General features: G+C 30.4%; 43 protein-coding genes, 2 tRNA genes and 1 riboswitch (1 of these 46 running past the window's edge). Of the genes, 40 read left to right on the top strand and 5 right to left on the bottom strand.

All coding sequences use genetic code 11. The features are described 5' to 3' along the window. The 12 genes from EDC18_RS14685 to EDC18_RS11645 form a co-directional block, all read left to right on the top strand. On the top strand, positions 1 to 2822 hold the 3' portion of the coding sequence (locus EDC18_RS14685; RefSeq protein ID WP_207669208.1) for a right-handed parallel beta-helix repeat-containing protein. It extends 2101 nt beyond the left edge of the window; the window shows 2822 of its 4923 coding nt (coding positions 2102-4923); the start codon falls outside the window, past its left edge; the stop codon is at positions 2820 to 2822. A gap of 69 nt (positions 2823 to 2891) precedes the next feature. Next, positions 2892 to 4469, top strand: coding sequence for an S-layer homology domain-containing protein (locus EDC18_RS11695; protein ID WP_132253383.1), 1578 nt, complete (start codon positions 2892 to 2894; stop codon positions 4467 to 4469). A 188-nt stretch (positions 4470 to 4657) separates the two neighbouring features. Then, on the top strand, positions 4658 to 9433 hold the full coding sequence (locus EDC18_RS11690; protein ID WP_132253381.1) for a fibronectin type III domain-containing protein: 4776 nt from the start codon (positions 4658 to 4660) through the stop codon (positions 9431 to 9433). Positions 9434 to 9456: 23 nt separating this feature from the next. Beyond that, positions 9457 to 13845 carry a hypothetical protein gene (locus tag EDC18_RS11685; protein ID WP_132253380.1) on the top strand — a complete coding sequence of 1463 codons (4389 nt, stop codon included), beginning with the start codon at positions 9457 to 9459 and terminating at the stop codon, positions 13843 to 13845. Between the two features lie 14 nt (positions 13846 to 13859). Then, the gene (locus tag EDC18_RS11680) at positions 13860 to 14726 is read left to right on the top strand and encodes an S-layer homology domain-containing protein (protein ID WP_132253378.1); all 867 of its coding nucleotides are present in this window, start codon (positions 13860 to 13862) and stop codon (positions 14724 to 14726) included. 74 nt (positions 14727 to 14800) lie between these two features. Further along, the gene (locus EDC18_RS11675) at positions 14801 to 15556 is read left to right on the top strand and encodes a YwmB family TATA-box binding protein (protein ID WP_132253377.1); all 756 of its coding nucleotides are present in this window, start codon (positions 14801 to 14803) and stop codon (positions 15554 to 15556) included. A 160-nt stretch (positions 15557 to 15716) separates the two neighbouring features. Then, on the top strand, positions 15717 to 16388 hold the full coding sequence (locus EDC18_RS11670; protein ID WP_132253375.1) for a hypothetical protein: 672 nt from the start codon (positions 15717 to 15719) through the stop codon (positions 16386 to 16388). 150 nt (positions 16389 to 16538) lie between these two features. Next, positions 16539 to 16934: an adenine nucleotide alpha hydrolase family protein gene (locus tag EDC18_RS11665; RefSeq protein WP_132253374.1), complete on the top strand. Its 396-nt coding sequence runs from the start codon at positions 16539 to 16541 to the stop codon at positions 16932 to 16934. Positions 16935 to 17144: 210 nt separating this feature from the next. After that, entirely contained in the window at positions 17145 to 18884 is a 1740-nt protein-coding gene (locus tag EDC18_RS11660) for an ABC transporter ATP-binding protein (RefSeq protein WP_132253372.1), read from the top strand. After that, positions 18875 to 20641 (top strand): ABC transporter ATP-binding protein, encoded by a 1767-nt coding sequence (locus EDC18_RS11655; RefSeq protein ID WP_132253370.1) that lies wholly within the window; start codon positions 18875 to 18877, stop codon positions 20639 to 20641. Before EDC18_RS11660 ends, EDC18_RS11655 begins: the two co-directional genes overlap by 10 nt. Before the next feature lie 99 nt (positions 20642 to 20740). After that, the gene (locus EDC18_RS11650) at positions 20741 to 22696 is read left to right on the top strand and encodes a hypothetical protein (protein ID WP_132253368.1); all 1956 of its coding nucleotides are present in this window, start codon (positions 20741 to 20743) and stop codon (positions 22694 to 22696) included. Between the two features lie 108 nt (positions 22697 to 22804). After that, entirely contained in the window at positions 22805 to 23284 is a 480-nt protein-coding gene (locus EDC18_RS11645; RefSeq protein WP_132253366.1) for a QueT transporter family protein, read from the top strand. Positions 23285 to 23460: 176 nt separating this feature from the next. Here the strand turns inward: EDC18_RS11645 and EDC18_RS11640 are convergent, their stop codons facing one another. Beyond that, positions 23461 to 24576 (bottom strand): aminopeptidase, encoded by a 1116-nt coding sequence (locus EDC18_RS11640; RefSeq protein WP_132253364.1) that lies wholly within the window; start codon positions 24574 to 24576, stop codon positions 23461 to 23463. A gap of 239 nt (positions 24577 to 24815) precedes the next feature. Between EDC18_RS11640 and asnS the strand changes: the two genes are divergently transcribed. The 3 genes from asnS (at position 24816) to EDC18_RS11620 (ending at position 29610) form a co-directional block, all read left to right on the top strand. Then, positions 24816 to 26192 (top strand): asparagine--tRNA ligase, encoded by a 1377-nt coding sequence (asnS, locus tag EDC18_RS11635; protein WP_132253363.1) that lies wholly within the window; start codon positions 24816 to 24818, stop codon positions 26190 to 26192. A 142-nt stretch (positions 26193 to 26334) separates the two neighbouring features. Continuing rightward, entirely contained in the window at positions 26335 to 28047 is a 1713-nt protein-coding gene (locus EDC18_RS11630; RefSeq protein ID WP_132253361.1) for a hypothetical protein, read from the top strand. Between the two features lie 486 nt (positions 28048 to 28533). Then, complete coding sequence (locus EDC18_RS11620) at positions 28534 to 29610, top strand: 6-phosphofructokinase (protein ID WP_132253357.1); 1077 nt, start codon at positions 28534 to 28536, stop codon at positions 29608 to 29610. Between the two features lie 98 nt (positions 29611 to 29708). Here EDC18_RS11620 and EDC18_RS11615 read toward each other — a convergent pair. The 4 genes from EDC18_RS11615 to murC form a co-directional block, all read right to left on the bottom strand. After that, positions 29709 to 29782 (bottom strand) — tRNA-Arg (locus tag EDC18_RS11615). 63 nt (positions 29783 to 29845) lie between these two features. Continuing rightward, positions 29846 to 30844: an ATP-binding protein gene (locus EDC18_RS11610; protein ID WP_132253355.1), complete on the bottom strand. Its 999-nt coding sequence runs from the start codon at positions 30842 to 30844 to the stop codon at positions 29846 to 29848. Positions 30845 to 30846: 2 nt separating this feature from the next. Next, on the bottom strand, positions 30847 to 31896 hold the full coding sequence (locus EDC18_RS11605) for a DnaD domain protein (protein ID WP_132253353.1): 1050 nt from the start codon (positions 31894 to 31896) through the stop codon (positions 30847 to 30849). A 366-nt stretch (positions 31897 to 32262) separates the two neighbouring features. Then, positions 32263 to 33645 (bottom strand): UDP-N-acetylmuramate--L-alanine ligase, encoded by a 1383-nt coding sequence (gene murC / locus EDC18_RS11600; RefSeq protein WP_132253351.1) that lies wholly within the window; start codon positions 33643 to 33645, stop codon positions 32263 to 32265. Between the two features lie 279 nt (positions 33646 to 33924). On the opposite strand from murC, the gene purR reads away from it, so the two are divergent. From purR to EDC18_RS11485, 25 genes are all read left to right on the top strand, one after another. Further along, positions 33925 to 34734, top strand: a complete 810-nt coding sequence (gene purR / locus EDC18_RS11595; RefSeq protein WP_132253349.1) for a pur operon repressor — start codon at positions 33925 to 33927, stop codon at positions 34732 to 34734. Positions 34735 to 34982: 248 nt separating this feature from the next. Then, positions 34983 to 35279: a septation regulator SpoVG gene (gene spoVG / locus EDC18_RS11590; RefSeq protein ID WP_132253347.1), complete on the top strand. Its 297-nt coding sequence runs from the start codon at positions 34983 to 34985 to the stop codon at positions 35277 to 35279. Between the two features lie 196 nt (positions 35280 to 35475). After that, complete coding sequence (gene glmU, locus EDC18_RS11585; protein ID WP_132253345.1) at positions 35476 to 36837, top strand: bifunctional UDP-N-acetylglucosamine diphosphorylase/glucosamine-1-phosphate N-acetyltransferase GlmU; 1362 nt, start codon at positions 35476 to 35478, stop codon at positions 36835 to 36837. Between the two features lie 23 nt (positions 36838 to 36860). Continuing rightward, a complete protein-coding gene (locus EDC18_RS11580; protein ID WP_132253343.1) occupies positions 36861 to 37826 on the top strand; it encodes a ribose-phosphate diphosphokinase in 966 nt (321 codons plus the stop codon). 80 nt (positions 37827 to 37906) lie between these two features. Beyond that, positions 37907 to 38467 carry an aminoacyl-tRNA hydrolase gene (gene pth / locus EDC18_RS11575; protein ID WP_132253341.1) on the top strand — a complete coding sequence of 187 codons (561 nt, stop codon included), beginning with the start codon at positions 37907 to 37909 and terminating at the stop codon, positions 38465 to 38467. 128 nt (positions 38468 to 38595) lie between these two features. Further along, positions 38596 to 38684: riboswitch (cyclic di-GMP riboswitch) on the top strand. A gap of 293 nt (positions 38685 to 38977) precedes the next feature. Next, positions 38978 to 42487: a transcription-repair coupling factor gene (gene mfd / locus EDC18_RS11570; RefSeq protein ID WP_132253339.1), complete on the top strand. Its 3510-nt coding sequence runs from the start codon at positions 38978 to 38980 to the stop codon at positions 42485 to 42487. 96 nt (positions 42488 to 42583) lie between these two features. Further along, on the top strand, positions 42584 to 43633 hold the full coding sequence (locus EDC18_RS11565; protein ID WP_165878569.1) for a peptidylprolyl isomerase: 1050 nt from the start codon (positions 42584 to 42586) through the stop codon (positions 43631 to 43633). Between the two features lie 159 nt (positions 43634 to 43792). Beyond that, positions 43793 to 43927 (top strand): putative PEP-binding protein, encoded by a 135-nt coding sequence (locus tag EDC18_RS15000; RefSeq protein ID WP_442929364.1) that lies wholly within the window; start codon positions 43793 to 43795, stop codon positions 43925 to 43927. Then, entirely contained in the window at positions 43896 to 44084 is a 189-nt protein-coding gene (locus tag EDC18_RS14995) for a putative PEP-binding protein (protein ID WP_341472731.1), read from the top strand. Before EDC18_RS15000 ends, EDC18_RS14995 begins: the two co-directional genes overlap by 32 nt. Positions 44085 to 44211: 127 nt before the next feature. Then, on the top strand, positions 44212 to 44760 hold the full coding sequence (gene spoVT / locus EDC18_RS11555; RefSeq protein ID WP_132253335.1) for a stage V sporulation protein T: 549 nt from the start codon (positions 44212 to 44214) through the stop codon (positions 44758 to 44760). A gap of 141 nt (positions 44761 to 44901) precedes the next feature. Then, the gene (gene mazG / locus EDC18_RS11550) at positions 44902 to 45693 is read left to right on the top strand and encodes a nucleoside triphosphate pyrophosphohydrolase (RefSeq protein WP_132253333.1); all 792 of its coding nucleotides are present in this window, start codon (positions 44902 to 44904) and stop codon (positions 45691 to 45693) included. A 59-nt stretch (positions 45694 to 45752) separates the two neighbouring features. Beyond that, positions 45753 to 46028 (top strand): non-specific DNA-binding protein Hbs, encoded by a 276-nt coding sequence (gene hbs, locus EDC18_RS11545; protein WP_132253332.1) that lies wholly within the window; start codon positions 45753 to 45755, stop codon positions 46026 to 46028. A gap of 182 nt (positions 46029 to 46210) precedes the next feature. Beyond that, positions 46211 to 46450: an RNA-binding S4 domain-containing protein gene (locus tag EDC18_RS11540; protein WP_132253330.1), complete on the top strand. Its 240-nt coding sequence runs from the start codon at positions 46211 to 46213 to the stop codon at positions 46448 to 46450. An 80-nt stretch (positions 46451 to 46530) separates the two neighbouring features. After that, positions 46531 to 46815: a sporulation protein YabP gene (yabP, locus tag EDC18_RS11535; protein WP_132253328.1), complete on the top strand. Its 285-nt coding sequence runs from the start codon at positions 46531 to 46533 to the stop codon at positions 46813 to 46815. A gap of 12 nt (positions 46816 to 46827) precedes the next feature. After that, positions 46828 to 47316 (top strand): spore cortex biosynthesis protein YabQ, encoded by a 489-nt coding sequence (yabQ, locus tag EDC18_RS11530; RefSeq protein WP_132253327.1) that lies wholly within the window; start codon positions 46828 to 46830, stop codon positions 47314 to 47316. A gap of 24 nt (positions 47317 to 47340) precedes the next feature. Then, on the top strand, positions 47341 to 47625 hold the full coding sequence (locus EDC18_RS11525) for an FtsB family cell division protein (protein ID WP_132253325.1): 285 nt from the start codon (positions 47341 to 47343) through the stop codon (positions 47623 to 47625). An 85-nt stretch (positions 47626 to 47710) separates the two neighbouring features. Next, positions 47711 to 47784: transfer RNA gene (locus tag EDC18_RS11520), tRNA-Met, on the top strand. 565 nt (positions 47785 to 48349) lie between these two features. Further along, positions 48350 to 50728, top strand: coding sequence for a stage II sporulation protein E (gene spoIIE, locus EDC18_RS11515; RefSeq protein WP_165878568.1), 2379 nt, complete (start codon positions 48350 to 48352; stop codon positions 50726 to 50728). Positions 50729 to 50738: 10 nt separating this feature from the next. Then, entirely contained in the window at positions 50739 to 50912 is a 174-nt protein-coding gene (locus EDC18_RS14605) for a hypothetical protein (RefSeq protein ID WP_165878567.1), read from the top strand. An 81-nt stretch (positions 50913 to 50993) separates the two neighbouring features. Further along, the gene (gene tilS, locus EDC18_RS11510) at positions 50994 to 52397 is read left to right on the top strand and encodes a tRNA lysidine(34) synthetase TilS (protein ID WP_132253321.1); all 1404 of its coding nucleotides are present in this window, start codon (positions 50994 to 50996) and stop codon (positions 52395 to 52397) included. A 1-nt stretch (position 52398) separates the two neighbouring features. Beyond that, positions 52399 to 52920 (top strand): hypoxanthine phosphoribosyltransferase, encoded by a 522-nt coding sequence (gene hpt / locus EDC18_RS11505; RefSeq protein WP_132253320.1) that lies wholly within the window; start codon positions 52399 to 52401, stop codon positions 52918 to 52920. A gap of 81 nt (positions 52921 to 53001) precedes the next feature. Further along, entirely contained in the window at positions 53002 to 54813 is a 1812-nt protein-coding gene (gene ftsH / locus EDC18_RS11500) for an ATP-dependent zinc metalloprotease FtsH (RefSeq protein WP_132253479.1), read from the top strand. A 101-nt stretch (positions 54814 to 54914) separates the two neighbouring features. Continuing rightward, positions 54915 to 55898 carry an asparaginase gene (locus EDC18_RS11495; protein WP_132253318.1) on the top strand — a complete coding sequence of 328 codons (984 nt, stop codon included), beginning with the start codon at positions 54915 to 54917 and terminating at the stop codon, positions 55896 to 55898. 430 nt (positions 55899 to 56328) lie between these two features. Next, on the top strand, positions 56329 to 56547 hold the full coding sequence (locus tag EDC18_RS11490) for a hypothetical protein (protein ID WP_132253317.1): 219 nt from the start codon (positions 56329 to 56331) through the stop codon (positions 56545 to 56547). A gap of 307 nt (positions 56548 to 56854) precedes the next feature. Next, positions 56855 to 57226: a class II SORL domain-containing protein gene (locus EDC18_RS11485; protein WP_132253315.1), complete on the top strand. Its 372-nt coding sequence runs from the start codon at positions 56855 to 56857 to the stop codon at positions 57224 to 57226. Positions 57227 to 57671: the final 445 nt, after the last annotated feature.

The following is a 57671-nucleotide window of genomic DNA, read 5'->3' as shown; positions in this document are numbered from 1 at the left end:
GAAATGTAGATGAAACAAACTTCCTCTTTGATGGAGAAAACTCAGTAAACGGCAATGGCGTAGTTGTAAGTGTAGAAGACTTTGTAAATGTAACAATGCCTAATATGTATGAAAGAGACGAAGAAGGCAACATCGTATGGGGAGACTTCCTTAGATTAGCCGTTGCAAGTGTTCTTAATACAGCAGGTGTGAATAGCACACATGTAGGTGCATTAGAAGCTGATAATGATACACCTTCAGTAACCCCATCTTTTGTATGGGAATCAAGAGCATTTGGACAGTCAACAGATTTAAACTTCGCATCTAATGTATTGCCAGAAAAAGTAGGGGTAAATGAAACGCGAGCAGAAAATCCAGGGACAATAGAAGGAAGTATTGTAGTAGAAAGTCGTGGTGGTAAATTAGCTAACGGTCACGATGGGTTAACATTCTATTACACAAGACTAGATCCAAATGTACACAACTTTGTACTTGAAGCAGATATGATTATTGAACAATTTGGATCAGAAGTAGAAGGCGTTGCCTTAAACTCTCAAGACAGTGTAGGGATTATGGTAAGAGACGTTGTAAGTGGCGCACGTAAAAACCCATTACAAATAGGTTTTGAAGAGGTAACAGCAGCATCTAATATATTTGCAGTTGGGATGATGCGTGGAGGACTGAGCTATATCTACAGAACAGGCGTATATGAGCCATGGGGTAATATAGGAAGTCAAAGAACGGTTAGATCTTATAGTAATGGTCTAAGCGTAGCTCAAGCCATTAATAAATCAATAAGAGTAAGACTTGAAAGAACAGATAGCGAATTTATCATGACGGCAACATTTGTAGATCCAACGACAGATGAAATGAAAACTGTTGAACAAAGAACAGAGGGGGCAGACTTAGTACAAGTAATTGATCCTAACAATATGTATGTAGGATTCTATGCAGCAAGAAATGGTCAAGTAAGATTTGAAAATGCAAGCTTAACATTAAGCGAAGCAAATACAGTAGCATCACCAGTGGTAGAACCTACGTTACCAAATGCAACAATGAACATAGTATCTGCACCACAATCTGGTTCAGAGGACTATGAATTAAAAGCATTAGCTAATTATGATGGAAACGTAACAATTGAAAAAGATGGTGTAGAAGTTGTAAGTAATGGCGAAGTAAAAGCGAAAGAAGTATTTACTTTTGCTACAGCTTTAGAAAATGAAACAACAAGCTTTACAGTAGTGTATACACCAGAAGGAGCACAATCTGATGATGCAATAACAAAAGATATTACAGTAACTAAAAAGATATATAACAGTGGCGCAGGATTATTTGTATCACCAGAAGGAACAAATGAAGGTGACGGAACAATAGAGAGTCCCCTTGATTTACAAACGGCAATCCAATATGTATTACCAAATGAAACAATCTTTATGTTAGGTGGAACATATACACCGGACTCAAGAATTACAATAGGTAAAGAGCATAGTGGAGAAGAAGGAAAAATGAAAAAAATAGTACCATACAATGGTGAAAAGGTAATCATAGATGGTGAAGGAAGGCTTTCAGAAATCTTAAGAGTAGCAGGAGATTACTGGCATATATATGGTATAGAAATCACAAGAGCATCAAGCACAAGTACAAGAGTAAACGGTGATCACAATATTTTTGAGTTAATGACATTTAGTTATAATGGCAACACAGGGCTTCACATTACAGGAGGCGGTATTGACCCAGACTATTGGCCAAAATACAACCTAATATTAAACTGTGTATCCCATGACAATAGAGATGCATCAAACATCGATGCAGATGGTTTTGCAGCGAAACTAGGTGTTGGTGTTGGTAACGTATTTAGAGGAAACATCGCTCATAACAATATTGATGATGGTTGGGACTTGTTCAATAAAATAGAAAATGGACCAAACATGCCAGTTGTATTAGATGGCAATATTGCTTACTCAAATGGTAAATTAAGTGATGGATATAATGAAGACGGTAATACAGGTAATGGTTTTAAACTTGGTGGAGAAGGTATGCCAGTAGCTCATATAGTTACAAACAATATTGCGTTTGATAATAATATGGATGGATTCTCAGACAACTTTAATCCAGGTACAATTACTGTAGAAAAAAACACATCATTTGATAATAAGAGATTTAACTATATATTTAGAGAAAATCCTTATTTTGAAGCTGAAGAACAAGGTATCTTTAAAAACAACTTATCATTTAGAACAGATACTGAGGATAAATTACCTGACTTTGTATCAGGAAATGTAGATGAAACAAACTTCTTCTTTGATGGAGAAAAATCAGTAAACAGTAATGGTGTAGTTGTAAACGCAGAAGATTTTGTAAAATTAACAATGCCAAATATGTATGAAAGAGACGAAGAAGGTAACATAGTATGGGGAGACTTCCTTAGATTAGCACTTTCAAGTGATCTTAATACAGCAGGTGAAAATGGAACTTATGTAGGTGCACTTCCAGCTATAGTAGACGAGCAAGAACAGTTCCAAGTAAGTAATGTAAGATTTACCGATTATATTGGTAATTCTATAAACACATTAACACCATCTGGAGACATTGTTGTAAAGGTAGATATTAAAAATACATTAAATGAACAAAAAGATGCTATATTGATCATTGCATTATATGATGAAAACAATACAATGAAAAACTTGGCAAGAGTAAGATGGGAAGCTAATGCAGGTGAAGAAAGAACATTAGAAGCAGGATTCAAATTGCCTCAAAATGTAAATGGTCACACTGTAAAAGCCTTTGTATGGGATAGTATAGATGGAATGAATCCATTATCACCATTAGTAACAATACAGTAAATTTTTGCAGGAATATGTTAAGTACATATTCCTGCTTAATTCTAGAAATCACTGTTAGGAGGTAAAGTATTGAAAAAAGTAAAGAGTATTATTATGATAACATCATTATTAGTGGCATTGTCTTCTAATAATGTATTTGCATTAGATTCACAAGTAAATGCATTTATAAACAATGAAACAAAAATGGTGAACATAGAAGGAAAGGGTGCTATTCCTAACAAGGCTATAACAGTAAAAGTCGAAAGATCTGATGGTAGTTTAGACTTTATTGATCAAACAACAAGTAGAAGTAATGGTGACTTTAGCTTTGAATATATAACAGATGGGCCCTATGGTGAATATACAGTCAAGATTGGTGGCAATGGATTTAACTCAATTAGAACCACTGTATTTCATTACTCAGAACCAACAATACCAGAAACACCACCAAGTGGAGGTGGAAATAGTCAAACACCAACAACACCACCAACACCACCAGTAACTGTCGTGGAAAATAACGATGGATCAGTATCTATTATAAAAGAGGGTAAATTGAATCAAGCAACAAAAGTTGTTGAATTGGCTTTAGATAAAGATGTATTAAATAATGCATTAGAAAAAGCAAATTTTAGTGAAAAAGGGTCTAAAACTATAGTAATTGAAGTTCCTGCTGTAAAAGGTGCTAAAGGATATGCTAAAAAGTTACCAGCAGCAGCTATGAATTCAGAAGGTCTTTTTAGATTATCTTTGGTAACAGAAGTGGGTACTTTTGAATTGGAAAATAGCACACTAGCAAACCAGAATTTAAAAGATACGGATGAAGTTGTATTAAACGTATCAACTGTATCTGTTGATAATGAGGGCAAAAAAACTGTAGAAGCGTATTTTACTGTAAATAATAGTAAGATAAAGTGGAAAAATACTAAAGCTCCAATAAAAATTTCAATTCCATATACACCATCAGCAGGAGAAAACCCTGAACATCTGGTAATAAAATACATAGATGAAGAGGGTAATGCTACAACCATATCCAATGGTCGTTACAATGTAGTGGAAGGTACTATGGATTTTACAACAAGTCATTTTAGTAAATTTGCAATCGCATATGTGCATGAGACTTTTTCTGATTTAATAAATCATGTATGGGCGCAAAGAGAGATTGAAGTATTGGCTTCAAAAGGAATTATAAGAGGAACATCGACTGTTAATAATACATTTACGCCAGCAGCTAATATTACTAGAGCAGATTTTACAAGATTACTTGTGAATACACTAGGGTTAACAGCAGATATAGCTGATAATTTCGATGATATTGATGTAAATGATTACTTCTATTATGAGGTGGGAATTGCAAAAGCACTTGGAATTTCTAATGGTGTAGGAGATAATAAGTTTAATCCTAAAGCAGAAATAACCAGAGAAGAAATGATGACTCTTACTGGGAGAGCGATGACTATTGCTGGTATAGAAGTTAAAAGTGGTAATGTTTCAATTTTAAACAGTTTCATAGACGGTGACAATGTAGCAACATATGCACAAGAACCAATTTCAACATTAGTTGCAAATGGATTAATACAAGGAAATGCTAATAACACAATTAATCCAAAAGGAAATGCAACTAGAGCTGAAACAGCTACCTTTATGTATAGGTTGTACAATTTTCAATAAAATATAGAAAAAAGGGGATTAACAATAATAAGTTAATCTCCTTTTTTTAATTAATGGAATAAATTACAAATAAATTACAAGCTTAAAAAATGGATAAAAATGTCGATATAAATAGTGTATAATGAATAATGACATAAATTACTTAAGGAATTAATTTGGTGATACAAATGACCATAGGAGGAATACATATGAAGAAAAAACTATTACTATCCATATCACTAGTATTATTGTTAAATATAATAATCATATCATCTATAGCATTTAGCACAAGAGCAGCTAATGGTCTAGGATTTAGATGGTTAAGAAATGATACTATTGATGATCTTTTAACGCTAGTAGGCAATAAAGCTGGTGATGATGAAATAGTTCTTGAGTGGAACTTAAATGAATTTGGTCAGTATGAATTAAAGTATCATCTAAATGATAATAGATATACCATTATTCGTTTTAACCACGAAGTTGATAGGGTTAACATCAGGTACGGTATTTATGATAAAGATGACAATGCCATCACACAAAGTGAAATAAATAAGTCTTATCAAGAAATGGATTACAATGCGCTGGTGCCTGGTTGGGTATCACCTAACAAAACTGTTAATGATGATGGAACCGTGTCTTATTCTATAATCAAAGCAGCAAGTGCCCAATACCCTGGGGTAGCATTTAGAATTAATAATGTTGATGTGAAAATCAGATGGAATTTCCAGACAAACAAATTATTCTTTTTAACTAAGGGAGTAGAAAGTGGAAATATTACACCATTTACCTTAACCACACCACTAGGAGATGTAGAAACTCTACAAATTCTTAGAAGTTTAAGGAACTTTGTAATTAACCCAACCCATTGGGTTGGAAATGAAAATAAAACAAAAATAGTTATACCTTCTGACAATGAAAAGCCAGGGGGGAGACCAGGATTACAAATTAGATTTGATCAACCAAAAGCTTTTGATTTTGAATCTAAAACATTTAAAATGGCAACTGATCTAGACGATATTACAGCAATAATTGATCTTAATGAAGTCAATGGAACAGCGTATACAGATTTTACAATTACTATGGACAGGGATCTAGATAGGAAAATAATAAATGCGCCAAACACCCAACTAGATCAAAATAAAAACAGTCATTCAAAATACAGATATGAGTTCAACGAATCTACAGGTGTGGGCACTTATATTATAGACATTGTTAAAGATAAATCGGTAACAGATTTTGAAGAAGATTTTATACAGTGGCATAGACTGGCAGCGAGTAGAGTTTATAGTGTAGGATTATATCTTTCCGAAAGCTCTAAGTATGCATTTGCCAATTATGATCCAAGAGATAGATTTGGATACACCTATATACAATACGAAGTAAAAAGAGCCAATATGGAAAATGCATATTTAGATGTTATTCCATATGCTGGTAGTGATGAGAATGATTTAGAATATACTGTGTATCATAGTAAGAATGAAAAAAGCCATTATGATACTTCTGATATATGGCTAAAACATTATCATAGTAAGAATCATCAAGACACAAATATATATATTCCTGTTCCTTTTTTAGAAGGGAGTAATCAAGAGTTCTATCAAATAGGAGTAAACTTTGCTGCAAGGCAACTAAGGTCTCAGATTATAAAATACATTCCTAATATTGATCTTGATGTACCACCACCAACACCAAGAATAGATGAGTTATTAAATTTAATAGTAGTGCCTTCTATTCATGATGACAATGACCCAGAAAAAATTCAGTTTGACTTAATTTGGGAAGCGCCTACTAATACGATAAACAATCCGTTACTTAGCAATATGCTAAATACTGGTAAAATATATTATGAACTATTAATTAATCAACAGCCAAATGGAACGAGTGTTAACCCTTATGAATTATTAAAGGTGTTTGAAGTAAGCAAAGAGAATGGTCAAATAAGGCTAGTAGAAGTTAATACTGGAAAAGAACAAGGAACACCACTTCATAATAATATTTATAGAAATGGTTACAATAACCAACACAATAGATTTGGAATAAGGAATATTGTAATAAAAGATTCTGAGGGCTGGACAACAATACCTAATAAAGAAGAGAATATTGAAGATAAAACCTATATTGCTTCAGAGGGAACGGAAATCTACAATTTTGAATTTCCTGGTATTCACTTTTTAAGAATGCGAGCAGTATATGTGTCTACACAAACTTATGGGTACAGTGATATGTCAGTACCAACAAGTATATCATTAGATACAATTAGGTTTAGTATACCAATACCAACGAGTTTATCTTATGAACCAATAATACCAACGAGTGCTAATCCAACGAGTGCAGTAGAAGTAGGTTGGAAAGGTATAGATATAACAGATTATGCTAACTTTATGCTTTATCCATTAGGGTTATCACCAGAAACAATTACCTATAAATGGTATATGGCATCAACAAAAGAAGCTTTGAACAAAGAAGAAGATATTTATCAAGTTACAATGACATCTGGAAATTCTTTGCCTTTATCAAGCAATGAGATTGATGAACTAAGAAAAGGGAAGGTTATATCATCTGAAATAGTAACAGCAGGGAATCAAACAGGAGATATAAGCTTTTATGTACAAAACTTAGATCCTAATCATACATACTATTTTAAGGTTAGAGCAGAACTTAATATAAAAGATGAAAATCAGGAAGAGATAATAAAAGAAAGTGAAAACTCTCCAATTATAACAATCATCTCTCCAACAATACCAAATATACCAGATGAAGATTTAATTCTTCCATTAGCCCCTAACAATTTAGATGTGACTTTTGTAGATGACAGTCAAATGGAAGCGTATGTACAATGGGATTATCCAAGTGAACTAATATTTAATGAAGGGAAACAAGGGTTTGAAGTTGTAGTAGTAAGGGATAGGGGATTGCCACAAGAATTACAACAAAAAGAACTAAAAATAAGTGATGTTATTTCAGGGCTAGAACAAATAGAAGCTAATAAAGTTGTGTATAGACTGTTTAAAGACAATACAACAGATACATATAAGTTGTTAAAGTATAATAATACAACTAAAGCATTTGAAGAGTCTGATCAAATAGTAGAAATAACCAATAATAGAGTTCGTATAAAAGACAAAGGATTATTAGCAAACACAATATATTATTATCATGTTAGAACAGTGAACTTAGAAGGAAATCATACATTAGCATCTAATTGGATGATGGATACCATAACCACAAAACCAATTGCACCACCAATAAATTTAGTAATACCAACACCATCCCCTTACAGCTATGATGGTAAAAGAGAGACTGTTGTTAGATTTGATGCACCAATTCCTTTTCCTGAATCAGATAGTGACAAATATAGAATTGAAATATTTGTAAAAGGACCAGATGACACGGATTACACATCCAGTTACCAATACAGTTTGCTAGGAAAGAGCAATAATGCTTCTGATGGATACACTAGAATGTTTTATAAAATATTTGGGTTAAAACCAGGTAAGCCTTATAGTATTAAAGTAAGAATTGAAGATAGAACAAAAGAACCAGAGATTCTTCCTAATGGTACTGTTGTATATCCAAAGTCCAACTTCTCAGATAGAGTTCAAACAAGAACGGACTTTGATCAAGTGGATTATGACAAAGAACAAAAATACAAACAATATATTGACTATTATTTATCGAAAGTAGAAGAGCTAAAAGATGGATTATATTGGACTGTTAACCAAAACAATAATAGTATATGGTTGAAATACAGACAAAACAAAATAGCAAGCAATAACCTTAAGAACCAATTTGAATTAGCAACAAAAAATAAAGAGAGCCTTTATTATTATTTGCCAGGTGAAATGATTGAAACTTTAAACAGGCATAATACAACCATTTTAATCAATACGGTAGCAGAACAAATAGGTGTAAGACCAAATACAATTGGACTTCAAGTATCAGGGGAATTACAAAAAGTTAAGAATCAGATCAATCAATTGCCATCAAATTTTAAAGATTACTATGTCTTATTACAAGTTAAAAGGGGTACTTTTAATGGGAAAATTAATGGGCAAGACCCCTTAACGTCTCTTGTTGATATACAGTTTAAAGTAATACAAAGTAGATTAACTGAAGATGAGATGGAAAGACATATATTAAACACCCTTGATGTATTAGCAGGAAACTATAAAAACAGTCTAATAGTGAAGTTAGAGAATGAATTATCAAGTGGCATTAATGATGACAGATTGTATCTGATAGTCAATGAAGTCCTAGCTGAAGTACAAAAAGCCCATCAAGTTCAAATTGGAGCACTGATGGAGCAAAACACAAAGGACAACAATGTCCCTATAGATAAAATGAACAGACCGATGTACATTTCCTGGGGAATAAATAACACGGCAAATGGACCTGTTATTGCATATTATAGAAACAATCTATTATGGGAGAACATTGGATTAACCCATAACTTAGGAAGATATCAAATAAATGCAAACCATTCGGGAAGTTACATACTTACTTCGGATAATCGGAGTCGTAATATCTATGGTGAAAATGTTTATGCAATGGTAAGTGAACACAATTTTATGGATTTCTTTACGGTAGAAGAACTTAATAATTCCATGAGAAAGCCAACTAAACATCAAATTGTATCTAGTTTAGCAAGAGTGATGGGTGCATCAAGAACTACTAATCCTATTGACCATTTAAATACTATAGGCATTAGTATTAACAGGGCTGATATGCATCAACCAATGGCAAAAGAGCTTGCTTATAATATCTTATTAAGAGGATATGAAATTAAAAAGAATATATCTTTTAATAATGTGACCATTACAAATTTTAATTTAATAGTGGATAGTAACCTAATTCATACAGATTATAGAAGAAGAATTCTAGCTGGAGGCCATTTGAAATTGGTACCCCTAGAAGAGGGTTACTTCTCTCCTAAAACAACAATAAACACACGAGAACTATTTGATTTTTTATCGCGTTTACAATAGAGTAAGAAAAGGAGGATGATAAAATGACTAAAAGGATAATAAGCTTTTTCCTCGTGATATTAATAGGAATTACCAGTATAATCACTACAAATATATTCGCAAATCCACAAGCACCTGTTAGTTCCTTTACTGTTGATGAAGTATACTATACCCTTGGGCAAAATTTTGTTACCAATGCGCCAATATTAAGACCAAGAATAACAGTAAGTTGGACAGATCCTCAAAACTGGGCACCAGGAAATGGAAATGAAGAAGTTCATGCTCCTGATTTTTATGAAGTTTATATTAATAATAGAACATTAAATATTCAAAGAACCATAAGAGTAAATAAAGGAACAGATGTATTTAATGCTAAAAGATTATTTTTACATGATGAAATGAATCTGAACACAGGGTCATTATATGAACTATCCATTCAACCACAACATTATCATTATGTAGAGAGAAATGGGGAAATAGTAAGGGAGTTAGCGCCCCACCTAAGTCCCCCTGTAAAAACATATGCAATTACAGATTTGAACGTAGAGCTTGTACCATCTGAAACAGAGATTACAGTTATATGGGATGATGTAGCATTACAGAATTTGAATTATAGAATAGTTTATGCAGTAGGTGATTTTTCAAATCAATCGAAAGATGCATTGCTAAATAATATGCAAGGTGAAATAACAGGTTTAAGAAATAATTCACCTGATGTACAACAGTTTTATGATCCAGTAGCAGGAAGAAACAGATTAAGATATACAATTGATCAAAATGTTTTTCCAGGACAGGTATACTCAATAATTGTAGAGCCAACCATGGACTACTTTGATGGGTACTTGGTTCAAAGAAATAGACACTATCCCCATGTATTCATATGTTCAACAAATATAGATTTAAGAGTTTCTGAAGAGGGAGACTATGTAAGGCTGGATTGGAATATACCAGCAAGCTTTAAGGTAGGTCAAGACCAAGAGGAATATGAACTTGTTGAAGCCAGAATTATTGAATATATAAATGGACAAGGAAGAAATGTGGTTATTTTTGATAATAAGGCTGCAAATATGGAGTATTATAAAATTCCAAAGCCTTCTCAAGAAGCAGAATATCAGATTAAATTAAAATATCAAGCAGTAGGTGGGGTTAATAAACCACCAATAGAACCTGAGTCGAGAAGGGTACCTTTTGTTCCAACGGAATTAAAAATTCGTCCGACTCAGCCCTATGTTCCAAAACCGGTCTCTCAAAGAATATTAACAGAACTAAGAAATCAAAATTCAAATATTGCATTGAAGGAAATACTTGAGCAAGAGTATATGCTACCAGGAGATATATTCAATGGAAATATAAATCAATTATTAAATTCTCAAAGAGTTTTTAAATACGATACAAATAATAATAGAATACAATTTATATTTGCTCCCTTTAAAAGAAGAGACATAAAAGAAGGCTCTAGTACATTTGGACAAACAATAGTTGATACGGAAGTGTATTATGATGTTTACGTGGCCAAAGACATAAACCACTTTGATAGTGCAATGAAAGTTGTTAATAGAATTAAAATAGAGCCAAATGATACATCAAGAGTTATAAGAGATCAAAATGATAAGATCATTGGATATAGATTATTATTAAATCAATACTTTGATCCAGATAAAAATCAGCTTCAAAACATAATACCGAATCAATTATATTATATTAAAATAGTGGCTATAAAAGATTGGGGCGATAGGGATGTACGATCAGAACCTAATATAGTACCAATATATTTTGATTATGATGGTAATATATACTCTCCACCAACAATAGCAAAACCACCGCTAAGAATAAGAAATGAAGAAACAACCCAAACATCAGTTACACTTGAATGGAAAGAAAGTTGGTGGGAAGCTTATTTTATTAATGTTGATGGCAGCAATACTTGGTATTCAGAAGCTTGGGTAGATAATGATGGAAAAGTATATGATAGTCCAATAGAAAATGGACAATATTTTCCGATACATTTAGGTCAAGTAGAAGCAGAAAAGTTAAAACAGCGCCTTATTGAATTAGGCAATACAGAAGTGGATTATTTTGTTCGAGAAATTAATCTTGGAAAAGATCCTTTTGGTGTTTCAGATGTAAAATATAAATTTCATAAAATGCCATATAATGAAGTAAAAACAACTATAGACAATAGAAAAATAATGGATCCAAGCTATAATCTTAACAGTTATATTGAAGAACTTCTTGAGAGGGATAGAGACGAAAGCCAGCCACTTCCTTGGAAAGATATTAACCCTGAAAAGGATGTAAACAGTAACAATGTATTGTACTACAAAGAAAATGGATTGGTACCAAATACCCAATACTTATTCTTGTTGTATCCCTATAGAATTGACTTAACAGGAGAAACATTATTTGCCCACTATCCTACACCAATTGTAGGTATAACGGATCCAATACCATCAGAAGTTAAGCCTGATCCCACGGTTCCAAGTTTATTTGTATCCAACTACACAGATATAACGGCAGATTTAATGTGGCGATATAATACAGACTTAGTATACGAAATGCGATATGGGCTAGTTGACGACATAACTAAGGCAAACCCTGTAGAAATAATACTGCCACCAACAAATGATCCTAGATATCCATCCAATGGTTCCTACTATGAACAACATATAAAAGACTTGTTTCCTAATACAGAGTATTATTTTTGGATTAGAGCAATTCAACCAAAAACCGATACAGTGTCTGCTTGGAGTAATGCAGTAGTTGTAACCACTAGGGATATTGAAAATCCAGCGCCACCTAGAGGGATCGGTCTTGCATCATTGGAAAATCTAAAGCCTCATAATTACAATGAAAATCAAGGGGAAGATTTTTTAACCGTAGAATGGTTATTACATCCAGATGATAATCCAGAAAACTATAAAGATGCTAAGGTTAAAAAATCATACGTGTATATTGTTGAGATGGCAAATAATTCAAGATTTATAGACCCTATTTATATTGAACTTACGGATGGAAACAATGATATATTACCGCCAAATATTGAAAAGCTGGAAAAGAACCTTATTAAAATCAACGGGTTAATACCTAATAGAAGATATTACTTTAGGCTTAAAACAAGGGTTATTCTAGAAGGCGAAAACAATCAAATGTTATCAAGAGAGTCATTGTTTTATTCCCCTACACTAGCCTTGTTAACAATGCCAAGTTCAAAAGAATATGATGGCAATCCTATAGATGCTATTATTCGTTTGCCATATGAATATTATGAAAAGATTTATGATCCTGTTAAGCAAGAACTAACCTATAGATTTAGATTTAATCAAAATGATGTAAATGGAGAATTTGACCACTTTATCATTGAAAAACTTATAAGTGAATTATTAAGAGAAAATGCATATTCTTACAATATCGATATAAGTGAGTTTGAGAATAAGCCAATAGTAAGACGTAAGGTAGAAATACCTTATAGATTATGGGCTTCCCTAAGGGAATATAATATTAACCTAGTAATTAATGGAAAAACTACTAGAATATCAATTCCTACAAATAGTATAGACAGCCATTTACATGCATTAGGGAGTCAGTTAGGGTCAAGTCCTACAATTACATTAAGTATGAATGATCAAGCAACATCAATGGGTATGAATAGTTCATTGCCAACATTAGCATTGCCAGTTGTTATACCCCAAAATATATCCATGGCATTAACAACACAAAGAGGCACACGAACAATTACAACAGTTGATAAGCCTATTACATTTCATTTTAATACAGCAAACCGTTATAGTGTATATAATAAACCAGTAGAGGTAGTTAGATGGAATCAATCTAGTCAAAAGTGGGACAAAGCCGTAGCCACTTATAATAATACAAGAAGAGAACTAGATTTAAAAACAAATAACTTAGGGTTATATTATAGTTATGTCACGAATGGACCAGCAGCAGTTCAATCCGTTCATTGGGCAATACCATTTAAACAAAATGTGGAAAATCATATTAATATAACAGGAAATGTTCAGGACTTAAATAGAAGTGTGAAAAAGTCAGAATATGCAAATATTTTATATGCATTATTAGAAGGCAATAAATCTGTAGATATCAATCAAAGTATTAATAGTACAAAATTACAAAACTTAAAAAGCTCAAGAATATTAGCTCAAGATAATAATATGAATGATAATCTTACAAGAGAAGATGCTTTCCATATGACTGTAGCAACGTTTTTGCAGTTAAGAGGGCGGCCAACCCAGCCAACTCAAGCAGCTTTAAACACAATAAACCAAACACCTGGTATAAGTGACGTTTATAAAAGAAATATCGCAATTGGAATTGATGAAAAATTCATTGCTGATGCAAATAAAATCAGACCAAAGGATATCTTAACATATGGAGAAATGTACTCTATATTAAACCGCTTATTCCAATTGCTTTAGACTAGGAGGAAGATATGAAAAATAAAAAGATTGGCTTAATAATTCTAGTCATAATGGTAATATGCAGTACCGTAAATGTATTTGCTTCAAATCGTGTTATTTATAAATTTGATCCAATAAGCGATAATAGTGGCAACCTAACACTTGAGTGGAGAGATAACACGGTTAATGTACCAATACAAATAACAGGATATGTTGTTTTAGATAAAAATAATATTGAAGTAAGATACAGTACTGGAAGTAATATAGAGAATCGTAATAGTACTTTTATTATAAGCAACATTATCGAATTTCCCCTAAAAATTAGGTTAGTGGAGAATCAGAACAACAAAGAACAATTAATTGACTTACCTAATAGTAAGGATGTTGCCAATCATATTCTTCATTTATATGATAGGGGTGTTATTTCTGGTTATCCAGACAACACTTTTAGACCCAATCAATATGTGACAAGAGAAGAATTTGCTACAATGATTGTAAATGCAGGAAATTACACAATCAATGAAAATGCCTCCTCACCCTTTAGTGACGTAAAACATACGGATTGGTCTAGAAGATTTATTGTTACATTAGCAAGTAGAGGGATATTATCAGGAAGAGGTAATGGCATTTTTTCACCTAAAGAACATATTACCATTGGAGAAGTGATAGCTGTGATTGATAGGACATTTACAATAACGAACAAACAGCCTATATTTGAAAACCCAACAGGCAATCATTTTACAATAACTCAAGGAAATTATACCTCTCTTATTAGGCAAGGGGTAATCAGGAGAGAAGATAAGTTTTCTTATCCATATACACCCGATAAAAAGGCAACAAGAGAAGAATGTGCTGTATTAATTTCAAGAGTATTAGAACAAAATTATAAGACAAAATAATTAAAAATGTATACTTTTACCCCCTTATGTCCATAATCTAGAAAATAAATTCTATGGAGTAAGGGGGTTCCTTTATGACTAAAAGACAAATTATCTACATTGCTTTCATTGTGGTTTTAGTTGTAGCATATCAGTATTCTGGACATTTTTTTATAAATGGAGAAAAAGAATTAATTCAAGCCTTTAATAATACAGAATTTAATATAAAAGAGAGTCAATTAAGCACATCAGGCTTATACAATAGGACTTATATGAGTCAAGATAAAAAGATAGAATTACTAAATGAAATTGCAGGAAAGTTATCATTAGAACCTGAATTTGAATATGGCATAATAGAAGAAGGGGCTTTTCAAGAAATAAAACTGATAAAAAAATCAAGAAATGCTACAACGAATATTAAACTAGTAACTCTTGAAAAAACCATTTCATCAAATGTAAAAGAAGCTGAAAATTACTTGATAATCGATATTAAACTGTATAATAATATTAATAGCTTAACTTATTTTAAAAATTTAACAGAAGAATTATTAAAAGACTATGAGGTGGATGCACAAGTAACAATTCACATAACTGGAGAAAGGCAAGGAAGAGTAAGTATATTAGAAAAAGAAGAAATAACAAGAGAGTTATTTAGATACATTAGTGCAAAGGAAAGAGAACAATTTATAACAAATGATATATATAGTATATATGGACATACTCCCATTATCAAAGAATATATTGTAAGCAACAATAAGAAGATCAATGTAGACATTGCAATAACATACAATGAAGTAGAAGATACCACCTATTTATATCTTGCCACACCATTAATAACCATTCCCTACTAAGCTGCTATCTAGTACTTAAAATGACTTAGTATATTTAAAAGCTATTTTGAACTTATGGAATAAGTTTTGAATGGCTTTTTATTTTATAACTTGTCTAGTACGAACCATTTAATTATAGAGGCATATATTAATATAGAAAAAGCTTAGGGGGAATGTAAAGTTGGATAGAAAAAAAGATTATATGGACCGTAGAGACTATAAGGATTGTAAAGATTCTAGAGATTATAGAGGGCATCATGATATGCAACATCCTTATATGCCATACGACAGTAAAAGAGGTATGTATCATGAGAGACCTAGTAGAATACAATTGCCATACGATGATTTCGATGGCGTAGATGAAATAGATATTGAGTATATGAAGAAAATGTATCCTCAAATAGCAAGACAAATACAATATTATATTGATGAAGAATGCGATAAGATGGAGTATGATGGTAGTTACATGTACGATGAATATCCAGATAGAGAAGCAATTTATATGATCGTAGAAAAAGTTTATGAAAAAATAATGGCAGACCCATCCATAAAAGTTAACGAAGTAAACAGTAAAAGTGTTTGTGGTGAAGAAAACAGCGAAAACGAAGTAGAAGTGCAACAATTTGGATTTGGTTTAGGCGGACTTAGAGATTTAATATCTGTAATGTTATTAAATGAAATGTTTGGAAGAAGAAGAAGATACCATAGAAGAAGAAGACCAAGATATCCAATTGCGCCAATAATACCAGGCTTACCAGGAAGACCAGGAAGACCAGGAAGACCAGGAAGACCGGGAAGACCAGGTAGACCAGGGTATCCAATATACCCAGGATATGATTTTTACCATTATTAAGTAGAAATTAGCAGGTATCGTAAGTATACCTGCTAATTTACATAGTAAAAATCTATAAAAAAGAAAAAAACAATATAATTGTAATTTAAAATATGGTATGATACTAATAAGAAATGCTATTAGAAATGGTTATGTATAAAGAGGTGAATTATGAAAAAAAAGGTATTAGTATGTATTACCATACAAGAGAATTCTTTAAGATTAATAAAAGAAGGTTCATCTTTAGCCTCTTCTCAAGATGCAGAGTTTCATATTTTACATGTAGAAAAAGGAATGTCTATTTTTGATCAAGAGGGCTCAGTTTCAGTGTTAGAAAAACTATTTGAGTTAGGAAAAGAATTAGGCGGAGAAATTCATTTTATAAGTGACCAGGATGTAGTAGGACGAATTGTTAAAATGACAAGAGACTTAGAAATTACTCACTTAATAATTGGACAAACTATGGAAAACAAAGTGAAAAGGCTATTAAAGAAAGATATGAACAATAGATTGGTTACAAGTCTAGATAACATAGAGATAGTGGTTATGGATAGATATAATAATTAATGGGGGTAGGAAAATGCTAACGACAATAGGAATTAAAAAAGAAGAAATAAACAAAATATATATAGATGAATTAGCCCTACCTAAAAAGTTATTGTAATTGAATAAGTCAATAGCTAAGATAGCCATGGGTTAAAACCTATGGTTTTTTTTACTTTATAGCTAAAAAATGATTCAACACAAACAGATATATATTTAGTGGTGGAGGAAAATATGAATTTAATAGTAAGATATATGAAAAAATATTGGCATTACTATTTAATTGGTGTGATAGTTTTAATTTTAAGCGTAGGATTAGATTTGTTTACGCCTATTATCACACAAAGAATTATAGATGATGTCATTATTGAAGGACAGCTTCACATTTTTAGAGGTTTAATTACTGTATTAATTGCCATCACTATTGGAAGGGCAATTCTTGGATATATTAAAGAATTGGTCTTTGATTTTGCAGGAATTAATCTAGTATACAAATTACGTAAAGAGCTTTTTGATCATATTCAAAGTTTATCCATTGATTTTTTTGAGACAAGAAATACAGGAGAACTAATGGCAAGAATTAAAGAAGATGCAGAAAAGGTCTGGTTTGCTGTTAGCTTTGGATTAATGTTACTCATAGAGCTGAGTTTGTATTTTATATTGGTAATTATTATTATGGTAAATATAAGCCCAAGATTGGCATTGATCAGTATAATTATTACGCCCATAATAGGTTTTTTAGCAAGAAAACTAGAAAATAACATAGGAGAAACCTATGAAAAAATAAGTGAAGAAAATGCTAACTTAAATACCATTGCTCAAGAGAATGTATCTGGTATGAGATTGGTTAAAGCATTCGCAAGAGAAAAATATGAAATTAAGAAATTCTTAAAAAGCAATCATAAATATTATAACTTAAACATGGAACAAGCCTCTATATACAGTAAGTTTTTTCCTAAAATGCAATTTATTGCAGAATTACTACCAATTACAGTAGTTGTATTTGGAGGCTATATTGTTATTAATGAGCAGTTAACAATAGGTACTTTAGTAGCCTTTATCGGATATATGTATATGTTAATTTGGCCTATGAAAATGATTGGATGGTTAAGCAATGTATTTGCTGAAGCATTTGCTTCTGGTAAAAAAATTAGTGCTATATTAGAAGAAAAACCTAAAATAAATAATGTTGTAAATCCGTTAAACCCTACAATAAAGGGCGTAATAGAGTTTAAGAATGTATCATTAACCATAGATAAAACATCGGTTTTAAAGGATATTAACTTTAAAATAGATAAAGGTAAGACCATTGGAATTATGGGGGAAACAGGTTCAGGAAAAACCTCTATCATTAATCTGCTCCTTAGATTCTACGATTCCACAGAAGGATCTATATTAATTGATGGTATAGATGCAAAAACAATAGAATTATATACACTAAGAAAAAATATATCCATAGTCATGCAAGATGGATTCTTATTTTCAGATACCATAGAAGAGAATATAGAGTTTGGTAGCAAGGGATTAATAACAAAAGAAGAGATTATTGAAACTTCAAAGAAAGCACAATCCTTTGAGTTTATTGATAAGATGGAAAACAAATTCTTAACAGTGATTGGCGAAAAAGGCATTGGATTATCAGGAGGACAAAAACAGAGAATAAGCATAACAAGGGCTTTAGCCAAAAAAAGTCCAATATTAGTATTTGATGATGCAACCTCCTCCCTTGATATGGAAACAGAAAATAAAATACAAAAAGAAATGGATAAGATTAATGGGATTACTAAAATAATAATTGCTCATAGAATAGCATCCGTTAAAAATGCAGATGAAATTATTATTTTGCAAAATGGTAAAATAGTTGAAAGAGGCAACCATAGAGAGCTTTTAGATCGTAGAGGAATTTACTACACCACATACAAACAGCAATATGAGGAACAAGAAGAATTAGGAAGTGAAGAATTATGCCAATAAATACATTTAGAGAAGATGAAACAACAAAAGAGGTTATAAAGATTCATACAATCAAAAGACTCTTTAGATATATGATTAACTATAAAAAAGAAGTTATTTCCGTTCTTTTATTAATGAGCATTATTGTAAGTGTTAATATTATAAATCCTATATTAATCAAAATTGCTATTGATAATTATATAGCCTTTGATAACTATAATGGCTTAATTAGAATTGGGATCTTAGCCATAATAATTAACCTTATAAGTATGGTGTGTATTAAAAGAAGAATTATTATTATGTCCAAGGTATCCAATGAAATATTGTTAACAATAAGGCAAGAGCTCTATACTCATATACAAAAATTGGCATTTAACTTTTTTGATAGCAGACCAGTGGGTAAAATCTTAGCAAGGATAATAGGAGATGTTAACTCACTAAAAGACATATTAAATAATAGTGTCATCACCCTTATTCCAGATTTTATAACAATCATTGCTGTTGCAATCATAATGTTGCTAATGAATTTTAGATTGGCATTAGCCGCATTATCCATGTTGCCATTTTTGATATTTATAATGAACTATATACAAATTAAAGCCCATAAAAGATGGCAAGATTTTAGAAATAAGAACTCTAATATGAATGCATTTACCCATGAAGATTTTTCTGGGATGAGAGTTGTACAAAGTTTTGCTGCTGAAGGACAAACCAGTGATACATTTGAAAAATTATTACAAGAACATAAAAAATCTTTTATAAGTGCCTTTAAACTAAGCAATATATTTTGGCCCATCGTTGAAGTGTCTTGGGGTGTAGGTACTGTTCTTGTTTTTTACTTTGGGGTTAGATTATTAGGAACAGGTACGATTACAGTAGGTTTATTAGTTGCATTTACCAGTTATATATCAATGTTTTGGCATCCTATTATGAATTTAAGTAATTTTTACAATCAATTAATTACAAATCTAGCAGGAGCAGAAAGAATTTTTGAAATAATGGATATTGAACCAGATATTAAAGATGTAGATGAGGCTAAAGAAATGGAGCAAATATCCGGAAAAGTACAATTTAAAAAGGTTTCTTTTGAGTATGAAAAAAACATTAAAGTACTAGATGATGTTAGTTTCACAATAGAGCCGGGGGAAGCAATTGCATTAGTAGGTCCAACGGGAGCGGGAAAGACAACGATTATCAATCTAATCAGTCGATTTTATGATATTCAAAAAGGAGATATCTTAATAGATGATGTTAATATAAAAGAGGTTACAATTGAGAGTTTAAGAAGTCAAATGGGCATTATGACACAAGATACAGTATTGTTTTCAGGTACAATTAAAGATAATATTCGCTATGGAAAATTAGATGCCACAGATGAAGAAATTATTCAAGCGGCAAAATCTGTATATGCCCACGAATTTATAGAGAATTTAGAACAAGGTTACGATACAGAAATAAATGAAAGAGGTGTTAGACTTTCTGTAGGCCAAAGACAATTAATTGCCTTTGCCAGAACCATTATATCCAATCCTAGAATTTTGATTCTGGATGAAGCAACTTCAAGCATTGATACAAAAACAGAGCGACTTGTGCAAAAAGGCATAGAGGCATTATTAGAAGGCAGAACTTCTTTTGTTATTGCCCATAGGTTATCCACCATACAAAAGGCAAATAGAATCTTTGTGGTTGCAGATGGAAAAATAATTGAAGAAGGTACTCACAGAAAGTTATTAGAGATAAAAGGGTTATATTATAATTTATATAAAGCTCAAGTTTAACCAGTGGCAGTATATGCAAAAAAACACCATTGACATTGATATATGTATTTGTTACTTTAAAGATAAGTTATTGATAGTATAAAAAGGGGGGGATTGGTTTTGAAAAATATACTTATAAAGATAGTTGTATTATTTTTTGTATTTATAACGGCTTTTTTAATTTTTAGTGGCTTTAATACAACAAAATATCATATTAAACAATTGGAAAATGCCAGTCTTCCAATAGTATGGATAGAAGAAGAATATGGGGTATATAATTACTTGCATGGTTATACTCAAAATATAGAATCTATTACAGAACCGTACATATTAACAAAAAACAACAAACTATCTCTTTCCATTAAAGAAAACGGCAATACCGTGTCTAAAATCAGTTATAAATTATATAATGAAGATAATGTTCTTCTAATAGAAGAACAAATAGGAAAAGATAGTATTACAAAAACAGATAACGAAGTTAAAGTCAATATGGAAATAAACAGAAGATTAATACAAGATTATACATATCGACTTGTTATTGCAGTTACTACAAAGAATAGAGAAACAATCTATTATTATGGCAGTTTGATCAATAATAATATACATAATATGGGTAGGGCCCTTGATATAATTCATTCAATACATAATAGTACTTTTGAAAAAGAAGAAGACCATCTTAAAGAGACTTTATTTAAAAATAGGCAAGAAAAAAATGAAGAAGTATTAGATTTAGGTAATGTAAACTTAGATAGTTCTATGACATCTATTTTATGGAGCGATCTTAATGTTCATAAGATGAATGAACCAAAGCCAATATTAATGGGCATGGATAGAAGAATGCTCTATTTTGAGATGAATTATGTGGTATTAATACTTAATGATAATATGAACTATTATTATGTAAAGGAAGAATATAAAGTTGAGTTAGGTGAAAATGGGCATTACAATATAGTTGATTTTACAAGAACTCTAAGAAAAAGGTTAGATAACAATCTCATTGATATCCAAAACAATCAAATTAATTTGGGTTATCTAAAAAGTCAAATGTCTATAAATATGAAAAATTCTCCAAATGGAAGATACATTGTCTTATCAGATAAAACGCAATTATGGTTATATGATAGAACAGACAACAAAGTTATAGAGGTATTTAACTTTGATAGACTTAATAATGAATTTATTTTAGATACTTACGATAGACATGAGATTAAACCAATCAATGTAGACAATAGTGGCAATATCACCTATGGGGTAAAAGGCTATATGAACTCAGGTGTCTACGAGGGACAGAATGGGGTTTTAATTAATTACTATAATAATGAAAACTATTATAATGAAACAGTTTCTTTTGTATCTATTGAAGATTCCTATGATGTATTAATTAATAATATAATATTCTTTGACTACCTTAACGAAAACAATGAGTGCTTTTTTGTTTATAATAATAAAGTCTATGCCATTGATATTGAGAATAATAAATATACAGTGGTGTATGAAGATTTACCTATGGATAAAGATAGAGTATTTATTAGTAGAAATAACAGTTTTATTGCTTGGCAACAAGATTCATTTGAGGATACCAATGATGAAATCTTTATAATCGATTTAAAAACAAAAGAAAAACATTCTTTAAAAAGCAATAATGGAGAAAAAGTAAAGATATTAGGCTTAATTAGAAATAATCTTGTAGTGGGGTATGCCAATGAATCAAATATAAGTCAAGGCCCAAATGGGAAGACCGTATTCCCAATGGAAAGAGTGGATATCCTAGATGAAAAGAAGGAAGTACTAAAAACCTATATACCTAAACCGGATAGCTATGTAAAAGGTTATGAATTCAGTAATAATAGGATTAATTTTTTTATTGGTAAAATTGTTAATAACAATAATAATATCTATTTAGAACAAACGGAAATAGATTTTATAACCCATATTGTAACCAATGGATTAGTACCATCCAATTATTCTATTGAAAGTATGTTAGAAGAAAATAGAATTAAATATGTGATTAATGTTAATATACCTCAGAATAAGCCATTAAGCTATATGATTGCAAATCAAAAAATTAGCAGATAAGCCTACTTAAATAGCTGAAAATATTATTTCAAACTTTAGGTTATAATAGGTACATCACTATAAATTATAGAACTAAATAATTTATATAAATGATCTGGAGGAATATATATGGATAACAAAGCAAGATATATAACACAGGCCGCTATAATTGCTGCAATATATGTTGTTGTCACAATAGTGTTTCAAGCAATTAGTTTTAGGGAAATACAAATAAGAATATCTGAAGCATTAACCATATTACCATATTTCACACCTGCTGCTATACCAGGACTATTTATAGGCTGTCTAATAGCGAACTACTTAGGGGGTGCTATGCTTGCAGATATAATACTAGGAAGTTTGGCGACCTTATTAGCGGCAATTCTATCATACAGTTTAAGAAAAAACAGGTACCTAGTGCCAATTCCACCAATCATCATTAATGCAATAGTTGTAGGGTTTTTACTAAAATATGTGTATGGATTTGCACTGCCATTGATTTCATTAATGATTTTAGTAGCTATAGGTCAATTCATCTCTTGTTTTATACTAGGCTTAGGCTTAATTTACGCAATGGAAAAATATAAATTATATAGACATATAACATAAAAGGTGTGCCCAAGGGCACACCTTTTAATATTATATTCTAGGAGATGTATACATTTTGATTATATATAAGTTCCAAAAACCCACAACCATCCTTGGTTACGCTATTACATTTTATATATAATAAAAATCCTTGTACATACGGACCACCCCAAGAAAAATAAAAAGAAGTTCTTTATTTATTTAAGATTTTCAGGATTCAAACATTCTAACTCAGGCAATACAAACATCCCATCTTTTCTAATCAACACATTATCAAAGTAGATTTCTCCACCACCATATTCAGGAGTTTGAATACAAACCAAATCCCAATGAATAGCAGACTTGTTACCATTAAAAGCTTCTTTATAAGCATTACCAGGTGTAAAATGGAAGCTTCCCATAATTTTCTCATCAAATAAAGTATCTTTCATAGGTTTGATGATAAATGGATTAACACCAATGGCAAACTCTCCTATAAATCTAGCCCCTTCATCTGTATCAAAAACTTGATTAATTCGATCAGTGTCGTTAGAAGTTGCATTTATAATTTTACCATCTTTAAATTCTAGGGTAATATTCTCATAAGTAAAGCCTTGGTATATAGCAGGAACATTATAACTGAGTTTTCCATTAACAGAGTCTTTTAAAGGAGCAGTAAAGACTTCTCCATCTGGAATATTCATATTCCCTGCACATTTAATATTAGGGATATCTTTAATAGAAAAGGTCAAATCCGTATTCGGTCCTTTAATATGAACTTTATCTGTTTTATCCATAAGGGCTATTAATGAATCCATTGCTTTTGACATTTTTGAGTAATCTAAATTACACACATTAAAGTAAAATTCCTCAAAACGATCTAGGCTCATACTAGCTAATTGTGCCATGGCATTATTAGGATATCTTAACACAACCCACTTAGTATTGGGTACACGAATATCATGATGTACAGGAGTTGAATAATGGGCATCATAAAGTTTTCTTTTTTCAGCAGGCACATCACCTAACTCTGATACATTATCATCACCACGTAAACCAATATAACAGTCCATATTTTCCATTAACAAGCCATCTGCTTTAGCCATTAATTCGAATTGTTCTTTTGTGCCTTGTAACATTTGTTCCCGTTCAAGTCGTCTATTAGATGTATGAATAAATGGCAGGCCTCCTGCATTATATACTTGAGTAATCAATTCTTTGGCCAGTAACTCTGTTGCTGATCCAGAATGGTGGATTAACACATGTTCTCCTTTTTCAACTTTAAGAGAGTAATTTACAAGGTTTTTAGCAAGGGTTTTAATTCTTTCATCCATATTTTTTAATCCTTTCTTATATGTTCATTATTGTATATACTACATATATATAGAAATAAGAAGTGAAATTGGTAAAGTTTTTATTTCTTTTTATGATTTAATATTTAAAATACATCTCATAATAAAGTATAACACAAAAACACAACTTCTATAAAATAATTCAATAAATCAAAGAGGAAACAAAATGGAAATATGATATAATATAAGTAATAAAAGGGTAAAAAAGGAGATAACATTTTATGACAATAATAAAAGTCAAAGAATTATATAGAAATAAAGCAAATTTTATAAATAAAAAAATAGAAGTAGCTGGCTGGATAAGAAGTGTAAGAGGATCTAAAACATTTGGATTTCTAGTCATCAATGATGGTTCATTTTTTGAAAACCTTCAAATTGTTTACGATGATTCTATTAATAATTTTGAAGAAGTATCAAAGCTTTCTGTAGGGACTGCCATTATTATTTCTGGAACTCTTGTAGAAACACCAAATGCCAAACAACCTTTTGAAGTGAAAGCAGAAAATATTCATATTGAAGGTAAATCATCACCAGATTATCCTTTGCAGAAAAAAAGGCATAGTTTTGAATATTTAAGAACGATTGCTCATTTAAGACCAAGAACAAATACATTTTCTGCAGTTTTTAGAGTAAGGTCTTTAATAGCATATGCCATACATCAATTTTTTATGGAGAGAAATTTCGTATATGTTCATACACCAATCATCACAGGAAGTGATTGTGAAGGCGCAGGAGAAATGTTTCGAGTAACTACTTTAGACATAGAGGGTGATAAGAAAGTAGATAAGTCAAAAGATTTCTTCGGTAAAGAAACCAATTTAACAGTAAGTGGTCAATTAAATGTAGAAACTTACGCTATGGCTTTTGGAAATGTTTATACATTTGGACCAACCTTTAGAGCGGAGAACTCTAATACCACAAGACATGCTGCTGAGTTTTGGATGATTGAGCCTGAAATTGCATTTGCAGATTTAGAAGATGATATGATATTAGCTGAAGAAATGCTAAAATATATTATCAATTTTGTGTTAGAAAATGCCCCTGAAGAAATGAAATTTTTTAATGATTTTGTAGATAAAGGGTTATTGGATAGATTAAATAATGTGGTTAACTCAGAGTTTAAGAAGATAACGTATACTAAAGCCATAGAAATACTTCAAGAAAACAATGATAACTTTGATTACAAGGCAGAATGGGGAAATGATTTACAAACAGAACATGAAAGATATTTAACAGAAAATGTTTTCAAATGCCCAGTATTCGTAACAGATTACCCAAAAGATATAAAAGCATTTTACATGAGGTTAAATGATGATGGAAAAACTGTTGCAGCTATGGATCTTTTGGTACCTGGGGTTGGAGAAATTATTGGTGGCAGTCAAAGAGAAGAGCGATATAATATTTTAGTTCAAAGGATGAAAGATTGTAGTCTAAATGAAGAAGATTATTGGTGGTATTTAGATTTAAGAAAATATGGTGGCACACGTCATGCTGGTTTTGGACTTGGATTTGAAAGAGCAATTATGTATATAACAGGTATGAGTAATATAAGAGATGTTATAGCCTTTCCGAGAACAGTTAATAATTTGGAATTTTAATTATAAAACTAACCCATATAATAAGAGTAGATATGTATTGAACCATTTATATGGGTTAGAATTATAATATGTAGTTTATTTAAAAACTTGCTCCCAAGGATCTGGAAATGGGAATACAACAGCAAATAAGGATTTGATTAATATGAAAGTGAATAAAAAATTTATATATGGGATAAGTATCTTTATTGGTATCTTAATCATTGGTTTAATGGGTGTTTTTTGGTATACATACAGTAGCATTTTTATTTTCACTTTTGAAAGAAGTAATGCCATTGTTTATGATCAAATAGAGGTTATTAATGAAGAAATTGAACTGACTATCAATAATGAAACCATAAATAATATTTTTGCTACAAATATAAACCACTATAAAGAGGATTTTTATATAAACTTAAAAGAAAGGTATATAAAAATTAATGTTGACTATAAAGGTGTAACTATTCCTCTAAAAGCTACTTTTACAATTAACTTACATAATGATAATATTGAATTTATTTATAATAACTTAAAATGGGGAAAGTGGCGTTTGCCCATACCATTATTTCAAGAACTATTTACCAGACATATATCAAATGTAGGGGGAAATAAGATTTACCTTGATAATTTAACAGAGATAGATGTGTTAGAGTTAAGAAGGATAAAGTTATATGAAGAAGATGTAAAACTTAGTATTGGAATAAATGAAAAAAAACTTGAGGATTTTTTAAGAATTCTATTTGATAATTACAATAAAGAAATATTAGCTTTCTATAGCCAATATGAAAATGAAAATTATCAACTAATATATGGGTTATTTAGTGAAAAACAAATAGATGATGCCATAATAAATGTATTAATAATGGATTATATGGAGGATAAAGAGTTTCTAAAAGATTTATTAGTATTACTAGATGATGAGGTCATTAATGATCTTTTTATAGAAAATCCTTATTTATTATCAATAGATGCAGAAGAGATTAGTGCAAAAAAGGCATTATTACAAGCAAAACAAGAAATGAATAGTTTTCAATTATTGCTAGAGTCTATTATAAAGTATGATGCTAATAAAGCAAATAAGTTATTTGTATTAGGTAATAATCCATACGATTTTGAAAGGGATATGGTAATTACCCCTTTATTATTAGTGGAGTCTTATAAATTACCTGTAACAGAAGAATTTGCCAGTAAGGCTGAGTACTTTTATGATGAGGAAGGTTTTTATATAATATACTTTTTAAATGCCAACCAGTATGTGATATATAAGGAAGGTGTATATGAAATTATATCCATTGAAGAATTTGAGGAAGTATATAATCAATATACCTTTGGTAAAAAACAATTACCTAATAAAAAACATATGGGCAGAAAAGAAATTGAAACTGTTGTTATGGACTATTATGGAACAGATAGGGTTTTCACCAGGTATCTGGCCATTGATAATCAATATGCATTTATCTTAGCATCTTATGGTGTTAACTATCAAAATATTGTTCCAATAGCTTTAGAAAAGGATAACAATACATGGCATATTATTCAAGCTAATATAACAGATTTTTATGAGTTTAATGAGTTGAATAGGGGCTATAATATAAGTCTAATACCAGGACATATTAAAGATAAGGATAGGATTATTCCACTATCATTTAATGATAGAACAAAAATTGTAGAGGATCTTTATGAAAGGGAAATTATTAGCAATAAAAGTTTTAGTCAATTATTATATGCATCATATATGAATAAATTTATTTTTATTAAACTACTTGATGGAAGAGAATTTGTATATACTGTATCCTTTGGATTTCTTGACAAGATATATACACTAGAAGAGGCGTTAGGAAGTTATAGAGTTCCTAAGATAATAATGATACAAGAATAGACTTGAAAAAAGCTTATGCTTCTTGGGTACCAGGTACCAAGAGGCATAAGGGGGTAATAAAAATGGTTGTCCTTAGGCATAATAAAAATGTTATTTTTAACATAGGAATACTTTGTTTCATTTTTAATAAATTTATGTCATACTAATATAGTAACTATAATTAGAGTGAATGATGAATATGATACAAATTATTTTAATCCTAATACTAATACCTTTTAATATGAAAATATTTAAAGCAATAAAAGAATACTTATTTCCCGATAAATATGAGTATATAGAATTACAAAGATTGATTTTATCCAAAGATACTTTTAAAGTTAATAAATCAAAGTACCAGAGGGCTGATTCAATACAAGAAGTTAAGATAATTTTATTATATCTTATTTGCTTAATTATATTAATTATTGAATTTTGTTTGATGTATGAAATGTTTAATAAGTTCATTTAAGTACTGCTCTCATACTAAAGATAAAGGAGGTTAATTATATGAAAAGAAGAATTGGAATATTAACCAGTGGTGGAGATTGTCCTGGACTTAATGCGGCTATAAGGGCTGTAGCGAAATCAGCATATAATAAAATGGATGCAGAAATAATTGGAATTGAAGATGGCTTTAAGGGCCTTATCAACAAAAAATATAAAATGATGAAACCAGAAGACTTCTCAGGTATATTAACAAGAGGTGGAACCATACTAGGAACGGCAAGAACTCCTTTTAAAAGAATGAGAGTGATAGAGGAAGATAATTTAGACAAAGTTAAGGCTATGGTGAACACATATAATGAGTTAGAACTAGATGCCTTAGTTGTTTTAGGGGGAAATGGAACCCATAAAAATGCTAACTTATTAAGAGAACAGGGTCTTAACGTAATCGGCTTACCAAAAACCATTGATAATGATATATGGGGAACAGATATTACCTTTGGTTTTCATAGTGCAGTAAATATTGCAACAGATGTAATTGATAGGATTCATACCACAGCGGATTCCCATGACAGAGTAATGCTTGTTGAACTAATGGGAAATAAAGCAGGGTGGTTAACTTTATACGCTGGGATTGCTGGTGGTGCTGATGTCATTTTAATACCAGAAATTCCTTTCAGTATGGATAGTGTACTAGTGGCTCTAAAGAAAAGATATGATAGTGGCAAAAACTTCTCTATTCTAGCTGTTGCAGAAGGAGCCGTTACAAAAGAAGAAGCAGTAATGACTAGAAAAGAGTTTAAAAAATATAGAAAAGAAATGAATCACCCATCTATTTCTTACAGTATTGCTGATGAAATAAACAAGCAGCTAGGATTTGAAACAAGAGTAACCATTCCAGGGCATCAACAAAGAGGGGGATCCCCTTCTTCCTATGATAGAGTATTAGCAACTAAATTAGGCGCTTTTGCAGCTGAGTTAATTGAGAGAAACGAGTATGGACAAACAGTAGCATTGGTTAACAATCAAGTAGTAGGATTGCCTCTAGAAAAAGTTGCTGGAAAACTAAAAAAAGTAAGGTCTGATAATGATCTTATAAAGTCTGGACGTTCAGTAGGAACAAGTTTTGGTGATGAATGAAATTGACCATCATTGACTAACGCACCAGAAGAAAGAAATGACAAAAACAAAACAGCTTATACCACTGTAAATTCAGGGTATAAGCTGTTTTTTCTATACGCACGCTGTAGGACTCGAACCCACAACCTACTGATCCGAAGTCAGGCGCTCTATCCAATTGAGCTAAGCATGCAGACAAATATATTTTATCATTAATTATATTTTAGTCAAGTATTACTTAGTTGAAGTTTAAAGATTAGTCTTTAAATGCTTTCTTAATACGAATATCATCTCCGAATATTTTAAGAGTCTCATAGCTTCCAAAAATTCTTGAAACGATCCTATTAGAGTATTGCTTAGACCAATCTGCTGGTTGTAAGTTTGTTGATATAATAGTTGACTTTTTACTAATTAATCTAGTATTAAGACAATTAAACAACTGAGAACTGGTAAAAGACGTACTAAATTCTGTTCCTAAATCATCTATAATTAACAAATCACAATTAAGTATATCAGCTACTAAATCCTCATAAATATCACTATTATTTTTATTGAACTTATTCTTTTCAAAGGTTTCAAACAACTGAAAAGCTGTAAGATAGATGACATTATGGCCTTTATCTAAAAGAGATTTTGCAATACAATTGCTTAAAAAAGACTTTCCGACACCAGCATTACCGTAAAAAATTATATTTGAAAAATCCGTTTTAAAATGTTTAATAAATCGAATACAAAAGCTATATACATTTGTTATATTCTGACGAGGAGACATACCATATTTTTCATTAATTTCAGTAGAAAAAAAAGTGAAATCAAAAGAATCAAAATTCTCATGCTCTAATAAAGACTTTATATTAGACTGCTCATAAGCAAGATCTACCAATCTTTGCTTAAAACAATAACACTTTTCGTTTTTAATAAACCCAGTATCAGAACATTTATTGCAATCGAACTGTTTTTGAAGATAGTCTTTTGGATAACCATGAAGATGGAGAAGTTCAATTTTCTTCATTGACAGTTCTAAGTTTTTTTCTTTTAATTTCTTTAATTCATTGCTAGAATCAAAAGAATTTGAAATTAATAATTTTGACAAATGAATACTTGTCCTACTAATTTCGTGATCGATTTCTTTGATTTCAGGAATTTCATTATAAATTTCTTTCTTGCGATAATCGTATTTGTATTGATTTGCTAATTGTTTTTCTTCGTAGAGTCTCATAATTTGTTTAAATTGTGAAGTTTTTAAATTCACCATAACTACCTACTTTCACTTGCCTTTTTAATTAAACGTTCTCTTGCCATTTTTTCAAGTTCGTCAAAATTATAATCCCGTTGACTATAATTAACAAACTTACTCTCTTTTTTAGTTTCTGGACGTGTTTTTTTATTTTTTTCAAACTGATCATCTAACAGTGTAATATCATTAAAATTACGGACATTCTTTTTATGCCAAGCGGATAAAATAGAGTCAGCATAATCAAAGCTAGGCTGGTGTATAGCTTGTATGGTTCGATTACAAGCTTCAAGGATAATATCTAATTCAAACTTATATGTTTCTAGCCATTTTTTCATATATTGTATTTCAGTTACTGCAGGGTTTCTATTTCCTAATCCGAAAGCTTTCATTATACCGAAATAACTTTTGCTAAAAACTTGTATATGATTTCTTGCTTTCTCAAGAGTATCAATATTATTTTCAGACCAAGTAATGGCAACTTTTTCTATGTATCGCATAGATCTATTGTTATTTGAAACACAATACTCTATTAAGAATTCAATAACTTCAAATGGAAGCTTAAGCCAATCATAAAAGGAAATAAGTGTACTTAATTCATTTTGAGTAAGTAATTTCCCTAAGTATTTTTGAGTAATATATATCAATTGTTTAAATGAAGCATTCTCAGCAAATTTATTCATTTCAGAAGGTTTGTATTCAGGTTTTTCATTTGGTATAAGTTCTACTGAATCGGTATCCATCTGATTAATAGTCTCAATTGTAGGAGAATGTTGTAAATTACCTAGCTGTAATATAGAAATTTTATTGATTTCTTTATCAGTACCTTCAACTTTTAAAATATTTAAATCATTCCAGTATCTAAGAGCTCTAAGAACATCAGCCTCAGTAAGATTTAGATTATCAGCAATTAAAGATGTCGAAATTTCTGTATTATTTTGCATACTTCTTAAAATATATAAATACACTTTTATAAAATCTCCATTAGCAGAAGACATATAGTGGTCAATAAATATATTTGAAACAGAAGTATACAAGTTATATTGCCCTGAATCTAAAACGATTTTATGCATAATGATTCCCCTTAAATGATTAAATAAAACCAAATCAATTATTTTACAGTAGTATCATTATAGCATAGAATACAAAAATTGAGAATGTAAATCCTAAGTTTATACGTTCTAAAATATGACAAAATCATTTGTAAGAATGTCATCTTATTGACAATGGTGTCGGATAAGCAATGTTAATAAACCTGTGGATAATGTGGATAACTAGTGCACATAAGTTGTAAATAATAAAATCCTTTAGAATAAAATGCCTAAAATAGGCTTGTTTCATTTTTAAATTCATAAAATAAAAATAGGATTATGTTAACAAAAGTGTTCACAAATATATAATGAAAATAATGTTGATAAATATGTGGATAGTGTGGATAACTAATTTCCAAGGAGCTCTTCCCCTATGATATTAATATCTCCGGCCCCCATAGTTATTAACAAATCACCATCGGCACAATTTTGCAATAAAAAGCATTCAATATCATCAAATGAGGAAATATAGTAGGCCTCTTTTCCTAATTCTGTAAGCTTATTCAAAAGATCTGTTGCATGAATATCCCCTGGGTCTTTTTCTCTAGCGGCATAAATATCTGTAACAATAATTTTATCAGCCAAACTAAGAGACGTTGCAAATTCATCTAAGAAAGCTTTGGTTCTGGTATAAGTATGTGGTTGAAAAACACACCAAACTCGTTTGTGGGGATAATTCTCTGTAGCTGTTAGTGTTGCAAGAATTTCTGTTGGATGGTGAGCATAATCATCAATAATAGTAACGCCAGAAACAGTGCCCTTATATTCGAATCTTCTTTGAGTACCATTAAACTGCAATAAACCTTCTTTTATATCATCTAAGGTTATTCCTAATTCTAAAGAAGAAGCAATAGCAGATAAAGAGTTATATATATTATGAAGTCCAGTTACTTGTAATTGAATCCTATCTAGCTTTTTCCCTTTATAAATTAAGTCATAACTGCCATGGGCTAAAGCATTATATTCAATGTTATCTGCAGAATAATCGTGTTTGTTCATATCTGAACCAAAGCTTACAATTTTACAGTGCAAGTTAGAAACCAAAGAATCATATTCATTAATATCACCATTCACCACCAAAATGCCATCGGAAGGAATTTTTTTTGCAAAACAATTAAAAGACTCAACGATTTCATCTAAATCCTTGAAGAAATCAAGATGATCTGCTTCAACATTAAGTATAATCCCTACCTGTGGATTGAGTTTAAGAAAACTATTATAATACTCACAGGCTTCTGTTACAAAGAAATCCTTTTCACCAACTCTAATATTGCCTTTTATCACATTTAGAATACCTCCTACAGATATTGTAGGGTCTTTTTTACCTTCCAATAATATATGAGATAACATTGAAGTGGTTGTTGTTTTGCCATGTGTACCAGAAACAGCAATAGAGTATTTATAGTTATTCATAATTTGCCCTAATAGCTCTGCTCTATCTACCAATGGAATATTTAATTTTTGAGCTTCTTGAAATTCAGGATTATCTTCCTTTACTGCAGCTGTATGTACCACAAGATCATATTTATCTGAAATATTGCTAGACTTATGACCAATAAATACTTGTATGCCTAGATTTTCAAGGCGTTCTGTTATGGCAGATGATTTCATATCGGAGCCACTTATTTCAAAATCATTGTAATGAAGAATTTCAGCTAGTCCGCTCATACTAATACCGCCAATACCAATAAAAAATATTTTTTTTGGATTATTAAAAGTTATTTCAGTCATTCATTAACACTCCCTATATTTTTTGAAAGCTAATTTTTTTCCCAAATACTCTATCTAAAATAATTTTATACCTTAATTAAAAGTATATGCAAAAAATTACAATTCTATATTGATATTATACCTGTTAAAGAAAAAAAATTAAAGAAAAAGAAAAATACCGAATGTTTTTGAAAAAAACTACTTAAAATATTCGTGTAATTGATGTATAATAATTAAAAGGAAAAATGAGAAGATAATTCATTTTTATAATCAGCTGGATTGAAAGGAAAGGGTATATGAATGGGAAAAGTAAGCAAGAATATGAGAATTGGTGTTATTACAAAAATATTAACTGAGAATCCAAATACTTTGTACACATTAAATTTCTTTACGGAACAGTTTAATTGCGCAAAATCCACTTTAAGTGAGGATATAGATGTAATTGCTGAATTATTTAAACAATATAATTTAGGGAAAATTGAATCTTTTGCGGGAGCGTCAGGAGGCATAATTTACAAACCTAGTATGTCTGAAGAACAAGTTAATGACTTAGCTAAAGAGTTGTGCTTGAGGCTAAAAGAGGAAAGTAGGATTATTCCAGGTGGTTATGTATACATGAACGATATTTTTTATGACCCAAGTTTGGCCCATAAAATTGGAAAAGCTTTAGCAAATCCTTTTTTTGATAAAGAAATTGACTATGTTGTTACTATTGAGACAAAAGGTATTCCATTAGCATTAATGACAGCAAGAGTTCTGAACAAACCAATGGTAGTTATTAGAAAATCAGCAAAACTCACTGAAGGCACAACCATACAAATGAATTATATTACAGGATCATCTAAGACCATTAAGACTATGTCATTGGCAAAAAGAGCTATCCCTAAAGGATCTAAAATATTGTTCGTTGATGATTTTATGAAAGCTGGAGGAACAGCAAGGGGTGTTATCGATTTAATGGACGAGTTTGAAGCGGAAGTAGTTGGTGTTGCAGTAGTAATGACAACAAAATGGCCAGAAGAAAAATTAGTAGATGATTTTTACTACCTTGTTGAGTTAGAAAATGTATACGAAGAAGAAAAAGAAATAAAAGTCTACCCTAAAAAGTAAAAAAAATGTAGTTCTAAAGTACTGTTAAAGAAGAAATAAACTTAAAAACAAAATAATTTGTCGAAAAAGATAAAAAGTTATCTAAAAACCCCTTAAGTATGCGCTAAAATATAATTTTTTATTCAAAAAACCATTGAATTTTAATAATAAGTATACTATAATTATTTTGTGAAAATATAATCGAACCTCCAGGGGAGATCCTAATTACTTCTCAGGATACTAACAAAGTTACAGAAAGGGGTTAACACATGGAAATAACAGATGTAAGAGTACGCAAAGTCAACAAAGAAGGTAAAATGAAAGCAGTTGTTTCAGTGACATTTGATAATGAATTCGTTGTTCATGATATTAAAGTTATTGAAGGCGAAAAAGGTTTATTCATAGCAATGCCAAGTAGAAAAGCTTTAGATGGAGAGTTTAGAGACATAGCTCATCCAATTAATTCTGAAACAAGAGAAAAAATTCAAAAATGTGTACTAGAAAAATATGAAACAGTATTATTAACAGATGAGACAGAGGACGAAATAGCTGTATCTTTTATTTAATAATACATAGGCACTTTCTTAGGAAAGTGCCTTTTTTCATTTCATAGAACACTTTTATTCCCTACAAAGTGAAAAATTAGGATCAAAAGAATGAAAAGTGTTGATTTTTCCAATGCAATAGGGTGTTATTTATTGCATATATTATATATGTATTGTAAAATATTTATTGAACTATATAAAGGAAGGTGTTTATAAATTGGAAAAGTTAAAAGCTGTAATACTTGCTGCAGGTCAAGGGACGAGAATGCAATCTAAGTTGCCAAAAGTTTTACATAAAATTATGGATAAGACGTTACTAGAATATGCCATAGAAGCAGCTGTTGAAGCGGGTGCTGAAGAAGTTTGTGTTGTAATTGGGCATAAGAGTGAATTAGTAAAAGAAAAAATCAATAATAATGTTGAATTTGTTATTCAAAAAGAACAACTAGGTACAGGGCATGCAGTTATGCAAGCTAAAGAATTTATTGGAAAAACTGGCAAAACTTTTATTCTTTTCGGTGATACACCTTTAATTACTGGAAATACACTAAAAGATTTAATTGAAAAGCATGATAATAATAAAAATTCTATAACAGTATTAACGACAAAGGTTGACAATCCTAAAGGATATGGTAGAATCATTAGGGATTCAAATGGTGCATTTGTAAAAAGCGTAGAGGAAAAAGATGCTACTGAAGATGAAAGAAAAGTAAATGAAATCAATTCAGGAATGTATATATATAACTCTAAGGTGCTTTATGAAACACTAGACACACTAACAAATGATAATGCACAAGGAGAGTACTATTTACCAGATACGTTAAAAGCAGCCATCGAAAAAGGCTATAAAGTAGATGGAATGAGTACAGACTTAAGTTCTGAAATATTAGGTGTTAATTCAAGAGTTCAATTAGCAGAGGCTCAAAAAATTATGCAACTTAGAATAAATGAATACTGGATGGAACAAGGTGTAACAATAGTAGATCCTAATGCTACATATATAAGTAAAGATGTTAAAATTAAAAGAGATACAATTATTTATCCAAATACCATTATAGAAGGTAAGACTACTATTGGTGAGGACTGTACCATTGGATTAAATACTCGAATAAGCAACTCTATTATTAGTGATGGTTGTACAATTGAACAAACGGTAATAATAGATAGTGAAGTAGGTAATAACACTTCTATTGGACCTTTTGCATACTTAAGACCAAATTCAAAATTAGGTAATAATGTAAAAATAGGTGATTTTGTTGAAATTAAAAATTCAACAATAGGTGACGGGACTAAAGCATCTCATTTAACATATATAGGTGATGCTCTAGTTGGTAAGAATGTAAACTTTGGTTGTGGAACAATTACTGTTAATCATGATGGCAAAAAAAAGCATCAAACAATTATTGAGGACAATGTATTTATAGGATGCAATACAAATCTCATTTCACCAGTAAGAATTAGAAACAATGCGTTTATTGCAGCTGGATCAACCATTAACAAAGAGATTCCACCCTACTCATTAGGGATATCAAGAGTGCCCCAAGAGAATAAAAAGGATTGGGTTAAAAAAAATAGATAAGAAATAAATCAGGAGGATTTCTAATGACAAACGCTTCAATGAGTAACGAAAAGATAAAAATATTCGCAGGAAATGCTAACAAAGACTTAGCAAAGGTGATCGCTGCAGAATTAGGCTTAGAAGTAGCATCATCAGAAGTAGGAAAATTTAGCGACGGAGAAACATTTGTAAAAATTAATGAAATTGTTCGTGGTGTAGATGTATTTGTTATTCAGTCCACAAGTGGTCCAGTTAATGATAACTTAATGGAGTTACTCATTATGATTGATGCATTAAAAAGAGCATCTGCGGGAAGAATAACAGCAGTTATACCTTACTATGGGTACGCAAGACAAGATAGAAAAGCTAGAGCAAGAGATCCAATTAGTGCTAGATTAGTTGCTGATTTATTACAAACAGCAGGCGTAGATCGTGTATTATCTATGGACTTACATTGTGCTCAGATACAAGGGTTCTTTAGTATTCCTGTTGATCATATGTTAGGCAATCCATTAATTGTAAAATACTACTCAGAAAAATTTGCTGGTCAACTAGATAATTTAACTGTTGTATCACCAGATGTTGGAAGTGTAACAAGAACAAGAGCTTTTGCTGAAAAATTAGATATACCTATTGCAATCATAGATAAAAGAAGACCAAAAGCAAATGTATCTGAAATAATGAATATTATTGGGAACATTGAAGGTCAAAATGTTATATTAATCGATGATATGATTGATACGGCGGGTACAATCTGTAATGCAGCCAATGCATTAAAGGAGAAAGGTGCAAAAGCAGTTTTTGCTTGCTGTACACATCCTGTTTTATCAGGTCCTGCAATTGAAAGAATACAAGACTCAGCAATTGAAGAACTATTGGTTTTAGACACAATCCCTCTTTCTAAAGAAAAGCAAATAGATAAGATTAAAATTTTATCTGTTGCATCAATATTTGCCAACTCAATTAGCAGAATACATTATAACAAATCAATGTCAGAATTATTTAGATAATATATATAAAGTAGGAAGGTGTTGTACTTGACTTTCCTGCTTTATTTTGAATTTGAAAACTTTATTAAGGGCGTGAAAATATGTATCTAATCGTTGGATTAGGCAATCCAGGGTTACAATATGCCGCTACAAGACATAATATTGGCTTTGAAGTAATAGAAAGATTTGCCTATGAGAATAATATTAAATTAAATCAAAACAAACATAAAGCCATTATTGGATCGGGACATGTAAAAGGACAAAAAGTTATACTAGCACAACCACAAACTTATATGAATAGAAGTGGAGAAAGTATACGGGCAATAATGGAATTCCATAAAATTAAAATAGAAAACTTATTAATTGTTTATGATGATACCAGTCTTGACTTAGGAAGAATAAGAATAAGAAAAAAAGGTAGTGCAGGTGGGCATAATGGTATTAAGAACACTATTTTACATTTAGGCACTCAAGAATTTCCTAGAATAAAAGTTGGTGTAGGAGAAAAACCACCAGGTTGGGATTTAGCAGATTATGTATTAGGGCGTTTCGGAAAAGAAGAGATGGATATAGTAATAGAAACTATAAAAAAATCTAGTGATGCCATAGAGTGCTTTATTGAAGAAGGCATAGAGAGTGTTATGAATAAATATAACACATAAATCAAAGACAAATTTATTTAAAATTCTCACAACACATAGTTCTAAAGTACTAATGACTTTAAAACAATGATATATTGCAATAATCAAAAAATCATGTTAGTATTAATTTGTAAGAAAATAAGATATTTTGTCGATAATAGCAAACCTATCGAAAGGTAGGGACGCAAAGCTATAGGGCCTTTTGTACATTGGTATTAATGGCAGCCTAGCCGCCGAAGAAGACTTTTGTGCTAGGCTAAATTGACAAAATTTAGGCTGGTTTTTTAATATTACTAATTTGAAAAGACTTAAAATGGCCCCGTGCTCCTTGGTACCCCCCTCTCTCAACCAAGGAGCTTTTTTTATGCCCATCTCCAAAAATCCATTAATAAAATAATATTATAAAATTTAATTATAAATATTTATCCATATAGTATATAATACTATATATAGGCTTTTCAGGTTTTTGTTAGAATTTAACTTAACCATAAAAGTCCAATTGTCATGAAATAAATTAGGAAGTGATATAAAATGAATACATTGTTGCAACCTTTTAAAGAACTAGAAGAATTTAACTTAATAAAAAAAGATATAGAGAATAAGAAATTACCTGTCCATATCACAGGGTGTATAGACTCTCAAAAAACCCACGTTGTCTATGGATTAGGAGAATATAGAAAAAATAAAGTTATTATTACGTATAATGAGTTAAGGGCAAAAGAAATATATGAAGACATGAAATTTTTTCATAAAAACATATATTTATACCCAGCTAAAGACTTAATATTTTATAGTGCAGATATTCACAACAATTATATAGTTGCTCAGAGAATAGAAGTATTAAAAGGGCTTATAGAAAAAGAAGAAGCAACAATCATTATGACTATTGATGGGGCATTAGAGCATTTGGTAACATTAGATACCATAAAAGAAAGTATCTTAACCTTTCAAGTTGGTGAAATATTAAATATAGAAAAAACAAAAGAAGATTTCGTATTAAGAGGATATGAGAGAGTTGAATTAGTAGAGACTAAGGGTCAATTTTCAATACGTGGAGGCATCATTGACATCTATCCAATAACAGAAGAAAATGCCTATAGAATTGAATTATGGGATGATGAGATAGATTCTATACGTACAATGGATATTAAAACCCAAAGGTCCATTGAAAAAATAGATAGTATTAAGGTTTATCCAGGTACAGAAGTGGTATTAAAGGAAAATAATATTAAGAATGCATTGATAAAGTTAGAAAAAGAAAAAGAAGAAATGGTAAACTTCTTTAAGAAAAGTGATAAAAGAGAAGAAATAGAAAAAATCAAAGAAACCATTTCAGAGATTAATGACAAACTTGAAAATCTAAAAACTTATAGTGGTGTGGAAAGTTATATTAAATTCTTTTATGAGGAAACATCATCTATTATCGATTACTTCCAGAAAGATGAAACAATATATTTTATAGATGAGCCAAAACGGGTTAAAGAGAAGTATGAAGTTGCAAGTAAGGAATTTCAATTAAGTATGATGGGGAGATATGAAAAAGGGTATTTATTGCCTTCACAACTTGAATTGCTTCATTCATTTGAAGATATTATTAATAAGCTTAAAGATAAAACATTAATAGTCTTAAGTACACTAACACAGAGCATTAAAGAAATCAATATTAAAGAACATTATAATTTAGAAGTCAAGTCTATTAATCCATATAACAATAGCTTTGAGATGTTAATAAAAGATTTAAAGGCTTATCAAGATAAAAAATATAAAGTAGCATTATTGGCTGGTTCAAAAACAAGAGCTGAACGATTGGTTAAAGATTTGCAAGAAAGAGACATAAGAGCCAGTTATAACAGGGACTTTTCATCTGAAATTATTGAAGGAAATATAGTCGTAGGATATGGTAACCTTCACAAAGGGTTTGAATATCCATTAATTCGCTATGCCATTATTTCAGAAACAGATGTATTCTCTAAGAAAAAGGAGAAAAAACGAAAGAAGCAATATAAGGGAAATAAAATACAGAAATTCACTGATTTATCTGTAGGCAATTATGTAGTACATGAAAATCACGGTCTTGGTATATTCCAAGGCATTGAGAAAATAGAAGTTGAAGGTATTTCAAAAGATTATATAAAAATAAGTTATAGAGATAATGGGAATTTATATGTCTCTACAAACCAACTGGACTTAATTCAGAAATATATTGGTGCTGAAGGCAGAAAACCAAAATTAAATAAATTAGGCTCTAGTGAATGGGTTAAAACCAAAACAAAGGTAAGAAAAGCAGTTGAAGATTTGGCTAAGGATCTAATTGGGTTGTATGCAAAGCGCCAAGAAGAAAAAGGGTATGTTTACTCTAAGGATACTCTATGGCAAAAAGAGTTTGAGGAAATGTTTCCTTTTGAAGAAACGGAAGATCAATTGTATGCAATAAGAGATACTAAAAAAGATATGGAAAGTCAAAAAATAATGGATAGGCTTATTTGTGGGGATGTAGGATATGGTAAAACTGAAGTAGCTATAAGAGCTGCATTTAAAGCTGTCCAAGATGGTAAACAAGTGGCGTATTTAGTCCCTACAACCATATTGGCCCAACAACATTATAATAATTTTGTACAAAGAATGAAGAATTTTCCTATTAAAGTAGAAATGTTATCCCGTTTTAGAAGTGCTAAGGAGCAAAAACAAACAACAGAGGGACTACGGAAGGGATTAGTTGATATTGTAATAGGCACCCATAGAATAATATCAAAGGATGTAGTATTCAAAGACCTTGGTTTATTAATTGTTGATGAAGAGCAGAGATTTGGAGTTAAGCACAAAGAAAAGATGAAGCAAATGAAAGAACATGTTGATGTATTGACATTAACGGCTACGCCAATTCCAAGAACATTGCATATGAGTCTTATAGGTATAAGAGATATGAGTGTGTTAGAAGAGCCGCCAGAAGAGCGATTGCCAATACAAACTTATGTACTTGAATACAATGAAGAAATGATACGAGAAGCCATTCATAGAGAGCTTGCTAGAGAAGGTCAGGTTTACTATGTTTACAATCGTGTAAAAGATATTGATGAAATTGCTGATCGTATAAGTAAAATGGTACCAGAAGCTCAAGTGGCTTTTGCTCATGGTCAAATGAATGAAAGAGAATTAGAGCAAATAATGTTTGACTTTATTAATGGCGAAATCGATGTATTGGTTTCTACAACAATAATTGAAACTGGGTTAGATATATCCAATGTAAACACTATAATAATACACGATTCAGACCAAATGGGACTATCTCAGTTGTATCAATTAAGGGGAAGAGTAGGTAGATCCAATAGAGTTGCCTATGCCTATTTATGTTATAAGAAAAATAAAATGCTAAATGAAACAGCTGAGAAAAGACTGCAAGCCATTAGAGAATTTACTGAATTTGGATCAGGATTTAAAATTGCAATGAGAGATTTAGAAATTAGAGGAGCAGGAAACCTATTAGGATCTGAGCAACATGGTCATATGGAAGCAGTAGGTTATGATATGTACTGTAAGCTCCTAGAACAAGCTATAAAAACTATGAAAAACCATGATCAAGAAGATTCTTTTGACACAACAATAGAAATGAATGTCAATGCCTATATTCCTCAAAGCTATATTGAAAATGAAATACAAAAACTAGATATATATAAGAGGATAGCAGCTATTGAAAATGAAGAGGATTATTTTGAAATACAGGAAGAAATAGAAGATAGATATGGAGATATCCCTAAAACCGTTTCTAACTTGTTAGAAATAGCATTAATTAAAGCATTAGCCCATTCAGCAGATATTATATCAGTAGAGCAAAGACAAGATTATATTAAGTTACAAGTAAGACAAGAGACTAAGATAAATCCAATAAAAATACCTGGGTTAATTGAGAAATACAATAACAAATTAAAGTTTTCAATAAAGGATGCACCATTCTTTACCTATAAAGTAGATATAAACAATAAAAATGAATTTTTCAGACAGATTAAGAATGTATTACACGACATAAAAGATTTGAAGGATTAGTTAAACTTCTTTATAATAATAATTAAGGTAAAAGAATTAAGTCCCTTTTGCCAAGAGCAAGAGGTAGAATAAACTTAATAGAATAGGAGGATGCAGGTGAACAAAAAAATTGTTTATATAATAGCATTCGTTACCATGATTATTATATCTGGATGTTCAACCAATACAACGAACAAACAATATGTTATAACCATAGATGAAGAAAAAGTTTTGCTTGATGAAGTACTATTATACTTGAACGAAATTGAACAAGAGTTTGAAGCCATTGGCGGACAAGATATTTGGGAAACGAATTTTGATGGTATGACTGCAGAAGAAGTGGCAAAACAAAGAGCCATTGAAAATGTTGTTCGAATCAAAATAGTAAATGATAAAGCAAGGGAACTAGGGATATCACTGTCAGAAGAAGAAATGAAAGATATTGATAGATTTGTCTTGGAATATCTAAAGGAATATTATGAAGAGGGTAGTGGTGATGAAAGTCTTGTAAAAGAAGTATTCAAAGAAAATCTTCTTGTTAATAGAGTGTATAATGATTTAACAAAAGACTTTGAGCCTGATGAAAAAAGGATAGCACAATACTTATTAGAAGATGAAAACTATAAATATTTTTCAAGTTTCTCATTAGAGCAATATAGAGTAAAACATATATTACTTAAAACCCATGAAATATCAGGGAACAATAATTTAGAGCCTTTAGCATTAGAAATTCAAGAAGAAGCCTATGAAAAAGCATTGGAAGTATTAGAAAAAGTTAGATTAGGAGAAAAATTTGAAAGCTTAGTTCTATCCTATTCTCAGGATACGGAGTCCATTCAGAACAAGGGTGAATACACTTTTTTAAAGGGTGAGATGATGGAAGCCTTTGAAGAAGCAGTATTTAATCTAAAACCTGGTGAAATCAGTGATATTGTAGCAACACCTTATGGCTATCATATCATTAAACTTGAAGAGATAATCAAACCATCTCAAGAAGCAGTTGAATTTTTTGAAGAACAAATCAAAGAACTAGAAGAAATCCTAACTAAAAATAATATTCAGATGCAAAAAAATGAAGCCTTTAATAAACAATATGAAGAATGGAAAAAAGAATATAATATTTTAATAAATGAAGATATATGGAGCAATATAACTGTAGGAAAATAAAAAAATATGAAAAGACGTATATAAAAAAATTATATATGTCTTTTTTATTGTCTAAAACATTTACCACATTAATTTACTGATAAAACAATAAGCACCCCTAGTCACAAAATTTTAACAGTAACCATCCATATATCTATTGTATACAAAGACTTTTAACAAATCCGTTTACCTAGAACAGAATTTATTTATATGCAGAGTAATAATTTTCCCACAGAAGAAGAACAATATAAAATATATAGAAAAATAGCAGAAAAAGGTGGGAATGAAATTATCATTTATCCTATTATGTTTTGACGAAGAAATGAACTCTTTCCTAGGTTATCGTGCTATTCGACTGTGTTTAGATCAAAAAGATGTATTTAAGACACAATTAAGAGCTATACTAAGAGCATCAAATTATGGTCCAATCAAAATAATGTATCCTATGATATTTTCTATGGAGAAAATTTAGAAGCGACACATAAAAGAAAGGGATTAAGGTTAAAAAAAATACTTTTATATTTGCTGAATAATAAAAGAAAAAATTAGCATACTAATTCATGACAGCAAAGACTTTTTTCTCAAAAGGAGGAAGGAACTTGAAAGCAACAGGTATTGTAAGAAGAATTGATGATTTAGGAAGAGTGGTAATACCTAAAGAAATAAGAAGAACATTAAGAATTAGAGAAGGTGATCCTTTAGAAATATTCACAGACAAAGACGGAGAAATAATTTTAAAAAAATACTCACCTATAGGAGAGTTAGGTGCATTTGCAAAACAATATGCAGAATCCTTAGCTCAAACAACTGGTCATATAATATGTATTTCAGATAAAGATCAGGTAATTGCTGTTTCTGGAGGAGGAAAAAAGGAATTATTTCAAAAGCATATTAGTAAAGAATTGGAACATGTGATATCTGAGAGAGAGACCGTAATGGCAACTAAAGATGATAAGAAATTTGTAAATATTACAGATGATGACTTTGATGAATATACGTCTGAAGTTATTACACCTATAATATCTGAAGGAGATGCTATAGGAGCTGTTATATTACTAAATAAAGACCCAAAAGTTAAAATGGGAGAAACGGAACAAAAGTTAGCATTCTCTGCAGCTGGGTTTTTAGGCAAACAAATGGAGCAATAGTATAAAGTATAAAAAATCGCCTTTTTAAGGGCGGTTTTTTTGCTATATTATAAAAATTTAAAAATGTCGAAATATGAAAAATTAACTATTTTTTATCTTATAAAAGTATGATATATTAAAAACCAAGAAGGTGAAATATAAATGAAAAAGACTCTGGTAGAAAAAAAGAAATACTCGTTTAATGACTTTAGAAAAATAATAGAGATATTAAGAAGTAAAGAAGGCTGTCCTTGGGATAGAGAGCAAACCCATGACTCCTTAAGAGAAAATCTATTAGAAGAAAGTTATGAAGTAATAGATGCCATTAATAATAATGATGTAGAGAATCTAAGTGAAGAATTAGGGGATTTATTTTTGCAAGTAATGATGCATTCTCAAATAGCATCAGAAGAAAATCATTTTACTATTGAAGAAGTGATTCATAAAATTTCTGAAAAAATGATTAGAAGACATCCTCATATTTTTGGCGAAGATCAATTGGAAACAACTGAAGAAGTTATGGACCGTTGGGACCATATTAAAAAAATAGAAAAAAAATCTGATACAACTACTGAAGAAATAAGAAACATCCCTAAAGCGTTACCTGCCTTAGTGCGAGCCTACAAGGTGCAAAAAAAGGCCAAAAAAGTGGGGTTTGACTTTGATAATATAGAGGATGTTATGGGTAAGGTAGATGAAGAATTAAGTGAGTTTAAAGAAGCTGTTTCAATGGGAAAAAAGAAGGAAATAGATGAAGAGTTTGGAGATTTATTGTTCTCAATGGTCAATCTATCAAGATTTTTTAGGTTAAATGCAGAATTTTCCTTGACAAATGCCATAGAAAAGTTTATAAATAGATTTGAGGGAGTTGAAAATCTGGCTCTTAAAGAGGGCAAGACACTTTCAACTATGAATTTAGAAGAAATGAATGCATTATGGAAAAAGGTAAAATAATCGTTTAAAGCGATTGTTTATATATGAAAAAATTATACTTATAAAAGAGGAGGAGTTTTATGAACAAATCTGATTTAGTAACTGCGATTGCAGCAAGAACAGAATTGAGCAAAAAAGACTCAGAAAAAGTATTAAAAGCTTTTGTTGATGTAGTAAGTGAAGAACTAGCTAATGGGGGAAAGGTTCAATTAGTTGGTTTTGGTACATTTGATGTAGCAGAGAGATCTGCTAGAGAAGGTAGAAACCCTCAAACTGGAGAGCCAATGCAAATTCCTGCATCAAAAGCTCCTAGATTCAAAGCTGGTAAAGCTTTAAAAGATACAATAAATGGTTAATTAACCATAGAAGAAGTACATAGTCGTAAAGAATAAAGTACTTTTTCTTACTTCAGTGGGCTTTAAGCCCACTGAAGTGTAAGTTAAATGAAATGAAAATATAAAATCTACACATTGATGTGTAGGTTTTTTTTGAAAAAAATAATCTCTCAATAATTGATTTTAAAAAGGATGTGGATATATTGAGATTAGATAAATATCTAAAAGTAACTAGATTGATAAAAAGAAGAACAGTTTCAAACGAAGCTTGTTCTGCAGGTCGTGTACTAGTGAATGGGAATATAGGAAAACCATCTCTTACAGTAAAAGAAGGAGATATTATTGAGATACAGTTTGGAACCAGAACAACAAAAGTTGAAGTGATTAATATTCAAGATACTTCAAAAAAAGACGAAGCAAAGGAATTATATAAAATTCTTTAAACAAGAAGATAGAATAAATAGATACAACCTCTAATATAATGAAATATGAATAAACATATGAATTATAAGGAGGTTTTTTTATGGAAGATAAGACCATAAAACAAGGACATAAGATAACATTAAGCAATAGAAACACGGGTATAATCACAGGTGTTATTGATGTATTATCATTTGATGCAGATGAGATTGTGTTAGAAACAGAATTAGGAATGTTATCTATTAAAGGATTAGACCTACATGTTAATAGGTTGAGTGTTGAAAAAGGTGAAGTTGATATTGACGGAGAAATTGAAAGTATTATGTACAGTAATCAAAGTGGTTATGGCAAATCAGGAGGATCATTACTAGGGAGACTATTTAGATAGAGGTGAAGAGTATTGAGCGAGTTTATAACAGTACAAGGTCAACTCTTCATGATAACTATAGCAAGTGGCATAGCTATAGGCGTATTCTATGATATTATACGGATTTTTAGGAGGGTTGTAGCGCATTCTAACTTCCTAATAAACATAGAAGATGGTTTGTTTTGGATTATTAGTAGCGTTTTTCTTTTTGTAATCCTATTTAGGCAAAATAATGGAGTGATTAGAGGATATGTTATTATTGGTGTTCTTATTGGATTGGTTCTGTATTTTGCAATAGCAAGCCATTACATTGTAAATGGAGTATCTAAAAGTATAAATAGTATAATAGATATGATTAAAAAAGTGATTATGTTGATTCTAAAGCCTTTTGTGTTTGTTATTAAATTTATTTTAAAAAGATTCAAAGGAGTATACTCTATTTTTAGAAAACTATACAAGTTTATTCTAAAACAATTGAAAAAAATAAAGAAAACCGTTAAAATGGTCATAAGAAAGATATAAACCAAAGATAAAAGGGATGATAAAATGAAAAGGAAAATAATACCTAGAGGTACGGCGCCTATAATAGTAATATTATTTGTACTGATAACAGTAATTGTTATAAAAATATCAACTCTTTATGAAGAAAACAAAGAACTAAAAAACCAAGAGACTAGATTGCTTAATATTATTGAAAGTGAACAAGAAAGACAAGAACTTATTAAAGAAAGACAAGAATATATGAATAAGACAGATTACATAGAAGAAGTAGCAAGGGAAATGTTTGGGCTTATTAAAGAGAATGAGTTATTGATAGTGCCCCAAAAGTAACAAACTATAATCAGCAACACCACTTACATCAAAAGGTTGACAAGCTTTAAAATAGTGTGTATAATAACTATTCGTCAGACAAAATGGCGGAGTAGCTCAGTTGGCTAGAGCATACGGTTCATACCCGTAGTGTCGGCGGTTCGACTCCGTCCTCCGCTATTGCAAAAACCCTAGAACATAGTTCTAGGGTTTTTTGTTGCGTAAAAACATAAAAAGTAATTTCTATGTTTGAATTGGAAAAAATAGGGAATAACATATATATACAATAAAGGGCGTTAAAAGCCTAGTATTAAATCCTTGGAAGTAAATTTGCTAACTTATCTTTACCCTTAATGTAATTTAACAAATAAAAAAAGTTTCTATTTTATTAGCCAAAAAAATACTAAAATGCAGAAATGTAAAATTACATACTTAAAAACAAAATATAAACACTTAATCATTAATTGTTAATGAATATATTGTGGTTGATAAAAAAATTCAATATAGATATTGTGGTTATATGTAAACCAATTTAATTTTATAAACACTTATTATTGTAGATTAACTTTTAAAATCAAGTCATCTATAATTCATTTATGAATCTAAAGGAAAAAAATATGTCTAAAATTTATTAGAAAAATATTCAACTTTTGACAAAGATTTTTATTGACCTCATATATAATACTGACTTGTCTGAGTAAAAAATATTTGTATTAAATAAATATATATAATGAGGAGGTATACGATGCAACATTTAGAAGAAGTTGTATTAGAAAAAAAGCTTGACCCAAAAAGTAAAAGTATTGATGATGGCTTATGGAGAAAATTACTGAAGGTGCACTTTAAAAGAATACTTGTGAGTTTAGTAGGGTTTGTATTAAGCAGAATATCTTTCTATCAATTAAATCCCATTGCAATAGCCTATTATTCAGTGGTGTACTTAGACAAATCAAGTCGTATGTGGATTTTTCTTAGTACGGTAATTGGATTTGCAACCATATTGCCTATATTGGACTTTGTAAAATACTTTCTTATCATTATGCTAATGATCACTTTTAACACCTACTTGGAGGTAAGAGGTAAAAAGGTTACTTTAATTGTTAGTACATGTGTATCTGCGGTTAGTACATTTGTTATTAATTATGCCTTTGTTTTTTTACAAGGTAATTTAGGGTATTTTACCACCCTTGCTATATTAGAAAGTATTATAGTTATAACATTTGGACTTATATATTTTAAAAGTGTATCCTATATGTTAAGTAATGAAAGAAAGATGCCATTAACCAACGAGCAAATAATTAGTTTTGGAATATTGGTAACTACAATTATTATAGGATTAATGAATATAGAAATATTAAATTACTCTGTTACAGAGATTGCTATATTCTCAAGTATATTATATTTTGCCTACTCTTTTGGTGTTGGAATAGGTGCTGTTGTTGGTTTGTTAATTGGAACAGTTTTGGTTACTATAGGTTTGATGTCTCCTTTAATGGTAGGTGCTTTAGGAATCATTGGATTATTATCAGGATTGTTTAGAGAAGTGGGTAGAATAGGTAGCGCTATTGGATTAACATTAGGAACAATACTCCTAGGATATTACTATACACCTGAATTGTTAGGTTATGATATAACAAGAGCATTAATAATTAGTATAGCTATATTTTTGTTTATGCCAAAGCAATGGATCACAAGAATAGGTGCAGAAAAAGAAAAGGTCATCATTAGCAATGAATATTATAAAAATAGATTTCAAAGTTTAATAAAAGAAAGATTAAATATCTTTTCAGAGTCTTTTCAAAAATTAGCTGAAACATTTACTTCCATTTCAGATAAAAGATCTGGTCTAACACAACAAGAAGTTAATCAAATTTTTGATGAGGTAGCTGAAAAAGTGTGCAAAAATTGTAGTATGTGTTCTCTATGTTGGCAAAAAGAATTTTATGACACTTACAAAGCAGCCTTTAGTATTCTAGGTGCTGCTGAAAAAAAAGGTAGAATACAAAAAAATGATATACCTGATGATTTTTACAATAAATGTATAAAATTAGATGAATTTATAATAACAACCAATAGACTATTTGAATTATTTAAAATCAATTTATCTTGGCATAATAGAATCATAGAAAGTAGAGAATTGGTTTCAGAACAATTAATTGGGGTATCCAATATTATTGATAATTTTGCAGAAGAATTATATGCCAATATAAATAGTGAGAAAAGGTTAGAAAAAGATTTAGAAATAGAATTAAAAAAATATCCAGTAATCATAAAAAGTATAATTGTTGTGGAAAAGCAGAATAAAAAAGAGGTTTATATAACATTAAGATCTAGTAATCAAGCCATTGGGTCAAAAGAATTTTTGCCTGTAGTAAGCAAAGTGATGAAAAAGAAAATGAGACTGGACGAAAGCAGTAAATACACAGTAGATAAAGAGTATGTAACCTTAAAATTTAATGAAGAAAAGCTGTTTAGAACCATACAAGGATTGGCAAGAGCAACAAAAGAAGGGGAAAAGGTTTCAGGAGATAACTTTTCTTTCTTAGAACTTCAAAATGGACAAACCATATTGTCTTTATCAGACGGAATGGGAACAGGCTTAAAGGCTTGTAGAGAAAGCGAAGCAGTAATAGAACTTTTAGAGCAATTTATGGAAGCGGGATTTGATAAAAAAACAGCAATTAAAATGATTAACTCAGTCCTTGTGTTAAAATCAAATGAACATTCCTTTTCAACATTAGATATGAGTGTTGTAGATTTGCATACAGGTATATGTGAATTTATAAAAATCGGCGCAGGTCCAACTTTTATAAAGCGAAAAGACAGTGTAGAAATCATAAAATCCACATCCCTACCAGTAGGTGTTTTAAATACAGTAGACTTTGATACAACTACTAAAAAGCTTTACGAAGGTGATTTTCTTATAATGGTAACAGATGGTATAGTAGATGCGGATAGTGAGATGATTGAAAAGGAATACTGGATTGAAGAAATTTTACAAGAAATCAACAGCAAAAATCCTCAAGAAATAGCTGAATATATTCTAGAAAGAGCTAAAAACAAATATGGTAATAAGGTTCAAGATGATATGACTGTTCTAGTAAGTAGAATATGGAAGAAATAATGGAGGAAGAATGGATAACACAAATAATAATATAATAAAAGAAGCAGAGAAGATACTAGAGAAATATCAAAAGCAACATATAAAAAGAAAATACGTAATAAGCAAAAATAATTTAGTTCTTATTAGAATCTCCTTATTTGTAAGTATTATTCTGTTGGCGTATTTAGTGTATCAAGGGATATAGCCATCAAATTAAAAATCTAGCTTGATTAATGGTTGTATATTTAGTAAAATTTTAGATATAAAAAATAAGTAGGTACAAAAAATGGAAAAGAAAATACTAGAATATATTCTAAAAGAGAACTTAATAGACGAAGACGACCATGTTGTTATTGGTGTTTCTGGTGGAGCAGACTCAGTTTGTTTGCTCCATCTCTTACATAAACTACAAGGAAATATAAACTTTACACTGTCAGCGGCTCATATTAATCATGGCATAAGAGGGATAGATGCAGACGCCGATGAAGAATTTGTAAAGGAATTATGTAGAACATTAGAGGTGCCCTTTTATAGTTATAAAATTAATATAAAAGAAGAATCAAAACGATTAAAAGTATCAGAAGAAGAAGCGGGAAGAATAGTTAGGTATAATGTATTCAACCAAATACTTGATCAATATAAAAAGGGAAAAATAGCTGTAGGTCATCATATGAATGATCAAGGGGAGACCGTTCTTATTAATCTAATAAGAGGCTCGGGGATAAAAGGATTATTAGGGATGTCACCTAAAAGAGAGAATATTATTAGGCCTTTGCTAATGTTTAAAAGAGAAGATATTATTGCATATCTTAATAAAAACCAATTAAAGTATAAAGAGGATTATACCAATTCTCAAGACATTTACTTAAGAAATAAAATACGTCTTAATATCATTCCATACATTGAAGCTAATATTAATGAAAAAGTAATAGATAAAATTGTCCAGACTACTGAATTATTAAAAGAAGATGACGATTATTTAAATATTAATACAAATGAATTATTAAAAGAATTAATCATATCCCAAGAGGAAGATAATATTATAATAAGAACAGATGAATTATTGGACCAACATATTGCTATGAAAAAACGATTAATTAGAGAGGTTATAAATAGGGTATCTACCATAAAAAATATGGAATCTATTCATATAGATCAAGTTTTAGGGCTAGCAAACAAAGAAGTAGGGAAGAAGATTGATTTACCAAATAATTTATTGGTTAAAAAGCATTATGATGCATTAGAATTTTCATTTCTGAAAAATAATCAAGAAAAACCAGCTCATTTACAAAAAGAAAAATGTATAATAAAAATACCATCTAGTTATTATATACAAAGTATAACCAAACAAATGAAAACAAGCCTTATAAATCATATAAAAGAGGAAGATACTTCTAAAAAAACATATACTAAATTCTTTGATTATGATAGAATAAAAAGTGCTTTGTGTTTAAGAACTAGAGAAACTGGTGACTTTATTGTTCTGAAAGGTATAAATGGTAGAAAAAAATTAAAGGATTACTTTATTGATAATAAAATACCAAAAGAAAAAAGAGATGAAATATTATTAATTGCGGATGGTAATCATATAATATGGATTATTGGATACAGAGTTAGTGAAGAGTATAAAGTAACTGAAAAAACACAAAAGATATTAAAAGTGGAAATTACAGATACGGAGGATTTATAAGATGGTAGAAAAAATTGGCACACTTATTACAGAAGAAGAAGTTGCGAAAAGAATTGAAGAAATGGCAAAAGAAATATCAGAAGAGTATAAAGGTAGAACATTACACCTTATTTGTGTATTAAAAGGTGGGGTTGTATTTATGTGCGACTTAGCTAAAAAGATAAGTGTTCCTGTAACGATGGACTTTATGGCTGTTTCAAGTTACGGGGATGAAAAAGTAAGTAGTGGTATTGTAAAAATCGTTAAAGACTTAGATGATGCTATTGAAGGGAAAGACGTTATTATTGTAGAAGATATAATTGATTCTGGTAGAACATTAAGTTATTTAATTCAAATATTAAAAGAAAGAAAGCCAAACACAATTAAGCTATGTACATTATTAGATAAACCAGAAACAAGAGTTGTAGATGTAGCTGTAGATTATGTAGGGTTTGAAATACCTGACAAATTTGTTGTAGGCTATGGACTGGATTATGCTCAAAAGTATAGAAACTTACCTTATGTTGGAATAATTGAGCAATAAATCATTGAACTTGTTACAAAACTGTGTTATCTTTTAAATTAATTAGCTTAACGAGAGGAGGAAGATATATTGAAAAAAAATATGAAAGGCCTTAGCTTTTATGCATTATTATTAGTTGTATTACTGTTTGCAGTAGTATTATCGTCTTCTGATGAAAAAAGAGGAGATGCTTATGGATATAAGCAATTCTTAAATGACTTAGAAGGAAATCAAATAAGATATATACAAATAAAACCAAATGCAGAAGTGCCTACAGGAAGTGTGAAAGTAGATTTTATTGACAATTCTTCCAGAACATTTTTTGTGTCTAATACAAACCAAGTGGAATTAGATGTTAGAGAATATAACATAGATAGAGAGATGTTAGATGTTCCTAGACCGAATTGGTTATTATCCCTACTTCCATCTATAATTGCATTAGGGGTTGTAATATTTCTATTCTTCTTTATAATGAATCAAGCCCAAGGTGGTGGCGGTGGAAGCCGAGTTATGAACTTTGGTAAGAGTCGTGCTAAGATGGTTGTTGATGACAAGAAAACAATAACCTTTAAAAATGTAGCAGGATTAGATGAAGAAAAAGAAGAATTAGAAGAACTAGTAGAATTTTTAAAAAGCCCAAGAAAGTTTGTTGAACTAGGTGCTAGAATACCAAAAGGGGTTTTATTAGTAGGCCCTCCAGGAACGGGTAAAACCTTACTTGCTAAAGCCGTTGCAGGAGAAGCAGGCGTTCCGTTTTTTAGTATTTCAGGATCTGATTTTGTTGAAATGTTTGTTGGGGTAGGTGCATCAAGAGTTAGGGACTTGTTTGAGCAAGCCAAGAAAAACTCACCTTGTATCATCTTTATTGATGAGATTGATGCAGTTGGTAGAAAAAGAGGAGCAGGTTTAGGTGGAGGTCATGACGAAAGAGAACAAACACTAAACCAACTTCTAGTAGAAATGGATGGGTTTGGAATTAATGAAGGGGTTATCGTAGTGGCTGCTACAAACCGTGTAGATATTTTAGATCCTGCATTACTTAGACCAGGTAGATTTGATAGAAAAGTAGTTGTAGGTCGCCCAGATGCAAAAGGCCGTGAAGAAATACTAAAAGTACACGGAAAGGGTAAACCTTTATCTGATGATGTAGACTTTAGAGCTATTGCAAGAAGCACATCAGGATTTACAGGTGCTGATCTTGAAAACTTATTAAATGAAGCTGCAATCTTTGCAGCTAGAGAGAATAAAAAAGTGATAGAGCAAGAAGATATTCATAGAGCATTTATAAAAGTTGGAATCGGTACAGAGAAGAAAAGTCGTGTAATAACAGAAAAAGAGAAAAAAATTACTGCTTATCACGAGGCTGGGCATGCTATAATGCATGAAATATTATCTGAAATTGATCCAGTTCATAGTATATCAATTATTCCTACAGGTTTTGCTGGTGGTTACACCATGTCTATACCTGCTGAAGATACTTATTATGAAACTAAGACAAAAATGGAACAAGAAATCATTGCTTTATTAGGTGGTAGAGCGGCAGAAAAATTAGTATTAGATGATATTACTACTGGCGCTTCTAACGATATAGAAAGAGCTACAAAAATTGCATCAGGAATGGTTACAAAATTTGGTATGTCTGATGTATTAGGACCAATCCAATTTGGAGACAATAACGAAGAAGTGTTTATTGGAAGAGATTGGGGTCATACAAGAAATTATGGAGAAAATATTGCTGGATTAATAGACAGTGAAATAAAAGGTATAATAGACAGTTCTTATAACAAAGCAATTAAAATCCTTAATGAAAACATTGAAGTGCTTCATAAAACAGCAGAAGTACTCCTTGAAAAAGAAAAAATATCAGGAATTGAATTCAAAGCATTATTTAATGAATTTTCTCCATCTATATAATAATGTTAAAAAAACCTAAGGATAACTTAGGTTTTTTTGTATTTAATAGAAGTGTTGGCTAATAATATATAAAGACAAATATTTTTATTGGGAGAGAGAAGATGAAGACAATTGCGTTGATTTTTACTGGTGGAACAATCTCCATGAAAGTAGATGAAAACTTAAGATCCGTTATTCCAGCTTTGTCAGATGAAGAAATCATATCCAAAATATCTGGCATTAATAAGAAAGCGAATATATATCCATATCATTTTAGTAAGGCCCCAGGACCTCATATAACCCCTGATATAATGTTAGAGTTAGGGAATAAGATAGAAGAGATACTGCTAAAAGATGATGTAGAAGGTGCCGTTGTAACACATGGGACGGATACTTTAGAAGAAACAGCATACTTTTTAGATTTGTATTTAAAAACTAAAAAACCTGTTATAGTAACAGGTGCAATGAAGAACAGTTCTGAATTAGGATATGATGGTCCTGCTAATTTAGCGGCAGCCATATGTACTGCGTTAGATGATACTTCTTATAATAAAGGGGTTTTGGTGGTAATGAATGATCATATTTACTCCCCAGATGAAGTAATGAAAACCCATACATTAAGCTTAGATACATTTAAAAGTTTAGAACTAGGACCATTAGGAATCGTAGATCAAGATCATGTCATTTATTATAGGGCAAGAAGAACTGTAACAAAAATTGAATCTCACAAAATAGAAAAAAAAGTTGGATTGATAAAATGTTACTCAGGAATAGAAGATGATTATATAGATTATTGTATTCAACAAAACTATAAAGGAATTGTAGTAGAAGCTATGGGAAGAGGTAATGTACCACCTAAGATGGCATTGGCCATTCAAAAAGCCATTAATCATAATATTTCAGTGGTCATTGTTTCAATATGCCCTAGTGGAAGAGTTTTAGATACTTATGGATACGAAGGTGGAGGAAGTTATCTAAGAAAAATGGGAGTAATACTGGGGGGTAACTTATCAGGACAAAAAGCAAGATTAAAGTTAATGTTATTATTGGGGATAGAAAATGACACAGAAAGAATAAAGGATAAATTTGAACAAGATCTATATTAAAAAATTATATAACAGGTTTTAAATAATAAAAAAAAGACAGCCAACCGATCTGCTGTCTTTTTTTAAGGAGAAGGTATTTGTTTTTATGGGGTGTAGCAAATACTCTATTGTATTGGGGGGGTTTACAATTATTATTATATCACCAGGCATATAATAAGTGTTCACAAATATTACAAACTTAAATATATTTTTTTGTATAAAATAACGACTAAAACATAAAACAACCACTAAATTAATCAAAAAATGTATATATTTGTCCCTGACTATTTATTGTTTTTTGAAATGAGTATTTTCGTTAACTAAAATACTTTTATAAAATAAAATTGGAAAAATATGAATACATATTTCCCTATCACACATAATATAGTTAAAAGAAAGTATATTTTCAACTTGCTTTCTAGAGGTTTTGTTAAAAGTGTGGAGGTGACGTATGTTATATAATACAAGTTGCGCTAAAAGAAATAATATAATAAAAATTACTTTGAACACTAAAAACAAACGAGTAACAAAAAGCTTGTATGATAAACAACATCAATTAATATACCAACAGTTTTATTTTGGTGGCTCCATAGCGCAAGCCGGTGAACTCTATTTATCAAATATTCAAAAGTGTGTAAGTCAAGGCTATACAGTAACAAAAGTAGTATAATAATTACATAATATGTAAGAATATAATATAACCATAAGAGAAAAAATGTAATATAGGTTATTTGGTACCGTAAGGTACCTTTTTATATGTCAGTCATTAGCTGTTTTTTTGTAAGTGAATCTAATGAATGGGCAACAGCCAAAGTGACTCCATATTAAGAAATTAACAAATGGTTTTAGACCAAATACAAAAAGGGCAGTTTATATATAAGAAGGAAAAAATTGACTTAAAAAAAACATTGGAGTATAATTATTATATAATATTTATTAAATTTATACTTTAAATAAAAAATAAGGAGTGAAGAATTATGGCATTAAGTAATTTAGTTCAATCAGGTGACTGGAAAGGTGAAAAACATGTACCAGTAATTCATGTGTCAGAAAAAGTTAACTCTGGAGAAGAAGTAGAAATTAAAGTATCTATAGGTGATGAAATTAAACATCCAAATGAGCTTGAGCATCATATTGTATGGATAAAAGTATATTTTAGAGCTGATGATGGTAAGTTTCCAGTTGAATTAGCTACATTCAACTTTTCAGCACATGGTGAAGATGGTTTAAAAACTGAACCTGTAGGATCTACAAAAGTAAAATTAGAAAGATCAGGTACAGTTTTTGCTCTATCATACTGTAATATCCATGGCCTTTGGGAAAATAGCAAAGAAGTAACAGTAGAATAAGAAGTTCTATGATTTCCATATAAATAAGTAGGGATAAAAAAATCCCTGCTTTTTTACGTTACAGAAAAGTACTATTTCCTATAAAAGAAATAACTAAGACTTATGATGTGTTTACCGGTATAATGAATTGTTGAAAACATTAAGTAAGATAAGAGTATGAATAAAACAAATAAAATAATAATATTTTTAATAAAAGTGCTTGACTTAAAATTGAAATAATGATATGATGGTCTTCGTCACGGTTTTGGACAATGATAAATGAATAGTGTATTGAATAAACCAAGTCAATTTTTTTGACAAAACATAAAAGTTTTAATAATAAGGAAAAAGATTTTTTTCTTATAAGAAAAAACTTTTAGCCAGCAAATTAGATTGCTAAGGCAAACATCAATAAGTTATTTAATTCTTTGTAAGCAAATTTTGAAATACATTTTCACTTAACTAC

The sequence above is a fragment of the Natranaerovirga pectinivora genome (assembly GCF_004342165.1).
GTDB lineage: Bacteria > Bacillota > Clostridia > Lachnospirales > DSM-24629 > Natranaerovirga > Natranaerovirga pectinivora.
Note: the sequence above shows the minus strand (reverse complement) of the source record. Positions and strands in the feature narration are given on the sequence as shown.

Excerpts from the sequence above, each read along its gene's own strand:
- asnS (WP_132253363.1), top strand. The coding sequence starts at position 24,816 with ATGACAATAATAAAAGTCAAAGAATTATATAGAAATAAAGCAAATTTT.
- EDC18_RS11485 (WP_132253315.1), top strand. The coding sequence starts at position 56,855 with ATGGCATTAAGTAATTTAGTTCAATCAGGTGACTGGAAAGGTGAAAAA.
- EDC18_RS14605 (WP_165878567.1), top strand. The coding sequence starts at position 50,739 with ATGGATAACACAAATAATAATATAATAAAAGAAGCAGAGAAGATACTA.
- hpt (WP_132253320.1), top strand. The coding sequence starts at position 52,399 with ATGGTAGAAAAAATTGGCACACTTATTACAGAAGAAGAAGTTGCGAAA.
- EDC18_RS11495 (WP_132253318.1), top strand. The coding sequence starts at position 54,915 with ATGAAGACAATTGCGTTGATTTTTACTGGTGGAACAATCTCCATGAAA.
- EDC18_RS11655 (WP_132253370.1), top strand. The coding sequence starts at position 18,875 with ATGCCAATAAATACATTTAGAGAAGATGAAACAACAAAAGAGGTTATA.
- EDC18_RS11645 (WP_132253366.1), top strand. The coding sequence starts at position 22,805 with ATGGATAACAAAGCAAGATATATAACACAGGCCGCTATAATTGCTGCA.
- murC (WP_132253351.1), bottom strand. The coding sequence starts at position 33,645 with ATGACTGAAATAACTTTTAATAATCCAAAAAAAATATTTTTTATTGGT.
- spoIIE (WP_165878568.1), top strand. The coding sequence starts at position 48,350 with ATGCAACATTTAGAAGAAGTTGTATTAGAAAAAAAGCTTGACCCAAAA.
- EDC18_RS11525 (WP_132253325.1), top strand. The coding sequence starts at position 47,341 with ATGAAAAGGAAAATAATACCTAGAGGTACGGCGCCTATAATAGTAATA.
- EDC18_RS11630 (WP_132253361.1), top strand. The coding sequence starts at position 26,335 with ATGAAAGTGAATAAAAAATTTATATATGGGATAAGTATCTTTATTGGT.
- yabP (WP_132253328.1), top strand. The coding sequence starts at position 46,531 with ATGGAAGATAAGACCATAAAACAAGGACATAAGATAACATTAAGCAAT.
- purR (WP_132253349.1), top strand. The coding sequence starts at position 33,925 with ATGGGAAAAGTAAGCAAGAATATGAGAATTGGTGTTATTACAAAAATA.
- EDC18_RS11490 (WP_132253317.1), top strand. The coding sequence starts at position 56,329 with ATGTTATATAATACAAGTTGCGCTAAAAGAAATAATATAATAAAAATT.
- EDC18_RS11685 (WP_132253380.1), top strand. The coding sequence starts at position 9,457 with ATGACTAAAAGGATAATAAGCTTTTTCCTCGTGATATTAATAGGAATT.
- mfd (WP_132253339.1), top strand. The coding sequence starts at position 38,978 with ATGAATACATTGTTGCAACCTTTTAAAGAACTAGAAGAATTTAACTTA.
- EDC18_RS11640 (WP_132253364.1), bottom strand. The coding sequence starts at position 24,576 with ATGGATGAAAGAATTAAAACCCTTGCTAAAAACCTTGTAAATTACTCT.
- tilS (WP_132253321.1), top strand. The coding sequence starts at position 50,994 with ATGGAAAAGAAAATACTAGAATATATTCTAAAAGAGAACTTAATAGAC.
- EDC18_RS14995 (WP_341472731.1), top strand. The coding sequence starts at position 43,896 with ATGAAATTATCATTTATCCTATTATGTTTTGACGAAGAAATGAACTCT.
- EDC18_RS11675 (WP_132253377.1), top strand. The coding sequence starts at position 14,801 with ATGACTAAAAGACAAATTATCTACATTGCTTTCATTGTGGTTTTAGTT.
- EDC18_RS11610 (WP_132253355.1), bottom strand. The coding sequence starts at position 30,844 with ATGGTGAATTTAAAAACTTCACAATTTAAACAAATTATGAGACTCTAC.
- mazG (WP_132253333.1), top strand. The coding sequence starts at position 44,902 with ATGAAAAAGACTCTGGTAGAAAAAAAGAAATACTCGTTTAATGACTTT.
- hbs (WP_132253332.1), top strand. The coding sequence starts at position 45,753 with ATGAACAAATCTGATTTAGTAACTGCGATTGCAGCAAGAACAGAATTG.
- pth (WP_132253341.1), top strand. The coding sequence starts at position 37,907 with ATGTATCTAATCGTTGGATTAGGCAATCCAGGGTTACAATATGCCGCT.
- EDC18_RS11605 (WP_132253353.1), bottom strand. The coding sequence starts at position 31,896 with ATGCATAAAATCGTTTTAGATTCAGGGCAATATAACTTGTATACTTCT.
- ftsH (WP_132253479.1), top strand. The coding sequence starts at position 53,002 with ATGAAAGGCCTTAGCTTTTATGCATTATTATTAGTTGTATTACTGTTT.
- EDC18_RS11665 (WP_132253374.1), top strand. The coding sequence starts at position 16,539 with ATGAAAAAAAAGGTATTAGTATGTATTACCATACAAGAGAATTCTTTA.
- EDC18_RS11690 (WP_132253381.1), top strand. The coding sequence starts at position 4,658 with ATGAAGAAAAAACTATTACTATCCATATCACTAGTATTATTGTTAAAT.
- EDC18_RS11680 (WP_132253378.1), top strand. The coding sequence starts at position 13,860 with ATGAAAAATAAAAAGATTGGCTTAATAATTCTAGTCATAATGGTAATA.
- EDC18_RS11660 (WP_132253372.1), top strand. The coding sequence starts at position 17,145 with ATGAATTTAATAGTAAGATATATGAAAAAATATTGGCATTACTATTTA.
- EDC18_RS11620 (WP_132253357.1), top strand. The coding sequence starts at position 28,534 with ATGAAAAGAAGAATTGGAATATTAACCAGTGGTGGAGATTGTCCTGGA.
- spoVG (WP_132253347.1), top strand. The coding sequence starts at position 34,983 with ATGGAAATAACAGATGTAAGAGTACGCAAAGTCAACAAAGAAGGTAAA.
- EDC18_RS11580 (WP_132253343.1), top strand. The coding sequence starts at position 36,861 with ATGACAAACGCTTCAATGAGTAACGAAAAGATAAAAATATTCGCAGGA.